The 56437-nt window shown below is 68.6% G+C and carries 56 protein-coding genes (2 of these 56 cut by a window edge); 21 read left to right on the top strand and 35 right to left on the bottom strand.

Going from position 1 to position 56437, the window contains the following annotated elements; translation table 11 throughout:
• The 3 genes from D187_RS39775 to D187_RS39765 all read right to left on the bottom strand — a co-directional run.
• A protein-coding gene (locus D187_RS39775; protein WP_002629041.1) for a M4 family metallopeptidase crosses the window boundary here: on the bottom strand, positions 1-63 show its 5' end (the start). The gene continues 1845 nt to the left of window position 1, outside the view; the window shows 63 of its 1908 coding nt (coding positions 1-63); its start codon is at positions 61-63; the stop codon falls past the left edge of the window.
• A 364-nt stretch (positions 64-427) separates the two neighbouring features.
• Positions 428-2317, bottom strand: coding sequence for a M4 family metallopeptidase (locus D187_RS39770; RefSeq protein ID WP_002629039.1), 1890 nt, complete (start codon positions 2315-2317; stop codon positions 428-430).
• A gap of 377 nt (positions 2318-2694) precedes the next feature.
• The gene (locus D187_RS39765; protein ID WP_002629037.1) at positions 2695-3864 is read right to left on the bottom strand and encodes a hypothetical protein; all 1170 of its coding nucleotides are present in this window, start codon (positions 3862-3864) and stop codon (positions 2695-2697) included.
• Between the two features lie 55 nt (positions 3865-3919).
• Between D187_RS39765 and corA the strand changes: the two genes are divergently transcribed.
• Positions 3920-4864, top strand: a complete 945-nt coding sequence (gene corA / locus D187_RS39760) for a magnesium/cobalt transporter CorA (protein ID WP_002629036.1) — start codon at positions 3920-3922, stop codon at positions 4862-4864.
• 25 nt (positions 4865-4889) lie between these two features.
• Positions 4890-5672 (top strand): alpha/beta fold hydrolase, encoded by a 783-nt coding sequence (locus D187_RS39755; RefSeq protein WP_002629035.1) that lies wholly within the window; start codon positions 4890-4892, stop codon positions 5670-5672.
• A 9-nt stretch (positions 5673-5681) separates the two neighbouring features.
• Here D187_RS39755 and D187_RS39750 read toward each other — a convergent pair whose 3' ends face one another.
• From D187_RS39750 to D187_RS39705, 10 genes are all read right to left on the bottom strand, one after another.
• Positions 5682-6062: a hypothetical protein gene (locus D187_RS39750; RefSeq protein WP_043433752.1), complete on the bottom strand. Its 381-nt coding sequence runs from the start codon at positions 6060-6062 to the stop codon at positions 5682-5684.
• 46 nt (positions 6063-6108) lie between these two features.
• Entirely contained in the window at positions 6109-7113 is a 1005-nt protein-coding gene (locus D187_RS39745) for a dipeptidase (protein ID WP_043433985.1), read from the bottom strand.
• A gap of 123 nt (positions 7114-7236) precedes the next feature.
• Positions 7237-7803 carry a hypothetical protein gene (locus D187_RS39740; protein ID WP_002629032.1) on the bottom strand — a complete coding sequence of 189 codons (567 nt, stop codon included), beginning with the start codon at positions 7801-7803 and terminating at the stop codon, positions 7237-7239.
• A gap of 217 nt (positions 7804-8020) precedes the next feature.
• The gene (locus D187_RS39735; protein ID WP_002629031.1) at positions 8021-8608 is read right to left on the bottom strand and encodes a hypothetical protein; all 588 of its coding nucleotides are present in this window, start codon (positions 8606-8608) and stop codon (positions 8021-8023) included.
• Positions 8609-8835: 227 nt separating this feature from the next.
• The gene (locus tag D187_RS39730; RefSeq protein WP_002629030.1) at positions 8836-9372 is read right to left on the bottom strand and encodes a hypothetical protein; all 537 of its coding nucleotides are present in this window, start codon (positions 9370-9372) and stop codon (positions 8836-8838) included.
• A 7-nt stretch (positions 9373-9379) separates the two neighbouring features.
• The gene (locus D187_RS39725; protein WP_002629029.1) at positions 9380-9898 is read right to left on the bottom strand and encodes a hypothetical protein; all 519 of its coding nucleotides are present in this window, start codon (positions 9896-9898) and stop codon (positions 9380-9382) included.
• A gap of 11 nt (positions 9899-9909) precedes the next feature.
• Complete coding sequence (locus D187_RS39720) at positions 9910-10311, bottom strand: hypothetical protein (protein WP_002629028.1); 402 nt, start codon at positions 10309-10311, stop codon at positions 9910-9912.
• A gap of 75 nt (positions 10312-10386) precedes the next feature.
• Positions 10387-11298 carry a DUF3396 domain-containing protein gene (locus D187_RS39715; protein WP_051256744.1) on the bottom strand — a complete coding sequence of 304 codons (912 nt, stop codon included), beginning with the start codon at positions 11296-11298 and terminating at the stop codon, positions 10387-10389.
• A complete protein-coding gene (locus D187_RS39710) occupies positions 11295-12128 on the bottom strand; it encodes a hypothetical protein (RefSeq protein WP_155893913.1) in 834 nt (277 codons plus the stop codon). Before D187_RS39710 ends, D187_RS39715 begins: the two co-directional genes overlap by 4 nt.
• A gap of 5 nt (positions 12129-12133) precedes the next feature.
• A complete protein-coding gene (locus tag D187_RS39705; RefSeq protein ID WP_020918588.1) occupies positions 12134-12856 on the bottom strand; it encodes a YebC/PmpR family DNA-binding transcriptional regulator in 723 nt (240 codons plus the stop codon).
• 56 nt (positions 12857-12912) lie between these two features.
• On the opposite strand from D187_RS39705, the gene D187_RS39700 reads away from it, so the two are divergent.
• The 3 genes from D187_RS39700 to D187_RS39690 are packed head-to-tail and all read left to right on the top strand — an operon-like array spanning position 12913 to position 16012.
• Positions 12913-13935: a hypothetical protein gene (locus tag D187_RS39700; protein ID WP_002629024.1), complete on the top strand. Its 1023-nt coding sequence runs from the start codon at positions 12913-12915 to the stop codon at positions 13933-13935.
• Positions 13932-14810, top strand: coding sequence for a DUF4129 domain-containing protein (locus tag D187_RS39695; RefSeq protein ID WP_002629023.1), 879 nt, complete (start codon positions 13932-13934; stop codon positions 14808-14810). The genes D187_RS39700 and D187_RS39695 overlap by 4 nt, the downstream gene beginning before the upstream one ends.
• Positions 14807-16012: a DUF4350 domain-containing protein gene (locus tag D187_RS39690; RefSeq protein WP_002629022.1), complete on the top strand. Its 1206-nt coding sequence runs from the start codon at positions 14807-14809 to the stop codon at positions 16010-16012. Before D187_RS39695 ends, D187_RS39690 begins: the two co-directional genes overlap by 4 nt.
• A 278-nt stretch (positions 16013-16290) precedes the next feature.
• On the opposite strand, the gene D187_RS51085 is transcribed toward D187_RS39690, so the two are convergent.
• The 6 genes from D187_RS51085 to D187_RS39670 all read right to left on the bottom strand — a co-directional run bounded on the left by D187_RS51085 (position 16291) and on the right by D187_RS39670 (position 24730).
• On the bottom strand, positions 16291-18063 hold the full coding sequence (locus tag D187_RS51085) for a phospholipase effector Tle1 domain-containing protein (RefSeq protein WP_162159754.1): 1773 nt from the start codon (positions 18061-18063) through the stop codon (positions 16291-16293).
• On the bottom strand, positions 18047-18514 hold the full coding sequence (locus tag D187_RS56565; protein WP_002629020.1) for a DUF3304 domain-containing protein: 468 nt from the start codon (positions 18512-18514) through the stop codon (positions 18047-18049). Before D187_RS56565 ends, D187_RS51085 begins: the two co-directional genes overlap by 17 nt.
• A gap of 310 nt (positions 18515-18824) precedes the next feature.
• Complete coding sequence (locus D187_RS55975) at positions 18825-18998, bottom strand: hypothetical protein (protein WP_002629019.1); 174 nt, start codon at positions 18996-18998, stop codon at positions 18825-18827.
• A gap of 112 nt (positions 18999-19110) precedes the next feature.
• Positions 19111-20409, bottom strand: coding sequence for a TolC family protein (locus tag D187_RS39680; RefSeq protein WP_002629018.1), 1299 nt, complete (start codon positions 20407-20409; stop codon positions 19111-19113).
• Complete coding sequence (locus D187_RS39675; protein WP_002629017.1) at positions 20406-23594, bottom strand: efflux RND transporter permease subunit; 3189 nt, start codon at positions 23592-23594, stop codon at positions 20406-20408. The genes D187_RS39680 and D187_RS39675 overlap by 4 nt, the downstream gene beginning before the upstream one ends.
• 17 nt (positions 23595-23611) lie before the next feature.
• Positions 23612-24730 (bottom strand): efflux RND transporter periplasmic adaptor subunit, encoded by a 1119-nt coding sequence (locus tag D187_RS39670; protein ID WP_002629016.1) that lies wholly within the window; start codon positions 24728-24730, stop codon positions 23612-23614.
• A 242-nt stretch (positions 24731-24972) separates the two neighbouring features.
• Here D187_RS39670 and D187_RS39665 point away from each other — a divergent pair, with 242 nt between their 5' ends.
• Positions 24973-26136, top strand: coding sequence for an ATP-grasp domain-containing protein (locus tag D187_RS39665; protein WP_043433749.1), 1164 nt, complete (start codon positions 24973-24975; stop codon positions 26134-26136).
• Positions 26137-26160: 24 nt separating this feature from the next.
• Here D187_RS39665 and D187_RS39660 read toward each other — a convergent pair whose 3' ends face one another.
• From D187_RS39660 to D187_RS39635, 6 genes are all read right to left on the bottom strand, one after another.
• Positions 26161-26934: an alpha/beta hydrolase gene (locus tag D187_RS39660; protein ID WP_002629014.1), complete on the bottom strand. Its 774-nt coding sequence runs from the start codon at positions 26932-26934 to the stop codon at positions 26161-26163.
• A 152-nt stretch (positions 26935-27086) separates the two neighbouring features.
• Complete coding sequence (locus D187_RS39655; protein ID WP_002629013.1) at positions 27087-28289, bottom strand: glycosyltransferase; 1203 nt, start codon at positions 28287-28289, stop codon at positions 27087-27089.
• On the bottom strand, positions 28276-29334 hold the full coding sequence (locus tag D187_RS59460) for a glycosyltransferase family 4 protein (protein WP_002629012.1): 1059 nt from the start codon (positions 29332-29334) through the stop codon (positions 28276-28278). Before D187_RS59460 ends, D187_RS39655 begins: the two co-directional genes overlap by 14 nt.
• Before the next feature lie 20 nt (positions 29335-29354).
• Positions 29355-29885 (bottom strand): serine O-acetyltransferase, encoded by a 531-nt coding sequence (locus D187_RS39645; protein WP_002629011.1) that lies wholly within the window; start codon positions 29883-29885, stop codon positions 29355-29357.
• Between the two features lie 112 nt (positions 29886-29997).
• Positions 29998-31512: a lipopolysaccharide biosynthesis protein gene (locus D187_RS39640; protein ID WP_043433970.1), complete on the bottom strand. Its 1515-nt coding sequence runs from the start codon at positions 31510-31512 to the stop codon at positions 29998-30000.
• Positions 31509-32624, bottom strand: a complete 1116-nt coding sequence (locus tag D187_RS39635; protein ID WP_063725078.1) for a polysaccharide deacetylase family protein — start codon at positions 32622-32624, stop codon at positions 31509-31511. The genes D187_RS39640 and D187_RS39635 overlap by 4 nt, the downstream gene beginning before the upstream one ends.
• A 549-nt stretch (positions 32625-33173) precedes the next feature.
• On the opposite strand from D187_RS39635, the gene ccmA reads away from it, so the two are divergent.
• From ccmA to D187_RS39600, 8 genes are all read left to right on the top strand, one after another.
• Positions 33174-33836: a heme ABC exporter ATP-binding protein CcmA gene (gene ccmA, locus D187_RS39630; RefSeq protein ID WP_002629007.1), complete on the top strand. Its 663-nt coding sequence runs from the start codon at positions 33174-33176 to the stop codon at positions 33834-33836.
• On the top strand, positions 33833-34528 hold the full coding sequence (locus D187_RS39625; protein WP_002629006.1) for a heme exporter protein CcmB: 696 nt from the start codon (positions 33833-33835) through the stop codon (positions 34526-34528). Before ccmA ends, D187_RS39625 begins: the two co-directional genes overlap by 4 nt.
• A 7-nt stretch (positions 34529-34535) precedes the next feature.
• Entirely contained in the window at positions 34536-35339 is an 804-nt protein-coding gene (locus D187_RS39620) for a cytochrome c biogenesis protein (RefSeq protein WP_002629005.1), read from the top strand.
• An 11-nt stretch (positions 35340-35350) separates the two neighbouring features.
• Positions 35351-35515, top strand: coding sequence for a hypothetical protein (locus tag D187_RS55970; RefSeq protein ID WP_002629004.1), 165 nt, complete (start codon positions 35351-35353; stop codon positions 35513-35515).
• A gap of 4 nt (positions 35516-35519) precedes the next feature.
• Positions 35520-36005, top strand: coding sequence for a cytochrome c maturation protein CcmE (locus tag D187_RS39615; protein WP_002629003.1), 486 nt, complete (start codon positions 35520-35522; stop codon positions 36003-36005).
• On the top strand, positions 36002-38026 hold the full coding sequence (locus D187_RS39610) for a heme lyase CcmF/NrfE family subunit (RefSeq protein ID WP_002629002.1): 2025 nt from the start codon (positions 36002-36004) through the stop codon (positions 38024-38026). The genes D187_RS39615 and D187_RS39610 overlap by 4 nt, the downstream gene beginning before the upstream one ends.
• Complete coding sequence (locus D187_RS39605; RefSeq protein ID WP_002629001.1) at positions 38023-38562, top strand: TlpA family protein disulfide reductase; 540 nt, start codon at positions 38023-38025, stop codon at positions 38560-38562. The genes D187_RS39610 and D187_RS39605 overlap by 4 nt, the downstream gene beginning before the upstream one ends.
• Positions 38563-38624: 62 nt before the next feature.
• Positions 38625-39734, top strand: coding sequence for a hypothetical protein (locus D187_RS39600; RefSeq protein WP_002629000.1), 1110 nt, complete (start codon positions 38625-38627; stop codon positions 39732-39734).
• Between the two features lie 43 nt (positions 39735-39777).
• On the opposite strand, the gene argG is transcribed toward D187_RS39600, so the two are convergent.
• The gene (argG, locus tag D187_RS39595; RefSeq protein ID WP_002628999.1) at positions 39778-41124 is read right to left on the bottom strand and encodes an argininosuccinate synthase; all 1347 of its coding nucleotides are present in this window, start codon (positions 41122-41124) and stop codon (positions 39778-39780) included.
• 242 nt (positions 41125-41366) lie between these two features.
• Between argG and D187_RS39590 the strand changes: the two genes are divergently transcribed.
• The 7 genes from D187_RS39590 to D187_RS39560 all read left to right on the top strand — a co-directional run bounded on the left by D187_RS39590 (position 41367) and on the right by D187_RS39560 (position 47520).
• On the top strand, positions 41367-42233 hold the full coding sequence (locus D187_RS39590) for a hypothetical protein (protein WP_002628998.1): 867 nt from the start codon (positions 41367-41369) through the stop codon (positions 42231-42233).
• Positions 42230-42589: a hypothetical protein gene (locus tag D187_RS39585; RefSeq protein WP_002628997.1), complete on the top strand. Its 360-nt coding sequence runs from the start codon at positions 42230-42232 to the stop codon at positions 42587-42589. Before D187_RS39590 ends, D187_RS39585 begins: the two co-directional genes overlap by 4 nt.
• 64 nt (positions 42590-42653) lie before the next feature.
• Positions 42654-43100 carry a hypothetical protein gene (locus D187_RS39580; RefSeq protein WP_155893912.1) on the top strand — a complete coding sequence of 149 codons (447 nt, stop codon included), beginning with the start codon at positions 42654-42656 and terminating at the stop codon, positions 43098-43100.
• Between the two features lie 99 nt (positions 43101-43199).
• Entirely contained in the window at positions 43200-43586 is a 387-nt protein-coding gene (locus D187_RS39575) for a hypothetical protein (protein ID WP_155893911.1), read from the top strand.
• A gap of 96 nt (positions 43587-43682) precedes the next feature.
• On the top strand, positions 43683-45338 hold the full coding sequence (gene hutU / locus D187_RS39570; protein WP_043433744.1) for a urocanate hydratase: 1656 nt from the start codon (positions 43683-43685) through the stop codon (positions 45336-45338).
• A gap of 4 nt (positions 45339-45342) precedes the next feature.
• The gene (gene hutI / locus D187_RS39565) at positions 45343-46608 is read left to right on the top strand and encodes an imidazolonepropionase (protein WP_002628993.1); all 1266 of its coding nucleotides are present in this window, start codon (positions 45343-45345) and stop codon (positions 46606-46608) included.
• Between the two features lie 72 nt (positions 46609-46680).
• The gene (locus tag D187_RS39560) at positions 46681-47520 is read left to right on the top strand and encodes a class II glutamine amidotransferase (protein ID WP_002628992.1); all 840 of its coding nucleotides are present in this window, start codon (positions 46681-46683) and stop codon (positions 47518-47520) included.
• A gap of 22 nt (positions 47521-47542) precedes the next feature.
• Here D187_RS39560 and D187_RS39555 read toward each other — a convergent pair whose 3' ends face one another.
• The 9 genes from D187_RS39555 to tilS form a co-directional block, all read right to left on the bottom strand.
• The gene (locus D187_RS39555; protein ID WP_002628991.1) at positions 47543-47959 is read right to left on the bottom strand and encodes a hypothetical protein; all 417 of its coding nucleotides are present in this window, start codon (positions 47957-47959) and stop codon (positions 47543-47545) included.
• Positions 47960-48073: 114 nt separating this feature from the next.
• Positions 48074-48559, bottom strand: coding sequence for a tRNA (adenosine(37)-N6)-threonylcarbamoyltransferase complex ATPase subunit type 1 TsaE (gene tsaE, locus D187_RS39550; protein WP_043433962.1), 486 nt, complete (start codon positions 48557-48559; stop codon positions 48074-48076).
• Positions 48556-50088: a bifunctional ADP-dependent NAD(P)H-hydrate dehydratase/NAD(P)H-hydrate epimerase gene (locus D187_RS39545; protein ID WP_002628989.1), complete on the bottom strand. Its 1533-nt coding sequence runs from the start codon at positions 50086-50088 to the stop codon at positions 48556-48558. Before D187_RS39545 ends, tsaE begins: the two co-directional genes overlap by 4 nt.
• Before the next feature lie 5 nt (positions 50089-50093).
• Positions 50094-50471 (bottom strand): holo-ACP synthase, encoded by a 378-nt coding sequence (acpS, locus tag D187_RS39540; protein WP_002628988.1) that lies wholly within the window; start codon positions 50469-50471, stop codon positions 50094-50096.
• A 14-nt stretch (positions 50472-50485) separates the two neighbouring features.
• Positions 50486-51211, bottom strand: coding sequence for a pyridoxine 5'-phosphate synthase (locus D187_RS39535; RefSeq protein WP_002628987.1), 726 nt, complete (start codon positions 51209-51211; stop codon positions 50486-50488).
• Between the two features lie 96 nt (positions 51212-51307).
• Entirely contained in the window at positions 51308-52702 is a 1395-nt protein-coding gene (gene glmM, locus D187_RS39530; RefSeq protein ID WP_002628986.1) for a phosphoglucosamine mutase, read from the bottom strand.
• A 203-nt stretch (positions 52703-52905) separates the two neighbouring features.
• Positions 52906-54135 carry a dihydropteroate synthase gene (gene folP, locus D187_RS39525; protein ID WP_002628984.1) on the bottom strand — a complete coding sequence of 410 codons (1230 nt, stop codon included), beginning with the start codon at positions 54133-54135 and terminating at the stop codon, positions 52906-52908.
• 96 nt (positions 54136-54231) lie between these two features.
• Positions 54232-56151: an ATP-dependent zinc metalloprotease FtsH gene (ftsH, locus tag D187_RS39520; protein WP_002628983.1), complete on the bottom strand. Its 1920-nt coding sequence runs from the start codon at positions 56149-56151 to the stop codon at positions 54232-54234.
• Between the two features lie 182 nt (positions 56152-56333).
• Positions 56334-56437: the end of a tRNA lysidine(34) synthetase TilS gene (gene tilS / locus D187_RS58980; protein WP_281171825.1), read on the bottom strand. The gene runs 1243 nt beyond the window's last position; only the last 104 of its 1347 coding nucleotides appear in the window; the start codon falls outside the window, past its right edge; it ends in the stop codon at positions 56334-56336.

Below are 56437 nucleotides of genomic sequence, written 5' to 3'. Positions count from 1 at the left end.
GACCTCGCAAGCGGCGAGGGGAAGGGCGAGCAACGCAGCGGCAAGGAAGCGAATACGAGTCACTGTGGGGACTCCTTCTGGGCAACAGCGGAGATGCCGTCACACGCCACTCCCCATGAGCAGGAACCGGGCCAGCCGCCAAAGCCTGGGAATGACTGCCTTATGAACTCTCCAGGCGAGTCCCTGTGGAGCGTGAATGTCACGCCTTTTTCGCACCGCGTCGTAAAGCCTCCTTACATCTCTCGAAAAAATCCAAGTTATTCAGGGCGGTTGATACCCGTCCCTTTGAGGTGTCCGAAATCGCTACGGACTGACCTGAATCAGGACACTCCCCTTCCCGGCCCGGCGGGAAGGCCCGCAAAACGAAACCCCCGGGAGGGGGGGGGCCTCCCAGGGGTTCGTCTTCAGCTCAAGTGCGCGTGAGGGACTAGTAGCTGCCCTTCAGCGTCACACCCGAGAAGGAGCTGTAGGCGCGCAGCAGGACGTAGAACGTGGTGGTCGTCGTCTTCGCCGCCAGGTCGCACGTCTCGCTGTTGCCGGCCTTGTACGGACGGCAGTCGTACGTGGTCGTGGTCGGAGCCGCCCCGGCGCGCACGTAGAGGTCCGCGTCACCCGTGCCACCCGAGATCTCGAAGGTGGGCGCCTTGTTGGCCGGCACGGACAGGCTGAAGCTCAGCGAGGCATTGGTGGCCGCGCTCAGGCCCGTCTGGTTGAGGTAGACGGTCTTGGGAGGCGTGGAGACACTGACGCCCACCGCCTGCAGGGAGGCCGTCACCGCGGCCACTTCAGGAGAGCCCGCGCCGTAGAGCGCCGCCGCGGCCTGCTCGAGGTAGGCCTTCGCCTGGGAGTAGTTGGTGGAGGCGGTGAAGAGGTCGGTGTTGGCCTTGTAGTAGATGGCGCCGGCCTTCTGCACGCCGATGGCCGGCACGCTGATGGTCGACTTGCCGCGCGGGTGCGTGCCGCCCTTGGAGAGCAGCGTGAAGGCCAGGTTGGCCACGCCCGAGCTGTAGTGCACGTCGACGTTCTTCGTGCTGGTGGTCCAGTAGTCGTGCGACGCGCCGTCCTTGGCCGGGTCGTACATGTAGCGGAGCGCGTCACCCGCGGTGGCCGGGGTCCACACGTCGTCGCCCACGCTGAACACCGCGTTGGTGGTGGCCCAGGTGCCCGACTCGTAGCTCTCGCAGTAGGCGCCGAAGATGTCGCTCAGCGCCTCGTTGATGCCGCCGGACTCACCCGAGTAGGTGAGGTTGGACTCGTACTCGGTCACCGCGTGGGTGAGCTCGTGCGTGGTCACGTCGCCAGACAGGCCCAGCGGCGCCGACTGCACGCCATCGCTGTCGCCGTACACCATCTGGGTGCCGTCCCAGTAGGCGTTCGTGTACCTGCTGCTGTAGTGCACCGTGCTGATGAGCGTGGCGCCCGCGTTGTCGAACGAGTCACGGCCAAAGTTGTTCTTGTAGCAGTTGTAGGTGCCACCCAGCTTGTCGTAGTTGCCATCGACGTGGGAGTCACCCGTGGCCGCCTGGCCCTCGGAGCGCTTGAGCGTGCCCGGGGTGGAGCTGCCGTTGTTGGCCGAGTACACCTTGCGGTTGAGCGCCGAGTGGATCTTCGCGTGACGCGCCACGATGGAGCCATTCAGGGCGCTCACGTAGACGGCGTCCTTGATGGGCAGGTCGAGGCCCTCGCCGCTCACGATGGCCTCATAGGCCAGCTGGAGCTTGGCGTCGGAGGAGGGGCGCACGTACACCAGGCGCACGCCGTCCACCTGCAGGTGGCGGCCCACCGTGCTGTCCAGGGCGGCCACCTTCGCGGCCTCCGCGGAGATGGTCGCGCGGGCGGGAGCGATCTCACCGTCGTGCGCCGTGCCGTTGGCCGCGATGATGGTGTTGTCCTGGCCGACGTGGACGATCAGCTCCTCGTTCACCACGGGCAGGCCGTTCTTCGTCTGGCCGTAGCGGATGTGCGTCACGCCCTGCGCGTCCGTGCGCGAGCGCTTGGCGACCAGGTCCGCCGCGTTGAGGCGGAACGCCGCGGCGATGCCGGGCAGCGCCTTGCTCACGCGGCCACCGGCGCCAGCGGCCAGACCCTGGACCTCGTCAGCCTTGCCCAGCCGGCCGGTGATCATGAAGGGGATGCCGTTGGCCTCCTGGCCGGCGACCTCGGCCGAGGGCAGCGCCGCGAGCGCGGCCTTGATGTCGCCGAGGTCGGCGGCCTCATCGAACTTCTGCTCACCCTCGGGCAGCTGGGAATTGTCGACCTCGCAGGCGGCGAGGGGAAGGGCGAGCAACGCAGCAGCAAGGAAGCGAATACGAGTCACTGGGGGGACTCCTCCTGGGCGACAGCGGGGATGCCGTCACACGCCACTCCCCATGAGCAGGAAGCGGGCCAGCCGCCAAAGCCTGGGAATGACAGTCTTGTGAACTCTCCAGGCGAGTCCCTGTGGAGCGTGAATGTCACGCCTTTTTCGCACCGCGTCGTAAAGCCCTTTTACACCTCAAAAAAAAGCCCAGGAACCCAGGGGGGTTGGCAACCCTCCATTTGGGGTGTCTGAATCCGCTACAGTCTGTCCTGAGTCAGGACACCCCATCCGGCACACACGTTTCCAGGCCGCTCGTACAGGCGATATACACAGTTGAATTCGTGGTGGAAAGGTTCGTGTCTGAACCGTCTCCGGGTTTCGGGCGGCGCCCAGGCCTAGAGGACGTCCAGGCCGGCCAGGAGCGACTGGAGGGACTCGATCGTGGTGCGCAGTTCGGGGACGGACAGCTGGGCGAGCTGCGTCTTGCGCGCCTTGCGCAGGAAGGCGTCGAGCGAGGGATCTCGCCCGTAGAGGGATTGGGCGCTGGCGGCGGCCTCGGCCACGGTGCGTGCCGCCACGGCGGGCTCCGTGCCCAACAGCCCCACGGCCCGCTCCAGCCGCACGCCGCACCCCGCCCACACCTCGCGGTCATGGGCGATGAGCATCTGGCGCTTGTTCACGCTGGAGAGCGAGCGCACGAAGCCATCCAGCTCCTCCATCAGCGACAGCAGCTCCTGCCTGAGCAGCGACGCCTGGATGGCGAGCCTGCCCACCCGGCCGCGCAGCTCGATGATCTGCCGCTTGTCCTGGGCGCGCAGGTGGCGGTAGGCCACGGTGCGCCCGAACGCATCCAGCTCGGTCTGCAATTGCTGGGCGTTCCACTGCACGTCCTCGGGCTCGGCCTCGCGCACCCGGCCCAGCCGCGCCGCGACGATGCGCGACAGGTCCGCCACGATCGCCCGCACCATCACCGCCGCCTGCACCTCCGCCTCGTGTCCGGGCACCACCTGCTGCCGCGTCACCGGCCCGAAGGCACTGGCCGACTCGAAGACGAGGTTGCCAATCTGCTCGCGGAAGCGCTCGCGCAGCCGCTGGATCTCCGCCAACAGCGTCCACCGGTCCGACACGACCGCGGGGTTGCGCATCGTCTCGCCGAGCTGGGTGATGCCCTGGGCGAGCTGTTGCATCCAGCCCTGGAGCAGCTCGGTGGCGTCCTTGGCGCGCCGGGCCTCCACGCTGGCTTGCAGGGGCACCTCTCCCCCCGAGGCGCTCGCCGCCGAGCGCGACGCGCACTGCTCGCGGATGACGTTGAGCAGCCGGTTGACGTCCATCACCGTGTCCCGGATGACGGGCGCCATCTCCTCCCACAGCGAGAGATCCGGGCTGTCCTCCACGCTGGCCGTCTCGTACTTCAGCAGATCCAGATCGCTCAGGCGGACAATCGCCTGGCCCGCGGCCGTGTACACCTCGCGCATGCGTTGGGCGAAAGCCTGATCCGAGAGGGAGTGCAGGAGCTCTTCGAGTCGGGGGGACAGCGCGGGCGGGGGCGAAGTATCGGCGGACACGGCGCCTCCCACTGTACTCGACTTCGGAGGGGGCGCGATCTATGCATTCGCGCGCATGGTCCAGGTCCTGCTGCTGAACGAAGGTCGCGTCCTCACCGGAGGCGAGGAGTTGCTCGAGCAGCCGGGGCGCAAGTGGATCGACATCCTCCAACCCACCGAGGAGGTGATGGCGCGGCTGGGTGAGCGCTACGGCCTGCACCGGCTGGCCATCGAGGACTGTCTGCACCTGGACCAGCGGCCCAAGCTGGAGGAGTACCCGAACCATCAGTTCATCGTGCTCCAGGGGTTCACCGCGCTCGCGGACGACGTGTGCCACCTGACGCTGCACGAGCACCACTTCTTCCTCGGCCCGGACTGGATCATCACCGTGCACGAGCTGCCCTTTCCGGGCCTGGAGGCGGTGGGCCAGCGCATCCGCGCCGATCCCGAGGCGACGCTGGGCCGCGGCGTGGACGTGCTGCTCTACCTGTTCGCGGACGCGCTGGTGGACGGCAACTTCCCCATCCTCGACCACTTCAACGACGAGCTGGAGGACCTGGAGTCCGCGGTCTTCGAGAACCCCCAGCCGGAGCACCTGCAGCGCGTCTTCGCCATGAAGCGCGCGCTGGTGACGCTGCGCCGGGTGCTCTCGCCCCAGCGCGACGTGGTGGGACTGCTCGTGCGGCGGGGCATCCCCAACGTGAGCGAGCGCACGGTGCTCTACTTCCGCGACGTGTACGATCACCTGGTGCGGCTGTACGAGCAGATCGACTCCGGGAGGGATCTGCTGGGCAACGTGATGGACGGCTACCTGTCCATGGTGGCCAACCGCACCAACGACATCACCAAGCAGCTCACCATCTTCTCCACCATCTTCCTGCCCCTGTCCTTCATCACGGGCTTCTTCGGACAGAACTTCGACTTCCTGTCCCACCGGGGCTTCTTCTGGCTGATGATGCTGTCGGTGGTAGGCCTGCCCACGGGGCTCATGTTCTGGTTCCGGCGCAAGCACTGGCTCTAAACCCCTCTTCCTCCCGGGAGCACCCATGCCCACCCTCACCGTCGATGGCGTCCCCCTGCACTACCGCGACGAGGGCCGCGGACCGGCCGTGCTGCTCTTCCACGCGTTTCCCCTGCACGCGGACGCCTTCGCCCCCCAGGTGAAGGCCCTGTCCCACCGCTACCGCTTCATCCTGCCGGATGCGCGGGGGCTCGGACGGAGCGCGTTGGGCGAGGGGCCCACGGAGATGTCGCGCCTCGCCCAGGATGGCCTGGCGATCCTCGACGCGCTGGGCGTGGAGTCGGCGGTGGTGGGCGGCGTGTCCATGGGCGGCTACGCCAGCATGGCCCTCTTGCGCGAGGACGCGGGCCGCGTCCGGGGGCTCGTGCTCGTGGACACCCAGGCGGGGGCGGACGACGAGGCGGGACGCACGCGCCGGGAAGCCGCGGCCCAGGACGCCCTGCGCGAGGGCCCCGAGGCGAGCGTGCGCGCGATGCTGCCGCGGCTGGTGGCCGCGGGCCCGGACTCGGACGTGGGGCGCGAGGTGGCGGCGCTCATGCGCGCGGCCACGCCCGAGGGCCTCGCCGCGGCCCAGCGGGGCATGGCCCTGCGCCCGGACAACAAGGACATCCTCGCGCGCTACGCCGGCCCCGCCCTCGTGGTGGTGGGCGACAAGGACGCCCTCACCCCGTCGGACAAGGCCCGGCAGATGGCGGACCTCATCTCCGGCGCGCGGCTGGAAATCATCCCGGACGCGGGCCACCTGCCCAACCAGGAGCGGCCCGAGGCCTTCAACGCCGTGCTCGAGCGCTTCCTGGCGGAGCTGTGAAGTCCGGACTCACGGCGTGCAGCTGACGAGCGCGTTGTCCATGGAGCACGTGCCGCACGTCCGGGTGCGCACCAGCGTGCCCATGCGGCACTCGAGCACGCCCTTGCCATCCTCCGTGCACAACCCCCGGCCCTCGGCGGTGAGCGCGCACGCATCGCCCTCGACGCTGCCGCGCATGTCACACACCACCTTGCCCGAGGCCTCGTCACACCCCTCGCTTCCCCGGCACGGCAGCGCGCGCCACTGCGAATTGCGGCACTCCAGCGCCTCCTTCTCGGAGGCACAGCTGAACGCCGTGCTGTCCTTGCACGCATCGCCCGCCTTGGCGCCACACGCGGACAGGAGGAAGGAGCCAAGCAGCAACGATGACAGGACCCAGGTGCGATTCATCACGGCGCGGGACGATCCCAGGCGCCGGGGGTCCGGTCAACCCAGCTCAACCGCCCAGGGTCTCGCGGAAGAACCTCCGGAAGTTTCCGCCGAGCACGCGCTCCACGAGCGCCTCGGGGTGACGGCGCAGCAGCACCTGGGTGAGCTTGGGCAGGTCCGTCACGTCCTGGATGCCCTTGGGCAGGGCCACCATGCCGTCATAGTCCGAGCCGATCCCCACCCCCTCCTCCCCCATCACGTCCAGCGCATGCTCGATGTGGCGCACGACGTCATCGAGGGCATCTCCCCCCAGGTACACGGGCGCGAGGATGATGCCCACCACGCCGCCGCGCCGGGCGATGCCCCGCAGCACCTCGTCCGAGAGGTTGCGCCAACCGCCCCCCGCGCCCCGCACCCCCGTGTGGGAGGAGAAGACGCGGGCCGTGGGGTGGGCGAGGATGTCCGTCAGCGTCCGCTCGGAGGCGTGGGCCATGTCCACCCCCATGCCCACGCGCGCCATCTCCTCCAGCACCGCGTGCCCCAGGGGTGACAGGGGCCGGTTGCCCATCAGCGGAAAGGAGGAGCCTCCCGCCTCGTTGTTGGACAGGTGGGTGAGCCCCATGAAGCGCACGCCGCGCTGGTGCAGCTCCGCCACGCGCTCCACCCGCCCCTCGATGGCATGCGCCCCCTCGATGCCGAGCACGGCCGACAGCCGCCCCCGCGCGAGGTTGTCCTCCAGCGCGCGTCCCGAGGTGGCGATGCCCACCTGCCCCTCGGAGCGGCGGCAGAACTCCTCCAGACGCTCGATCTGCCACAGGGCGCGCGACCATTCACTCGCGCGGGCCGCCCGGGGCCACCCGCGCATCAGGGCGAAGGTCTCGAAGCCGCCGATGAAGGGAAAGCCACGGGTGACGAGCGTGAAGCATTGCAACTTCATCCCCACCTCGCGCAGGCGGGGAAAGTCCACGTGCCCCTCGGAGGAGCGCTCGCAGAGATCGCGATTCCACATCAGCGAGTCCGCGTGCCCGTCCGCGATGCACCAGCGCCGGTGCAACTCCATCACATCTTGCATCGAGGGAAGCATGGCCTGTGAGTCTCGGACCTCGCGCGCTCCAGCTCAAGCATTCCCCGCGGGGCACACGGCCCGCTGCCCTCCAGGGGGCGCGGACGCCGTGTCCCGCGTCGCGAGGGCGCCCTATTTCTTCTTCTTGGCTTGCTCGGCGCGCTCCTTGGTCACCTCGAGGCCGCGCAGCACCTTCTCCCCGTCCTCGTTGAACTGATAGGTGGCCCGTACCTCGTCGCCCACCTGCAGGCTCGACAGGGCCAGGGGCTGATCATCGCGCAGCAACTGCACCTGATCGTCCACGCGCAGGGTCACGATGCGATTCTTCTTGGGAACGGAGATCGTCATCCCCTTGTCCGACACCGAGCGGATGATGCCCTTTTCCTGCATCGTGTCGGTGCTGAGCATGCCGCTGCCACCCGTACCACCGCCGCCCACGCCCGTGCCGCTGCCACCCGTGCCCTGGTTGTCGCTGCCCCAGCCCGGCGTCGGAAGCGTGACGACGGAGGCCCCGGACTCCCCCTCGAATGGCGCCTGCATCCGATCGCGTGGCCCCTGACCCGGGCCCGCGCTTCCCATTTGCCGCTCCCCCTGCATGGTGCCGTTGTTCCCCTGCCCCTGGGCATGAGCCACGCCCTGGGCCCCCATCGTCAGGGTCAGCCCCGTCACCGCCACTGCCGCGATCATCCATTGCCGCATGTGCCATTCCCTTTCAGGTTTTTTCCCCGACACGGTCCCTTTCCATGGACCCTGAAAGAAAACTGGGCTTCCGCCCCCCATCAGGAGAAGTCTTGACGCACGAGCACACGCACGCACGCATCCCCCTCGAACAGGATGACTGGGAGGGATTGCCGTGAATAAAAAAACACGGCCCCGCTCGAGAGCGGAGGCCGTGCTGTCTTCCAGACATCAGGTGCTACTTGGCCATGTCGGGCATGTCCGGCAGGCTCTTGGCGCTCGTCTTGGTGACCTCGACGCTGCGCAGCAGCATCTGGCCATTCGGATCCATCTGGTAGGACGCGCGGACCTCGTCACCCGCCTTGAGGCTGGACAGGGACAGCGCCTTGTCGTCACGCATCACCTTCACCTGCGAGTCCGACTTGAAGCGCATGAGCTGATTGTCCTTGTCGGGGACGATGAGCGTGAGATTGCCGCTCGACGCCGACTGGATGGTGCCCTTCACCTCTTCCAGCCTGGCCTGCTTGTCGCTGACCACGCCGCTGCCGCCCGTGGCCGTGTTCTGGTTGTCGGAGAGTTGCTCGTACTGCTTGTCGGCGAGCTTGTTCTGCTCTTCGGCCAGGTCCTGACGGGCCTCGGCCACGTCCTCCTGCTCGTCCTGGGCGTTGGCGGCGATGTCCTGGCGCGCCTCGCGCTGCTCCTCGAGCACCTCGCGTTGGGCCTCGGCCACGTTCTCCTGCTGCCGCTGGACGTCGCCCTTGCGCTCGCACCCCGTCACCAGACCCAGACCCGACACCACCATCACCGCCGCCATCAGCTTCCGCATGTGCCGCTCCTTGTTGTTGGTTGCGTGAGAACCTTTCGGTTCAGAGCGCGGGAACCTTCCCCCCCCGCGTGGCAGAAAACTGGGACCCTGGACCCGGGATGTACAGACTTGCCAAAGACACACCGGGAACATATGGGGCCAGCCCAGCCGACAACGGCTCGGGTGCCCGCCTGCTCTACCGGTGAAGGACAACACCCCACGCCGCCAGGAGAGGCGGCGGGCGCGCGCTAGGCGCCACCGTCGCGAGCACCGCCATCCGGGGTGCCCCCGTCGGCCGTCCCCTCGTCCCCACACAGGGGCGCGCCTCCGGTGACCCACCGGTCGAGGAGGGCACGTTGCTCCTCGGAGAAATCGGTGCTGCCCGGAGGCGGCATGGTGCGCTCGGTGACGGCGCGCGCCTTGATGCGCGCCGCCATGTCCCGGGCACCCAGCACGCCCCCATCGCCCTCGTACACGTCGAGCCGGAAACCCTTGGGGCCAATGCCCGAGGCACCATGGCACCCGGCCACGCACCCGGCCACCATCACCGGTTGGATGTCATTGCACCAGGTGGGCACCGGCCCGCCTGGCGGCTCGGCGATTCCGGGCCCCCGCAGCAGTTCGCAGGTGCGCCCCTCTCCGGGACGTGCCGCGACGCAGGTCAAGGGCGCGGGACAGTCGGCCGCGGCGGCGCACGACTTGCCCGTGAAATCAGGGGCCTCGATGGTGCAGCCCGTGGCCAGGGCGGCCCCCAGGGCCAGAATGCTCGAGTGGATGTGCTTCATGATGACCCTAGGGAGTGCCCGCGTCGTCGCAGAAGGGACTGCCGGCCGCCACCCAGCGATTGATGAGCTCGCGCTCCCTGGCGAGGGAGGTGGGGGGGGCGCCCGGAGGCATGTTGCGTTGCTCCACCGCCCGGACCTTGATGAGCTCGGCCATCTCGAGCGCGCCCTTGGGCGAGGCGGACGAGTACACGTCGAGCCGGAACTCCGGGTGGCCGCTGCCCGACGTCGTCGCGCCGTGGCACGCGGACACGCAGTTGGCCACCATCACCGGTTGGATGTCATTGCACCAGGTGGGGGTGCGCGCGGGCCCGGCGTCGGGGGGGCTCCCGGCGTCGAAGTCCAGGGGCGCGGGCGGATAGAGCACCTCACATGCCCGCTCGCTCTCGGAGACCGTGACGCAGCGGTGGGTGGAGGGACAATCGGCGTCCTGTGCGCAGACCTGGGGCGGCACGGGGTCCTCGGAGATGAAACACCCAGAGGCCGCCACGGTGCAGACGAGGAGCCCGGGGGTGAACGGAAGGCGCATGGTGTCTGTTCTCAGAAGTGGAAGGTGAGACTCGCCTTCTCGGCGGCGGGCTCGGGCAACAGCTCCAACACGAGCCCGTAGAGGAGCGTGGCGCCCGCCAGCCCGTAGAGCACGTTGGCGGTGGCGGCCTGCGCGCGGGCGCGGCCCAGCGCGGCACTGGACTCGCTCGCCGAGGCGAGGGTCCGGGCGCGAGCCGCCTCGCCCTGGGCGAAGTAGCCGAAGCCGATGCCGCCCAGCAGCAACACCCCCCCACCGACGAAGGCATAGCGATGACCGTGGAGGCCCGAGGGCGCCTGGGTGGGGGCATCCACGGCGGTGGGGGCCGCGGAGGCGGACGGCTCGGCGGCGAGGGCCGGAAGGCCCGGCGCGAGCACCAGGAAGGCGGCCAGGAGCCGGCTGCGGACGGAGTGCATGCCGGGGACTATACCCGAGACGGGACGTGGGAATGGAGCCCGAGTGCGCAGAGCCGGCCGGGAGGCACGCTTGCCCTAATCGAGGAAGCGACGTTCCCAGCGGCGTACGTCCTCGGAAGGGAACTCGAGTCCGTAATTGTGAGTGTCGTAATAGAGCCAGGGCTCCAGCACGCGTGCCAGTTCGCGATAGGCGAGGAGCGTGCGGCCCTGCTCGGTGTCTCCCGCGTCTGGCCATGAGCCCAGGATGACGACGGCGCGCTCCCCTTCCATTTCTTGGACCGTGGTTCCCGGTGAGGACAGGCGGGAACGCAGTTGCGTCGCACCACCCAGCTCACCCAGCACCGGCTGGCCCAGGAAGGTCATCCAGGAGGGGCCGCGTACCTTCGTCCCCAGGCGCCACGAAAGCCAGCCCAGATCAGGAATGTCCATGCCCGGGTAGCGGAAGCACCGCTGGTGGATTAGCCGCATGACGCCCATCAGGTTCGTGGCGCCGTTGAAGGCGAGGCCCGCCTGTCCAAAGCAAAAGGGGAGCGGAGCGGCCAGTTGCAATGCCAGCTCACGCACCCGCTCCGGGCCGTGCTCCTCCAGGTATTCGGTGGGGAGCCAGAAGCTTACCGCGCATGCCGCATTCGGTTCGTCCTTCAAGGACGGAGCGCCAAGCGGTTTACCGGCATATTCAAAACCATACCGGTACTCGCTGCTGGACTCATCTCGGAGATCGAACATGGGCCATTCACCCTCGAGCAATTCATTCCGGATGCGCTTCCACTCGGCATCATTGAGATCCTGAAAGTAGCCCTCTTCATCGGCGTACCTGCCGAGCGCCCGGTGCCCCACTGCCTGAAGGTATATCTCCAGGGAATGAAGTACTCCGCGCGCTATCTCCAAGTGAGGGTGCCGGATGAAAAAAGAAAAGTTCAGGCTATCGCGGAGCAGGCTGAATCCGGCCTGTGCCATGAGGCGAATACGTGGAACGTGCTTGCTCATGGGATGACTCCTATCCATGGAAGGACCTGGGAGGGTCGCGTACCCAGGACTTCCTCGTACACGGCGTTTCGCCTGCGACCCGCGTACGGCCCTCGAGAATACAGACACCAAATAACTTCGGACGTGTTCTTGCAGGGGAATTTGAAGTCATAGACGAATTCCGGCTGGAGCGGATCACCCGAGTGGATGACGACGTCTGGTTTGATCGTGCCTTTCAGCTCGCTGAAACATCCCTCCTCCAGCAGGGCCTGCTCCTCCTCGACGCTGATCAACTCGCGCCGTCTGGTCCGCTGGTCGTAGCGGTAGCGAGGCTCCAGGCTGAAGCCACCCGGGCGCAACACGCTCAGCTTCTCCTGGACGCATTGGAATGCGGCCTGGTGCATTTCCTCGCCGAAGAACTGGGCTCGCGTCCTGACCTTGCCCCCGAACTTCTTCTTCTCGTCACATTCCACCGGTGTGGGGCTCTTGCCGTCCATGTGCTCCAAAAGCACCTTCAAGCGAGCCTCGTTGGCACACTCCGACAGGACCTGCTCGATGCGGACCTTCTGCTCGGGACCCAACGCCGCCTGGATCGTGCCAACCGAAATACCGAACTCGGCCAGCCGTTGCCCGGCGCGAGGGATGACCGTCTCCTCACCCGCCACCTGGACGCAGAGCGCCGGGTTCGTCCTGCAGGAACTCGAGGCAGAGTCGAAGGATTGCGCGTAATGGCTCGGTACGACGTGGCCCCCCACTCCCACGTGGCAGGCCATGAGGAGCGTGCCGGACAGGACTGCTCCCGCCCAGGGCCGGAAGACCTGGGCAGGACCCTCCGCGAAGCCTGAAGGCAACTTCCTCACGCCAGGCCGTGGAACACCCGCTGGACGTCCTCGTCCTGCTCGAGCTTGTCCACCACCTTGAGCACCTCCTGGGCCTGCTCCTCGGGCAGCGTCACCGGGTTCAGGGGGATGTACTCGGACTCCGCGGACAGGGGCGACAGCCCCTTCTCCTCGATCGCGTGCTGCAGGCGGCCGAAGTCGTTGAAGGCGCAGCGGATGATGAGCTGCTTCTCCCCCTTCTCGCCCGTCCCCTCGCCCATCTCCTGCAACCCGTGGTCGATCAGGTCCAACTCCAGCGCGTCCTGATCCACCCCCTCGGGCGACAGGCGGAACACCCCCATGTGCTGGAAGAGGAAGCCCACGCTCCCCGTGTTGCCCATGTTGCCGCCGCCATCCTTGAAGGCATGGCGCACGTTGGCCACCGTGCGCACCACGTTGTCCGTCGCCGTCTCCACGATGATGGGGATGCCGTGCGGGCCGTAGCCCTCGTACAGCGCCACCTCGTAGTTCTTCACGTCCTGGCCGCTCGCGCGCTTGATCGCCGCCTCGACCTTGTCCTTCGGCATGTTGCCGTGGCGGGCGTTCTGCAGCGCCCGGCGCAGGGCGGGGTTGTTGTCCGGGCTCGGGCCTCCGGCCTTCACCGCGATGGCGATGTCCTTGCTGATGCGCGTGAACAGCTTCGCCATCTTGTTCCAGCGGGCGAACATCGTCGTCTTACGGGTCTCGAAAATGCGTCCCATGGCCGCGCAGAATGCCGCGCCCTCCCGCCAAGGGCCAGCGGGTATGCTGTCCCCCCGTGAGCCCTCCCCCCTCGGACCTGCGACCCCTCGCGATCGGTGAGATCATCGACCGCTCGGCCACCTTCTGGCGCAGGCACTTCCGTCCCCTCTTCCTCCTCAGCCTCGGCTTCAACCTGGCGACCTACATCCTCACCAAGGTCCTCCAGTTGACACTCCAGGATACCCTCGTGCTCCAGACGCGCGGCGGAGACCTGGAGGAGCTGGGCGCCTCGCTCTTGCGCACCCTGGTGTCGCTCGGAGGCGTCTTCCTGGTGTCCCTCTGGCTCTACTACCTCAACACCCTGGTGGTGGCGCGCTACGTGGTGCCCACCCAGCTCGGGGACGAGGCGGCTCCAGCGACCAGCCTCGGGCGAGCCTGGAAGCGGCTGGGCGCCCTCACGGGGGCCTACGTGCTCTCGCTGCTCTGGGGAACCGGCGTCCTGCTGCTCATGATGTTGCCGGGCGGGCTGATGCTCGGGGGCGGCGGCGTGCTCGTCGCCCAGGCGGGCCGCGGCGCGCCTCAACTGGCGGGCGCGGCCCTGCTCATCGGCGGAGTCATCGTGGTGTCGCTGGGCTTCGTGGGCGCCCTGCTCTGGTACCTGCTGCGCTTCTCCCTGCTCGCGCCCGTGCTCGCCATGGAGGACCTCTCCGCGGCGCGCTCCTTCCGCCGCTCGGGCGAGCTGCTCTCGGGCCGGGTGGAGCCGGGCTTCATCGGGCGGGTGACGGTGCGCGCGATGCTGCTCGTCACCGTGGTGTCGCTCATCCTCCTCGCCGTGAGCGCCTTGTTCGGTCTGCCCGCGCTCGTCGTCCAGTTCGCCTACCGCGACCCGAGCCAGCCCCTGCTCTCGCCCGCCCCCCAGGCGCTCCTCATCCCCGCGGAGCTGTTGCAGGTGGTGGGGCAGGCGGTGCTCAACCCCCTGGGCCTCGTCGTGTACGCGATGCTCTACCTGGACATGCGCGTGCGCCGCGAGGGCCTGGACATCGAGCGCCGTCTGGACGCCGCCCCGCCCTCCCCCGCCCAGCCCGTGGGGGCCGCATGAGCATCGGGCTCGCCTTGCTGTGGCTCGCGGCCCTGCCCTGCCCGGACGCCGAGCGGGACATCCAGGAGTTCACCGAGCTGGCCCGGAGCGAGCCCGAGGCGGTGGAAGGTGCCCTCGAGGCGCTGGAGGCCCGGTGGCAGGGCCTGCCGCTGCGCGCCCCCGGCGACGACACGCCCTTCAAGCACGTGGAGACGGTCCGCGTGCGTCTCCAGGGAGTCTGCACCCCGCTCGAGGAGGAGAACACCAGGGCCTCCGCGCGGACGACCGATCGGGCGCGGCTGGAGGAGATCCTCTCCCGGCCCGAGTTCGCCCAGGCCCGGCAACGTCAGGGCGATGTGCTCAAGCGCTTGCTGCGCATGGTACGGAGCTGGCTGGAGGAGCTGTTGCAGACGCGGGGCGCGCAGAGCTTCGCGACGAGCACGCGCACGCTGGTGCTGGTGTTGGGCATCGCGGTGGTGCTCTTCACCGCGTTGCGCCTGCGCTCCTGGCGGCGGGCGCCCACGAAGCGAGCGGGCGGCCCGGACGCGGCGCCCGTCCCGATGCGGCTCGATCCGCCCGGGGATCACCTGAAGCGCGCCCGGGCGGCGTTGACGACCCAGCCGCGCTCGGCCATCCGGGAGGGGCTGCTGGCGCTGCTGTCCTCGCTGGAGTCGCGGCGATTGGCGAGACCGGATCGCGTGAGGACGAACCGGGAGCTGGTGGAGGAGCTGCCGCAACGGGGCGCCCCCGCCCACGTCACGGGTGAGGTGGAGCGGCTGGTGCGCTGGTACGACCGGGCCTTCTATTCACTCGAGCCCGTGCCCACCGAGGACGCGGCGCGCTTCGTGGACGAGGTGGAGCGGTTGCACCAGGGCCTCGCGGGAGGCACGGCATGAAGACGGCTCGGTGGGTGGCCTTCTACGGCGTGCTGGTGACGCTGGCGCTCGCGCTGGGGCTCGCGACGAACCAGGCGGCGCCCCCCCCCTCGACCCGGCCCTCGGTGGACAACCCGGGGGCCCTGGGGCTGCGGGCGCTGTACCTGTACCTCGAGGAGTCGGGAGCCCGGGTGTCGGCGCTTCGAGAGGCGTTCGATGGCGCCCCGCTGTCCGACGAGCCGCGCACGCTGGTGGTGGCCACGCCCCTGGGCCGGTCCATGACGCCCGCCGAGGCCCGGGCCCTGCGCCAGTGGGTGTCCCGGGGCGGAACCCTCGTCTACCTCGCCGCGAGGGAGGCCGGGATGCGGCCGTCGGTCCTGGAGGACTGGCTTCCCTTGTCCGAAGCCCCCCTGGTGCCCGCGAGCGCCGAGGGGCTGGCGCCCGGGGAGAAGGATCTCACCGGAACGACGGTGCGCGTCTGGGGGCCCGTGGGCGCGACGAAGGAGCTGGAGAGGTTGCGCGTGTCGCTGGATCAGGGCCTCACGGTGGACCGGCCCGAAGCGGTGCCCATCGCGGGGGCCCGGGGCGTGGCGGTGGTGTGGCGGGTGCCCGAGGGGCGCGGCCAGGTGTACGTGCTGGCGGGGACGGATCTGGCGGAGAACCGGCGGCTGGAGATGTTGGACAACCTGCGCTTCTGGGACGCGCTGGCGGTGCGAGGGCCGCTCGGCTTCGACGAATACCACCAGGGAGTAGAGCCCGCCCGGGAGCCCCCGTCGACCCGGGCCCTGTGGATCTTCGCGGCACAGCTGCTGGCGGTGGGGTTGCTCTACGCGGTGTCCCGGGGGACGCGCTTCGGTGCGCCCCGGCCCCTGGTGGAGGAGCGGCACCGCTCGTCGCTCGAGTACGTGCGCTCCCTGGGCTGGCTCGCGCGGCGCGCCCGGGTGGAGCGGGAGCTGGTGCCGGAGCTGGGGCGTCAGTTGCGGCGGCACATGCACGAGCGCCTGGGCATCTCCCCCGAGCTCCCCGAGGAGGAGGCGGCGCGGCTCGTGGAACAGCGCTGTGGGCTGAGCGCGGCGGACTACCTGGCGGAGCGGGAAGCACTCATCCGCACCCTGGAGCAGCGCGACATCCGCCCCGCGGACTACGCGCGGCTGGTGCGCCGCTACGCCCGGCTGGAGGCGATCCTCACCGGACGGGCGGCACGTCCCGCCGGGCCTTCCTGAAGACAGACGAGGACTCCGCTCACCGCGAGGGCGAGCGGAGTCCCGGGCATAGCCCCGCATGGCCGCAGCGCGTACTCCGTGGCCCGCATGGCCTCGGGCAATTCCATGACGCCACGAAAAGCCTTCTCGCTCTCCGCTTCGGTCGCCGGCTTGCCGGTGTCCATGTTCTGGAAGGGCAGTCCCTTGGCCGCCAGCTTGTCGTTGGCGGAGGTCTTCTCCAGGCGGCTGATCAGGTTGCCCGCCCCACCGTCACTGATGGCCGTCTTCTGATCTCCACTTCAGCCGAGCGCCGAGCGAGCAGGCGACAACCCCGGGAGCCGGTTCATGGCGTAGGGGAGCTTGGCGTTGCCGCCGGTGAAGATGACGCGGGGGTCGGACGGCAGGGTCGCGTCCATGGCGAAGCCCGACAGGGAATCGTGGACGTAGGTGTCGAAGAACTGGATCATGGACAAGTCTCGCAATCCCTGTCCTCGCGCCTCCGCCTCGTGGGCGGAGAGCAACTGCAGGTAGTGGGGACGGAGGTTGGCCCGTCCCTTGGTCCAGCACAGTTGCTGGAGCCTCCAGCAGTCCGAGCGGAGTTGCATGTCGTAGAGTCTCACATTGTCCAGGAACGAGTCGTCCAAGCCGGGCAGCGTGTCCAGGCGGGCCTTGAGCGCGAAGTATTCGTTCGCGGCAGCCTCCAGTGCCTTCGTCTCCTTGAGAATGAGTTCCTGATTGCTCTTCGCATTAGGCGCATTCCTGAGCGTGTTGGTGCGCTCAGCTTGTGCGAAGTATTTGCGACGGAGGGGCTCCATCTGCGTTGACAACGCCTTCTTGTCGGCGGTCCACACCCCCTGGAACTGGCGAAAGAGCGCCTCCTCCGCCGTCGGCCGCTCGGCGGCCCTGTCCTTCATGTCGCGAGCCATCTTGTGGAAGCGCCACTGGTAGTAGCGGTTCATGTGGGCCAGCATCACCTTGCCCAGGGGCTCACCGCCCCAACCCACGATGTCCATGTAGCGGGTGAAGCGCTGATGGAGCAGCTCGAAAGACTCGCTGTTCGCGGAATCCTCGGCGAAGTCCTGGGGATTGACGGACGCGTCCAGGGGTACCCCCGCATGGATGGCCTGGGCCCGCATCACGCGCAGAGGAATCATGCTCAAGAGCGCGCCCGTGCTTCGGCTGCGGCCCCCTTCACCCACGCGGTAGCCACCGCCGACATCCGAGTGGGCGCCCGGGTAGACCATCTCGCGGCAATTGGACGGGTAGCTCTGCCCCTGCAGAACGCTGTCCACCGGGAAGGAGTTGCGGATCTCATGGGCGGCCACCATGTGGAGACAGTCCTCCACCAGTTCGGGGATGCGGAGGTCACCGGCCCATTCCATGTGTCCGTTGAAACCACCGGGGGCGGGATCCGCGCCAGGGGCGCTCCCGAAAGCGATGTTCTCCAGGTCTTTGTAGTTCCGGTGAGCCATCGCCAGACCCGTGCTACCCAAACCACCCACCATAGAGCCCACATTGTTGATGCCCATGGGCAAACCAACCGAGGCCACGGAATCGAACAAGCCCATGAAGTACAAGCGGACCGGGGACGTGCGCTGCCCCAACACGAGCCGCCAGGTGCCATCACCTCGCCGCTGGCAATTCTTGGCGATGCGCAGAGCGAACGCACGGGCCAGCGCGGCACCTCGCGAGAACCCGAACAGGGCCAGATGAATGGTCTGACGTCCGTCACTTTGAGCCAGACATGACTCCAATTGCCTTAGCGCCCACTGAAGACGCGCTTCCCCTCTGTATCCTCCACCATTCCCCCGACTCTCGTTGCCAGGGTCATCCACGTCTTTGAAATACGTACCGAGACCGGGAATGTAGAAACGAAGCTTGTCTTGATGAGCACGAAACAGACGGGCCACATTGCTGTGTTCGTGGGTGGGAAGATCGGCCTTCAGATTGTTCCCTGTTCCATCGAAAAAGAAGGAAACCCGGGGACCCGCCGCCAAAGGAGACTTTTGGGTTTTGAGGTTCTTCGCACCGAGCGCGACTTCGGTTTTCTGGTCATTAACGGAAGGCATCATGGCACCTGGCAATTTTCTCATCCAATACTGAGTTGCCTGACGCCTTGCGCGCGACAGGACTGAAGCGATCCAATTGAAGCTTTGACTCAGGAAAGCCTTCCGTGAGTTCAACCTCGATACGCCCATCCTGGAAGAAATGGACGACGATGTACCGCGGTTGGTCAGGCACGGGTCCAGAGACCATCACTTCCTTTTCACACCAGCGCTTCAAATCCCGAGTCCACTCGACTTTCACTGACACCGGCAGTGGCACACCTGGATACCATCTCAGGCAGCACACGCCACCTCCTCCACCCGAGTCAGGAGAACTGACAAAGATATTGGCTCCCCCTGCCCCATCCACGCTGAAGCTCTCGATGTGGAGGTCGGTATAATTATATCCACTGACCGTGAGAGCAACGGACTCAAGCTCTTTATTCTTGCCTTCCGCCCCGGCATCGGGCGTCTCCACTGAACTCCTCTTGCAAGCGCACAACCCCAGACACAATCCGAGCAACACCCATCCCAATACCGCCGCGCGCATCACAATCCAATCCCCCTGCCACAAGCTGGCACGAACCTTTGGCCCCACAGCATTCCGACGTAGAAGGTGCAAGGTCGAGAACCTCATGGCTCGGCTCCAGTGAGCGCCATGGGGCGACGTTGTACAAGCAGGGAGTCCTTCTTGACTTCCGAAAAGCCGCCAATATGTGGTGTCCGGGTGCCAGCGCGCGGTAGTCATTCCACCAAGGCTGGTGGAAGGGCCTCGGTTCGCGAGCCGGTCAATCCAGGCGCTCCAGGACCTCGAGAACACCCTTGGATCGAGTGCGGGTCAGCACGAAGACCGCCTGGTCGGAAATGATTCCGCCGGTGGCGCCCAGGCTACGGAAGGCGAGTATCTGGAGACAGATGTCCGGTTGACCAGCTCGCAGCGAGGCGAGTCCGAGGTCGGACACCAACCCCTCTTCTCGCCCGTCTCCCGCAAACCATGGTCGATGAGCGCCGGTACGCCCCAAGAAGAGACGAGGACTCCGCTCCCCGGAACAGCGGAGCGGAGTCCCGGGCACATCAGTCCTTCTCGTCCGCGGCGAAGAGGCCGACGGCGCGCTGCAGCCGCAGGGCGGCGAGCGAGGTCTGCAAGCGCTCGGAGATGGCACTCACCTCGGCGTTGGTCAGCGCGGAGTTGGCGTCCGCCACTTCCAGGTACGTCGCCACGCCCGCCTTGAAGCTGATCTCCGTGAGCCGCTGCGTCTCACGCGCCAGGGCCAGGGCCTCCTCGGCCTTGGACAGGTTGGAGCGGGCGTTGTCGTAGTCCAGGCGCGCCGTGGCCACTTCCTGGGTCACCCGGGTCTCCGACTGCGTCTGCAGGGCGGAGGCCTCGGCCACTCGGGCGGACTCCTCGCGCAGGGCCACCTCGCGCAAGCCTCCGTCCCACAGCGTCCACGAGCCGTTGAGCGTCAACGTCCACGTGCCCGCCTGGCCCGTGAAGCCCGCGGCGTTGGTCACCCGGTAGACGCCCGAGAAGCCCACATTGGGCAGGTAGGCGAACCACGCGCCGGTGCGGCGGCCCACCGCGAGGTCCAGGTTGCGCCGCGCCGCGAGCACGTCCGGACGCGCCTCCTGCGCCTTGCGGGCGAGCTCCGGGTCCACCGCCGGCACCTCGGGCACCTCGGGCAGTTGCAGGGAGAAGTTCGGCGACTCGCGCTGCAGGAGCGTGGCGAGCGCCAGCCGCGCGGAGTCATAGGAGTTGCGCGCCCGGACCAGATCCTGCTCGGCACGTGCGCGGTCGAACTGCGCGCGCAGCAGGGCCACGCGCGTGACGGTGCCCGCGTCGAAGCGGATCTGCGTGTCCTTCTCGCGCGCCTGGTTGACCTCCAGGAGGAACTGCGTGGCGCGGATGGCCTCCTGGAGGCTCGCCGCGCTGAAGTAGGCCTGGGCCACGCCGAAGAGGATCTCCCGGCGCGTGTACTCCGTGTTCAGCGTGGACACTTCCTGGGCGATGCCCGCGTTGCGGATGGCGGGCCAGAGCGTCGGCGCGATGATGGCCTGGCGCACCTCGGCCTGGGCGCCGAGCTGATCATACGGCTGGATGGTGATGGGTTCTCCACCACCGGGCAGCGCGAAGACGGCTTCCGCGGAGTTGCGCGTGTAGCTGCCGCCCACCGTGACGGTGGGCAGGTAGCCGGCCCAGGCCCGGCGCGTCTGCAACAGGGCCTGATCCAACCGGGCGCGCGCCACCTTCAGGTCCAGGTTCTTCTCGCGCGCCTCCTCGAGAGCCTGATTGAGCGTGAGCACCGGCTGGGCCGCGGGCTCGGTGGCTTCCGCGGCACCCAGGGCGAGGGACACCACCGTGAGCAGGGAGATCATGCGGCCTCCTTGCCGTGCGCCGGGCGCAGCTCGGCGAGGGTGTCGCCGCCATAGGCGCGCTCCACCTCGGCCTCGCCCGTCTCCTCGGGCGTGCGCTTGGAGCCGAACTTGCGCTTGAACCACGCCGACGCGTCATCCAGCAGCGAGTACGCCACGGGGGTCACCAGCAGCGTGAGGGCCAGCGACAGCGTCTGGCCACCCACCACCACGCCGGCGGTGGCCTGGTTGAAGCTCGCGCCGACGCCGCGGGAGAACAGCAGCGGGAGCATGCCCGCCACGAAGGACAACGTGGTCATCAGGATGGGGCGCAAGCGGTCCTTGCTGCCGTGGACGATGGCCTCCAGCCGGGGCAAGCCCTCGCCGCGCAGCTGGTTGGTGTGGTCGATCTGCAAGATGGAGTTCTTCTTCACGACGCCGAAGAGCACCAGCAGTCCGAGCATCGAGTACATGTCGAGCTGCTGCCTGAAGATGATCAGGGAGATGAGCGCGAAGGGCACGGTGAGGGGCAGCGACAGGAGGATGGTGATGGGGTGGATCCACGAGCCGAACTGCGCCGCGAGGATGAGGTACATGAAGACGAAGGCCATGGCGAAGGCCACGATGAAGTTCTGGAACGTGCGGCCAATCTCACGCGACATGCCCGCGGGAGCCGCCGAGTAGCCCGGCGGCAGCTGCGTGTCGGCGATGAGCTTGTTGAACTGCTCGACGACCTGGCCGGTGCTCACGCCCGGAACCGTGTTGGCGCTGATCATGATCTGCCGCTGACGGTTCATGCGGTTGATCTGCGAGGGGCCTTCCTCGCGCTGGAGCGTCACCACGTCCGTGAGCGGCACGGCGCCCAGACGCGTGGAGGGCACGGTGAGCTGCGAGAGCGCCTCCATGCTGTCACGCGCGGAGCGCTCGGCGCGCAGCCGCACGTCGTACAGGTTGCCGGCCTCCGCGTAGTTGGACACCTCGAGACCGCCCACCACCATCTGCATGGTGGTGGCCACGTCGGACACCTGCACGCCCAGGTCCGCGGCGCGCGAGCGGTTGATGTACGCGCTCACCTCGGGCTTGCCGATGATGAGGTTGCTGTCCACGTCCACCACGCCGTTGATGCTCTTGAGCTTCTCCATGAGGATGGTGGCCTGCTTGCCCAGCTCGTCGAAGTCGGGCCCGCGCACCACGTACTGCACCGCGGCCTGGGTGCCACCGCCGCCGAACAGCGGCGCGTTGGTCACGCTCACCCGGTACTCCTTGGGCAGCTTCGAGGTGATGTCCCGGCGCACCCGGTTCATGATGTCGTCCTGGGTGTCGGTGCGCTGATCCGGGTTGACGATCTTGATGAAGAGCGCCGCCACGTTGGGCGTCTTGTCGGTGTTGTCACCGATGGTGACGAGCGTGGAGGTGGTCTCCGGAATCGTCTCGCGGATCTCCCGCGCCACGCGCTCGGCCTCCAGGAGGGTGGTCTCCATGCTCATGCCCTCCGGCGTGCGGATGGACACCTGGAACTGGGCCTCGTCGCTCTTGGGCAGGAAGCCCGCGGGCACGGACTTCGCCATGGGGATGCACGAGCCCAGCGCGGCCACCGACGCCACCACGGCCACCCAGCGGTGCGCCATCACCCAGCGCAGGGCGCGCTCGTAGGTGCGCTCGATGGGCGTGTAGACCTTGTCCGTGATGCGCTCGAGCAGCGGCTTGCGGCCATGGTCGGGCCCCGCCGAGCCGCCCACCAGCCAGCGCGCGCACAGCATGGGCGTGAGGGTGAAGGACACCACCAGCGACACGGCGATGGAGAAGGCCATCGTCCAGCCGAAGCTGGCCAGGAAGCGCCCGGGGATGCCGCCCATGAAGGCCACCGGGAGGAACACCGCGATGAGCGACAGCGTGGTGGCGAGCACCGCGAGGCCGATCTCCTTGGTGGCCAGGATGGCGGCCGGGAAGGGCTTGAGCTTCTTCTCGTGGATGAAGCGGTGGATGTTCTCGAGCACCACGATGGCGTCGTCGATGACGATGCCCACCGCGAGCGCGAGCGCCAGGAGGCTGATGGTGTTCAGGTTGAGCCCCGCCATCTGCATCATCCCGAAGGTGCCGATGATGGACACGGGAATGGCGAGCGCGGAGATGACGGTGCTGCGCCAGCTGCCCAGGAACAGGAGCACCACGAGCGCGGCGAAGAACGCACCGAGGATGAGGTGCTCCTGCACCGCGTGCACGCTGGTGATGGTGGTCTCCGAGTTGTCGCGCACCACGTCCAGCGTGTAGCCCGGCGGCAGCGTCGAGTTGAGCTCGCCCACGCGCCGGCGCACCTCCTGCACGAGCGACACGGTGTTCTCACCCGACTGCTTGCGGATGGACAGCAGCACCGCCGGATTGCCATCGCGCCGGGCCGCCGTCGTCGCCTCCTCCTGGCCGTCCTCCACCCGGGCCACGTCCTGCACGCGCAGGATGTTGCCCCCGTTCTCGCGCAGCACGAGCTGCCCCATCTCCTCCACGCTGGTGACGCGGCCACGCAGACGCAGGGTGAGGTTCTGAGGACCCGTCTCGATGCTGCCGCCCGGCAACGACATGTTCTGGCCGGCGATGGCGCGCTGCACTTCCGCCGCGCTCACGCCCGCCGCCCGCATCTTCACCGGATCCAACCACACGTTCACCTGGCGCTTGGTGCCACCGATGAGCGACACCTGTCCCACGCCCTGCACCGTCTCCAGCCGGCGGCGCAGCACGCGGTCCGCGTACTCGGTGATCTCCCGCACGGGCCGGTTGGACTGCAACGACAGGATGATGACGGGCACGGCGTCCGGATCGAACTTCTGGACGATCGGCGTCTCCACGTCCTTGGGCAGCTCGTAGGCGATCTGGTTGATGCGGTCGCGCACTTCCTGCACGGCCACGTCCACGTTCTTCTCCAGCACGAACGTGATGATGACCGTGCTGACGCCCTCGGACGTGATGGAGGACAGCTCGTCGATGCCGGCGACGGTGTTGACCGCCTCCTCGACCTTGTCCGTGATGTCCGTCTCCATCTCCTCGGCGGCGGAGCCGGGCAGACGCGTCACCACCACCACGGTGGGGAAGTCCAGCTTGGGGAAACGATCGACGGTGAGCTTCGAGTAGCCGACGCCGCCGAGCACGAGAATCAGCAGGATGAGCACCGACGCGAGGACGGGCTTACGGACACAAATACTGGCGAGCCATTGCATGGAACGAGACCCTCGGACTACTGCAGCTTCACGCCGTCGCGCAGCTCAGGCCGCGCCACCGCCACCACGCGCTCACCCACGCGCACGCCCGCCATCACCCCCACCTCGTCTCCGGAGCCGTCGCTCACCTGCACGAAGCGCTCCTCGAGCCGGCCGTCGCTCACCACGAAGAGCTTGCGCCGGCCGCCCTCGTCCACCAGCGCCGTGCGCGGCACCACCGGCATCGGCTGCTCGCCCAGCTGCACGCGCGCCGTGGCGAACTGGCCCGGCAGCAGCGCGCGCTCCTTGTTGGGCACCAGCGCCTCCACCACCAGGTCCCGGCTGCCCGAGCGCAGGCCCGCGCCCACGTACGTCACCTTGGCCTTGTGCACCACGTTGGGCGCCGCCGTGAGGGTGAACTCCACCGGCTGATCCTTCTGGATGAGCGCCGCCGAGGCCTCCGGCACCGACAGCTGCAGGCGCAGCGGATCCAACGACACCAGCGTCACGATCTTCGAGGCCGGCTGCACGTACTCGCCCACGGACACCGCGCGCTCGGCCACCACGCCGTCGAAGGGCGCGCGGATGGAGGCGTCCGACACGTTGATCTCCAGCAGGGACAGGCGCGCCTGGGTGCCCGCCACCTGGGCCGCCGCGTTGCGGCACTGCGCCTGGGCGCGATCATGATCCGCCGCGGAGATGGTGCCGCTGGCGAAGAGCTTCTCGTTGCGCTCGCAGTCGGCGATGGCCAGCGCCTGCTGGCTCTTGGCCTGCACCACCTGCGCCCGGGCCTCCTCGAGGCTGGCGGAGGAGGCGCGCGCGTCCAGCTTCGCCAGCACCTCGCCCTTCTTCACCACCGTGCCGCGCTCGGCGTGCACGGACACCACCTTGCCCGTCACCCCCGCGGCCACGTCCGAGTCCTCGTTGGCCGACAGCGAGCCGGTGAGCGTGAGGAAGCGCGGCACCTTCTGCTCGCCCACCTGCACCGTGTCTGCCTTCACCGCGCTTTCCGCGGCGGTTTGACGCGCCGCGGCGCCGGGCTTGTTCTCCGCCGCGTCCACTCGCGACCCACAGCCCGCGCCCAACGTCAGCACCAGCCCGCCCACCACCACGCCCTGGAACGTCCTGCCCTGTCGATGAAGATGAAACTTCCGCATACCGTCACTCCCGCAGGCTCCGCCCTCATGGGCAGCTCCTCGGCCGAGATAGTTAGTAACGGGAAACTAACTAACGCTGGCCCCAAGGGAGTGTCAAGTCTCGGTAACTGGCGAGCGGGCAGGCGGTGGGTATCGCCCCGGCGGACATGGCGCCTCGCGTCAACTCTCCCCTGTAAGACTGGAAAAAGTCGGGTATCGTGCGCCCTCCCCCCTCCGAAGGAGTCGCCGTCAAAGGGCCCACCATGAACGTCGTCTTCATCTCGCCCCAGTTCCCGCCCCACTTCTTCCACTTCGTGGCCGCCCTGCGCGAGCGGGGCGTCAACGTCCTGGGGGTGGGGGACTGCCCCTACGATGCCCTGCGTCGGGAGCTGCGCGAGTCGCTGTCGGAGTACTTCTTCACCCCCAACCTCCACGACATCGAGGCGCTGGTGCGCGCCGTGGGCTACTTCACCTGGCGGCACGGCCGCATGCACCGCATCGACTCGCTCAACGAGACGTGGCTGGAGGTGGAGGCGCACCTGCGCGAGGCCTTCCACGTCCCGGGCCTGCTGCCCGCGGACATCGCCCGGCTGCGCTCCAAGCTGGGCATGCATGATCTGTTCAAGCAGGCGGGCCTGCCCCACCCCGACGCCATCGCCGTGCGCGACGCGGCCGGGGTGAAGGACTTCGCCCGCCGCGTGGGCTACCCGCTCGTGCTCAAGCCGGACGTGGGCGTGGGCGCCGCGCGCACCTTCAAGGTGTCCAGCGAGGCGGAGGTGGACGAGGCCTTCCGCGGGCCGCCACTCGCCGGCTACGTGGCCCAGGCCTTCGTCAAGGGCACCATCGTCACCTATGACGGGCTCGTGGACGGCAACGGCCACATCGTCTTCACCACCAGCCACGAGTACAGCGACGGCATCATGGAGTCCGTGCTCGAGCAGCGCGACCTGGCCATCTGGAGCCACCGGCAGCTGCCCTCGGCGCTCGACACCATGGGGCGCAAGATGGTGGAGGCGCTGGGCCTGCGCGAGCGCTGGTTCCACCTGGAGTTCTTCCGCCTGGCGGATGGCAGCTTCGTGGCGCTGGAGGCCAACCTGCGGCCCCCCGGCGCCTTCGTGGTGGACATGATGAACTACGCGGGGGACACGGACGTGTACCGGCTGTGGGCCCGCCTCATCGCCGGCGAGGACCTGCGCGGATTTCGCTACGAGCCCAAGTACCACGTGTGTCACATCGCCCGGCGCACCGGCCGCGCGTACCGCTATGGACACACGGAGGTGGTGGCGCGACTGGGCGAGACGCTCCTGCAGCACGCCACCCTGCCCTCCGTCTTCACCAGCGCCCTGGGGGATGAGATGTACCTCACCCGGCACCGGGACATCGAGGCGATGCGCGAGGCGATGCGGCTCGTCCAGGCCCGGACCTGAACGGAGCGCCGCCCGCGCGGCGCTTCAGCTCAACAGCCAGTTCATCGCGAGGGGAAGCCGGCGCTGCCAGGCTTTCTCGTCGTGGTGGCCCTCCGGCTCGAGCACGAGCGCCAGCTCGTGGTCGCCGTACCCCAGGCCCTTGAGGTGGTGGTAGAAGTCGCGCGTGGCCTCGCCGTAGCGCATGACGTAGCCCACGGGATCCACCGTCTCGTGCAGGCCGGCGTCCAGGTAGATGCGCGACCAACGCCGGGTGTGCGAGGTCCACTCCGAGAAGAAGCGGCTCCACCCCCACATCACCGAGGGCGACAGGCCGCCGATGCGGCCGAACAGCTCCGGGTGCCTCCAGCCCATGTACAGCGAGATGAGGCCCCCGAGCGACGAGCCCATGACGGCCGTCGACTCGGGGCCCTGGCGGGTGCGGTAGACGGAATCCACGTAGGGCATGAGCGTCTGGGTGACGAAGCGCACGTAGGCGTGGCCATGCGCCCGGACGTGGCTGCGCGGCTCGTCCCAGGGCGAGTACTCGGCGAGCCGGTTGTGCGTGGAGTCCACGGCGACGATGATCCACGGCTCCACCCTCCCCTCGGCCACGAGCGCATCCATGGTGGCGTTGGCGCACCACGTCTCGTAGATGGCGGACTCGGGGTGGGCGAAGACGTTCTGCCCGTCGTGCATGTAGAGCACCGGAAAGCGCCGCTCCGGCGCGTGATCATACGCGTCCGGGGTGTAGATGCGCACGGTGCGGGAAATCCCCTCTTGGGGCGATGCGAAGTCTCGGATGATGTGAACGTAGCCCATGGACGATTCCGGCCGTTTGCCGCGAAGCGCCATACTAGGCGGACTCGCCCCCTCCCGCCATCACTCCCGAGCACGGAAAAACCGCGCCACCGCCCCCCTTGTCTCGGGAGGCGGCGCGCGGCGGGGAATCGATGTGCCCTGGGGCCGGGGGCCTACAGCCCGCGTCCGGCCTTCACCATGGCCTCGCCCACATACTGGCGGATCTCCTCCACCTTGGCCTCCCAGCTCTCGTGGCGGATGCGCTCGGCGCGCTCACGGGACGGGCCCGCCCCCTCGGCGAGGCACTCGTCGATCTTCCGCACGAAGTCGGCCTCGTCCGTGGCCAGCTTGCACAACCCCACCTTGCGCACCTCGGGGATGTCCGAGGAGACCACCGGCAGGCCGGCCGCCAGGTACTCGCGCACCTTGAGCGGGTTGGCGTTGAGCGTGAGCTCGTTCACCCGGAAGGGCATGAGCGCCACGTCGAAGGCGCGGCAGTAGCCGGGCAGCTCCGAGTAGGACTTGCGGCCGAGGAAGTGCACGTTGGGCAGGGCCTTGAGCGCCGAGGGATCCACGTCCGGCGCCACCTTGCCGATGATGACCACGGAGCCCTCGGGGTGCGCCTTGGCCGCCGCGGCGATCGCCTCGGTGTCCACCCAGTCGGCCACCAGCCCGAAGAAGCCCAGGATGGGCTTGGGCAGGTTCGCGATGTCCGCCGGAATGGGCGTGGACGCGTCACAGGCCTTGACGAAGTGGTTGAAGTCCACGCCGTGGCGCACCAGCACCGTGCTCGGGTTGACGCGCGCCTTGTTCTCGCGCAGGCGCTCGGCCGAGGTGATGACCAGGTCGGCGCGCTTGAGCAGTTGCTGCTCCATCTCCGCGATGTGGCGCCCGTTGGTGTCGCTGAAGGCGGAGAACTCGTCCACGCAGTGGTAGACGACGAACTCCTCGCCCAGCCGTCCGGACACCGGCGCCGAGGCCGGCAGGAAGGACCAGGAGATGGGCCGCTTGAAGTGCAGCTGGCGCATGGCGCGCTGCACCTGGGCGCGCAGGAGCGAGCGGTTCAACGCGCGCACCGCCTCCGAGCCGTAGAAGGGCACCGCCAGCGGCGCGAGCACGAAGAGGTTGGGCTCCACCTCGCGCACGCCCTCGGTGAACTTGGCCAGCTTGTTCCAGATGCGCTTGACGTCGTGCGCGTTGGCCTTGGGCGCCCGGTTGCCAATGCTGTTCACCCAGAGCACGCGGTTGTCGCGTGAGAGGATGCGCATGATGTGGACCTTCGACAGCGGGTCCCCATCCCAGTCGTTCGAGAACACCACCAGATCCCTGCCACGAAGGGCCCGGCGGGCCAGATCCATTTCCTCACTGCGCCGCATGTAGCTCGCCTCCGACACTCGTCGATTGAGTCAAATCACCGTAAAGCTTCATCAAGATGGGTCCGGCATCGGGCGACACCACCCGAGCGGGTCCGGCTTCCAGGGCATGCAGCACCCGCCGGGTCAGGTCCTCCGCGCTGCCCGCGCGGAAGGTATGGGCCCCCTCGGGCCGGGCGCACACGTCGCTCGCCACACACGGCACCCCCAGCGCGAGCGCCTCGCGCACGGAGATGGCATCCCCGTCATGCGTGGTGGGCCGGATGAAGGCGTCGCAGCGCTTCATCAACGCGAGCGCCTCCGGGTGCGCAAGCTCCCCCAGGTTCTCCAGCAGCGACTCCACCCCGTGCTCCCGGGCATCCCGCTGGAACTCCTCGGAATGGGTTCCCGGTCCGAACACCGCGAGCCCCACGCCGGGCCGCGCGTCCGCGAGCTGGCGCAGCGCGCGGAACATCAACCCGCGTCCATAGACGGGCGAGGGGTGGTGCGCCATGGCCAGCAGCACCTGACGGCGCTCGCGTGCCGCCTGGATCGCCGGCGTCAGCTCACCCGGACGCACCTGCGAGCCGCAGAAGGCCGGGTACACGAGGATCTTCTCCGCGGGGACCCCGCAGCGCACGAGCGCCGCGCGCACCGCCTCGGACACGGCCACCACGTGGGAGTAGCCCATGAGCACCAGGCGCGCGAACGCCCGCCGTGACGGGGAAGCGGCCAGGTAGTCCGGCAACAGCCCCGAGTGCAGGGTGATGACGCGCGTGGAGCCAGGGGCGCGCAGGGCCCCGGTGGCCGCGAGCACCCACGACTTCGGATTGTTCCCACTGGTGTGGACGTGCACCGTCCACCCCTCGCGGATGAACCCCGCGAGCCGCCGGGCGTACTGGGCCGGGGTTCGCACCGAGATGACACCCGGGGCCGGACGGCCGCCCTTGCCAATGTCCAACACCACCGACTCCACTCCGCGCTCGCGCAGGGAGTCGTGCAGCTGCTGCACGTGGACCGCCACGCCACCATGCGGTGGCGGATAGTCGCCAACGAGGAGCACTCGCATGTGGACTCTCTCCTCGGGCGCTAGCGCGCGGCGGACGAGGCGGGAGGAATGGACTGCACCACCTCGTTGCGCTGGGCCATCGGAGGCCGCAGGCCCATCTCCCGCTCGTAGGTGGCGAGCGGATCCGGATCCTTGCGGATCTCCCGGGCCGGGATGCCACCCACCACCGAGCCGGGCGCCACGTCCTTCACCACCACGGCGTTCGCGCCGATGATGGCGAAGTCACCGATGCGCACGTTGCCGAGAATCTTGGCGCCCGCGCCAATGCGCACGTAGTCGCCGATCACCGGCAGATCCTTGAGCCCCGAGCGGCCGCCCACCGTCACCTGGTGCGAGATGAGGCAGTGGCGCCCGATCTTCGCGTCCTTGTGGATGACGATGCCCATGCCACCGTAGCCGAGCTGCGTCCCCTCGCCGATCTCCGCCTCGGGCGGGAGATACGAGCCATGCAGGAAGTGGATGGCCTTGCGCAGCACCGCGGGAAGAACAGGCACGCCCCGCCGGTGCAGCTTGTGTCCGAGCCGGTACAGCGACATCGCGTCGATCCCCATCACGCCTCTCCCCTGTTGAACCTGTTGAATAGAGCCCCAAGCTAGATACGCCCCCCGAGGGCCGGGAGTCCCCCTGAACCTCCCGGTGTCGGGTAGTCGAAGCTCGGCGCGATCACCCGCCGCGGCGGGCACGCGCGAGCAGCCCGAGGGGCCGCACGCCCGTGGCGTACAGGACACCCACGTAGCCCAGCACGAACAGCAGCCCGGCCACGGCCAGCGGCAGCGTCCTCCAGACGAAGCCCTCGGGCAGTCCCCCCCAGGCATGCTCGGTCCCCAGGCGCAGCACGAAGACGGCCGCGGCGGCGGCGAACGCGGCGAGCGACGCCTTGCCCAGCTCGCGCCAGGGGATGATGTCCCGGATGCGCAGGCGCAGCGACGGCGTGGACAGGGCCGCCGGCACCCGGACGAGCAGCGAGCACTTGCCCACCAGCTCCGCCAGGGCCCACGACACCACGCCCCCCATCATTCCGAACTGGCGCACCCCCACCCAGACGAGCGGCACCGTCACCACCGCCTTGATGAGGTAGGACAGGAAGATGGCCCGCGTGTGTCCCCGGGCTCGCAGCACCCCGTCCATGGGCAGGATGGCGAGCACCACGCCCACCACGCTCACGCGGAAGATGGGCACGGCGGGCAGGAACTTGGCGCCGAACAATGCCCCGATGAACTCGGGCGCGGCGGCGAAGAGGAACGCGGCGAAGGGCAGGAAGAGGAAGGCCAGCTTGCCCGCGGCCTCGCGGAACGCCCCCACGCCCTCCTCCAGACGGCCCTGCTTCTCCAGCTCGCCCAGGCGCACCATGAGCACCTCGCTCGTGGGCGTGTACAGCAAGTCCACCACGGGCAACTGGAAGCAGCCCACACGGTAGAGCGCGTACAGGGCCGGGCTCACCACACCCGCCACCATATAGAGGTGGGCGTTCTGCTGCGGAATCGCCAGCGCCATGGCCGCCCCGAAGGGAGCCGCGTAGACGAGCTGCTGACGCCACAGCTCCGCGCGCGCCAGCGGTCCGGTGGTGCCCCTCGGCGCCACCACCCACGTGGCCACGTAGCGCAGGAAGGTGAAGCCCACCACCGCCAGCATCATCCCATGCAGGCCGGCGCCCAACAGGCACGGCACCACCATGGCGGCCGCGCGCACGGCGTCCGACACCAGATAGACGATCGCCGACTGCTTCGTCCTGCCCTGGCTGGTGAGGGAAATCTCCAGCGGGAAGGAGCCGAGCAGGAAGGCGGTATAGAGCGCCAGGGTCCCCCGGTGCTCGAGCAGCGCCGGGTTGCCGAAGTGGTTGGCGACGAGGCCGAGCAATCCCCACACCAGCGCCGCGGCCACCGCCCCCGCACCGGACATGAAGAGCAGCGTCTGCCCGAGCCACGGCCGCTTCTCCTCCGCGCGCGGCAGGAAGTAGTAGAGGCTCTGTACCACCCCGAAGGGCAGCACGTAGTAGAGCGTCGTGGCGATGAGGAACAGCTGGTAGTAGGTGCCATACTCCTCGAGGCTCAGCACCCGCGCCAGCACGAGGGGAATGGACAGCGTCAGCCCGGCGGTGAACAACCGGGCCAACACCAAGGGGCCCGCCTTTCCCATGAAGGAAGCGGCGGGCGCGGCGGACCCCGACTTCTCACTCACCACGCGGCTCCTTCCGTCATGATGATGGGATTGGGCGTGTTGGCCCCGGAGGCAAGGACCTCCTGCCCCTCCTTCTTGAGGCGCTGCGGGCGCCGGCCCAGCACCGGCTCGCGCATGCCGAGCGTGCCGAAGCAGTCATCCAACTGGCACACCGTGAGGCTCGACGAGTAGCCGCCCGTCACACCCACGCTGAAGTTCTCCCACAGCACCTTGCGCTTGAGGGTGAAGGGGTTGCCGCCGATGCGGTTGTTCATGTCCTCGGTGGTGACGGCCGAGCGGAAGCCGTTGCGCATCAGCACGTCGATGACGTCGTCCGAGTACCAGCCGTTGCAGTAGGCGAAGTCGCGCACGGGCTTGCCGAGCTCCCGCTCGATGACGGCCTTGGACTCGCGCACCTCGCGCTCCACCACGTCGAGCGGCTCGTGCGTGAGCACCACGTGGCCGAGCGTGTGCGCGCCGAACTCGAAGCCGTCGCGCGACATGGTGCGCACCTCGTCCCAGTCCATCAGATCACCCTGCTCGGGCATCAGCGGCGCGTCTGGACCGAGCCGCTCCTCCAGCGCGCGGATGGTGTCCATGAGCGTGGCCGTGGAGTGCACGCCGATGAAGTCATCGAGCGCCGCGGACAGGCGCTTGCGCCCGGACATCACCTCCACCATCAGCCCCGCGGCCGGCTCGGGCAGCACGTCGAACAGCGGCTGGTAGCCCCTGGCCTGGACGCTGTGCACCAGGTGGAAGAGCCGATCATGGTTGAAGCGGTGATTGGTGCCGATGAGATCCGCCGGCAGGTAGGTGATGGCCGGCACGCCCATCTCCTTCAGCACGGGATAGGCGTAGCGGTACACGTCCCGGTAGCCATCGTCGAAGGTGACGACGCACAGATCCTCGTGCGCGGTGCGGGCCCCGGACATCACGTCCAGCGCCTCGCCCATGGTCGCGAACTTGTAGCCCGCCGCCGACAGGCCCTCCAGGTGGCGCCGGAACGTCTCCTGGGAGATGAGCAACCCCGGAATGGAGCGCTGCAGCTCACCAAAGAAGTCCTCCACCACCCGGTGGTAGCTGACGATGAGGATCCGTCGCCCACCCGACTGGTGCCGCCGGTACGCCGCCAGCGCCTTGCGCAGTCCACTGTGGTGCAGCACCCCGGCCGCCGCGGACTTCACCGCCCTCCGAACAACCCCTCGCATGTCCATCGCTGATTCCTCTCCAGATGACGCCGCATGCTTCTCGCCCCGAGTGGTTTGCACACGGTGTGCCATCCCCGGGAGCCACCCGTCCCGGGAAAGGGAGTCCCACCAAAGGGTAAGTCCGTTCCCACGCCATGACGTTCACGCGGAGAGATCTGCGCAACCAAGGTGTCTTCGGCCGGAAAGAGCATGCGTTCCGCCGAAGACAAGGGGCTGCGTGCAGGGCTGCCTGCCTGCTTCCAGGACCACTCGGGATGAAGGATCCTGTCGCGGAAACTGAAAAAACTTCCACTTCGTAGGCGGATGTAGGGAGAGGGCAAGGAGGAGCACGGGAGGGGGAAAGTGCCCTCCCAGGGCGATCTCCTGTCCCTGGAGGGCGCCGTCCCGTGGCCGTGCATCCCGTCTCCTATCCAGGCAGCCGGAGGTGCTTTCGCTGGAGTGCGAAGAAGTTTCCAGTTACGAACGCTCCCGCCGATGGACGCCTCCCCCGCCGCGCCCCCCGCGCTCGCCCTCCACGATGTCAGCAAGCGGTATGGCCGCCATTGGGCGCTCGCGCGCCTGAGCTATGCCCTGCCCCAGGGCCGCTCGTTGCTGCTCACCGGGCACAACGGTTCCGGAAAGACGACGCTCCTGCGGCTGGTGGCCACGGCGCTCTCCCCCACCCATGGCCGGGTGGAGGTGCGGGGCCTGGACTGCGTGGCCCAGCGCGACAGCGTGCGCCGCGAAGTCGCCCTGCTGTCCCACGCGAGCTTCCTCTATGAGGACCTCACCGGCCGGCAGAACCTGGTGGTGCTCGCGCGGCTGCTCGGGATGGAGTCCCCCACGGACGTGGCGGACACGCTGCTCGTGAAGGTGGGCCTGACCAGGCGCACGCAGAGCCCCGTGCGCCAGTTCTCCGCCGGCATGCGCAAGCGCCTGGCCATCGCCCGGTTGCTGCTCAAATCGCCCGCGGTGGCGCTCCTGGACGAGCCCTTCGGAGAGCTGGATCCCGCGGGCATCCAGGCCATGGAGAAGATCATCGGCGAGCTGAAGGACTCCGGAGTCACCGTGGTGCTGGCCACGCACCTCATCGAGCAGGGGCTGAGCCTGTGCGAGGAACGGCTCCACCTGTCGGATGGACGGGCGGTGGCGGCATGAGGCCCGGGCGCTCCATCTCCCTGCCGAGGTCGGTGGGAGTCCTGCTGGCCAAGGATCTGCTCATCGAGTGGCGCACGCGCGCGCGCCTCAACGCGCTCGTCTTCTTCGCGCTCGCCACGCTGCTGCTCTTCTCGTTCGCGGTGGGGCCAGACACGAAGCTCCTGGCGCGCAACGCCGGGGGCTACCTGTGGCTCGCGCTGCTCTTCGCCAGCGTGCTCGCCCTGGGCGAGTCCTTCCGGGTGGAGCAGGAGAACCTCACCCTGGACGGGCTGCGGCTGGCCCCGGCGGACGCGCGCGCCATCTTCCTGTCCAAGGCGGTGGGCAACACGCTGCTGCTCGTGGGGCTGGGCGCGCTGCTCATCCCCGTCATGGTGGCGCTCTATGGCGTGCAGGTGACCATGGGCCCCCTCCCCTTCGCGCTCACCCTGCTACTCGGCTGCATGGCCATCAGCGCGCCGGGCACGGTGTATTCGGCCATCGCCAGCAACGCGCGGGCAAGAGATGTGCTGCTTCCGCTGTTGCTGTTCCCGCTCATCATTCCGGCACTGCTCGCCGCCGCCAAGGCGACGTCGCTGGTGCTCCAGGGTGATCCCATGGAACAGCTCGGCTCATGGTTCGGGCTGCTTTCCGGGTTCAACCTGATTTATTGGGGGCTAGGCTTCGCGCTCTTCCCCCGGGTCATCGAGGATTGAAATCGCCATGAACACGGTGCTGCAGCTCGTATCGACGACGGCGGCGTTGGGGTCCGTCGCGCTGGGAATCTACCTGGGCGTGAAGTGGGCGCCGGTGGGCTCGCGCTTCAACGCCCGGCCGGCGCTCTATGCCATGACGGGGGCGGCGGTGGTGCTGCTGGCACTGGGGTCGTGGATGGGGCTCGTCTGGACGCCGCCCGAGCGGGAGATGGGCCACGTCTACCGCATCATCTACGTGCATGTGCCGGCCATGTGGATGTCCATGCTGGCGCTGGTCATCAACTTCGGCTGCTGCATCGCCTACCTGTTCAAGGCGAGCTGGAAGACGGACGCGCTGGCGGAGTCGGCGGCCGAGATCGGGCTGCTCTTCGGCACCTACGGCCTGGTGCTCGGCTCCATCTGGGGCAAGCCCACCTGGGGCGTGTACTGGGACTGGGATCCGCGGCTGACGGCCATGGCCATCATGCTGGTGACGTACGTGGGCTACACGGCGCTGCGCCGCTTCGTGGAGGATCCGGAGAAGCGCGCGGTGTGGAGCTCGGTGGTGGGCATCATCTCCGGCATCAACATGCCCATCGTCTGGAAGAGCGTGCAGTGGTGGCGCAGCCTGCACCAGGTGCAGTCCACGCCCAAGACGGTGGATCCGGACATGGTGCTGGCGCTGCGCGTCAACGCGTGGGCCTCGCTCATTCTGCTGGTGCTCTTCCTGTTGCACCGCTACCGCATCGCCCTCGCCACGCGCGAGGCGGAGGTGGCCCTGCCCTCGGCGCTGCCCACGGACACGCGCGCCAATCCCTCGGAGGTGGTTTGATGATGTCGGCAATGCACACGGGTCTCGTGCTCGCCGAGGTGGGCGTGGGTCGCATCCAGGGAGGCTGGGGCTACATCTGGAGCTCCTACGCCATCGCCTGGGGCTCGCTCGCGCTCTATGCCCTGTCCCTGTGGCTGCGCCGTCCCGGCAAGGCCGTGAACGAGTCGAAGGAGTAGCGCCATGACGCAGCAGACGCGCAACCGTCTCATCGCCGTGGTGGCCTTGCTGGTGGCCGGCGGCGGCCTGGCCCTGGTGGCCTTTGGCAACATCGGCGAGAACCTCGTCTACTACTGGCGGCCCTCGGAGATGCTGGCCCAGGGGAGCAAGGCCTACGGTCCCATCATCCGCCTGGGTGGCCAGGTGCAGCCGGGCAGCATCCAGTGGGACGAGCAGCACACCACCCTGCACTTCCGCGTCATGGACGACGAGAAGCCGGGCGCGCCCCAGGTGCTCGTGCGCACCAACGAGGTGCCGCCGCAGATGTTCCGCGAGCGCATCGGCGTCGTGGTGGAGGGCACCTTCGACGCGTCCCAGACGTTCCAGGGCAGCCGGCTCATGGTGAACCACTCCAACGAGTACCGGGCGCCCAAGACGGATGACGACGTGAAGAAGATGTTCGAGGAGATGCAGAAGCAGGAAGCCACCACGGCGGCGAGGACTCCGTGACGGCGACGATCGGCTACGCGCTGGTGCTCGGGGGGCTCGCGTTCGCGAGCTTCGGGGCGCTGGTGGGACTGGTGAGCGGGATGCGCCGCAACGACGCGGCCTTCCCCTGGGTGCTGCGCTGCGTGTACGGCTTCGCCGCCTGCATGGTGGGCGCCAACCTCGTCATGGAGTGGGCGCTGCTCACCGATGACTTCAGCGTCCAGTACGTGGCGCAGGTGGGCAGCCGCGCCACGCCGACGATCTACAAGATCGTCTCGCTGTGGAGCGCGCTGGAAGGCTCCATCCTCTTCTGGGGCCTCATCATGGGCGGCTACGTGCTGGCGTTCGCCCTCACGCACCGGCGCGAGCACGCGCGCTACATGTCGCTCGCGCTGGGCACCATGCTCGCGGTGGGCGTCTTCTTCAGCTTCCTCATCGCGGGGCCGGCCAACCCCTTCCACGCGATGTCGCCGGTGCCCCCGGACGGGCCGGGCCCCAACGCGCTGCTGCAGAACCACTACCTGATGATCATCCACCCGCCCATGCTGTACCTGGGCTACGTGGGCATGACGGTGCCCTTCGGCATCGCCGTGGCGGCGCTGCTGCGCGGAGAGATGGGGGATGCGTGGATGGCGCCCCTGCGGCGCTGGACGCTCTTCGCCTGGTTGTTCCTGTCCATCGGCATCATCCTCGGGGCGTGGTGGGCGTACGCGGTGCTCGGCTGGGGCGGCTACTGGGCGTGGGATCCGGTGGAGAACGCGTCCTTCCTGCCGTGGCTGACGGCCACCGCCTTCATGCACTCCACGCTCGTGCACGAGCGCAAGAAGATGCTCAAGCTGTGGACGCTGAGCCTGGTGCTCTCCAGCTTCGTACTCACGGTGCTGGGCACGTTCATGACGCGCTCGGGCATCTTCAACTCGGTGCACAGCTTCACGCAGTCGGACATCGGGCCCACGTTCCTGGTGTTCATCGCGATCCTGCTCTTCGTGTCCATCACGCTGCTGGCCGTGCGCGGGCCGCTGCTGGTGGCCGAGAGCCAGATCAAGTCGCTCCTGTCGCGTGAGACGACCATCCTGGTGAACAACCTGGTGTTCGTGGCCATCACCTTCACGGTGCTGCTCGGCACGCTCTATCCGCTCATCTCCGAGGCGGTGCGCGGCATCAAGGTGAGCGTGGGCGAGCCGTACTTCAACAAGATGGCGGTGCCCGGCGGCATCATGGTGCTCTTCCTCATGGGCGTGGGGCCGATGCTGCCCTGGGGCAGCGCGGATCCGAAGACGGTGAGAGAGCGCTTCTGGATTCCGGCGGCGGTGGGCGTGGCGATCGTCGCCGCGTGCCTCGCCGGGGGCCTGCGGGGCTTCTACCCGCTGCTCACCTTCGGGCTGGCGGGCTTCGTCACCGTCATCACCCTGCGCGAGCTCTTCCTGCCGGTGAAGGTGCGCATGAGCGAGCACCGCGAGGGCTTCGTCAAGGCGCTGATGGGCAGTGCCACCAAGGCGCGCCGACGCTTTGGCGGCTACATCGTCCACCTGGGCATCGTCGTCATCCTCGTGGCGGTGGGGGCCTCGTCGGCCTACGTGACGCGCACCTCGGGCACGGTGCGCGTGGGCCAGACGCTGAAGATCGGCGACTACGGGGTGAAGTACCTGGGGCTCGCGAGTGGCAAGGAGCCGCACCGCACCTTCGTGGCCACGCGCGTGGAGGTGACGGCGCCCAACGGCGAGGTCACCGAGATGGCCCCCCGGATGAACTACTACGAGACGATGACGGACCCGGTGGGCACGCCCGCGGTGCGCTCGACGCCCAAGGAGGATCTCTACCTGTCGTTGATGGCCTTCTCCGAGGACCGGGGCACGGCGAGCTTCAACGCGTGGATCTTCCCGCTGGTGGGGTGGATCTGGTGGAGCATCCCCCTGCTGGTGATCGGCACGCTCATCGCGCTGTGGCCGGCGCGCCGGGCCCGGGCGGTGGTGGAGTCGCGCGCCCCCGTGGCGAGCGCGCCTCCCGGCTCGGAGGGTGAAATGAACAGGGGGACGGCATGAAGTGGCGCATCACACTGAGCTTCGTCGTGTTGTGTCTGGCGCTGGTGGGAGTGCTCTACAAGGGCTTCGGGCGCAACCCGCACGAGGTGCCCTTCATGCTCAAGGGCCAGCCGGCACCCTCCTTCACCCTGGCGGCGCTGGACAGCGGCGAGCGGGTGAGCCTGGCGGAGCTCAAGGGTCGGCCGGTGGTGCTCAACTTCTGGGCGTCCTGGTGTGGCCCCTGCAAGATGGAGCACCCGGTGCTCGATTGGGGCGCGCGGGAATTCGGCCACCAGGCCCGATTCCTGGGCGTCGTCTTCGAGGACACCGAGGACAACGCGCGGCAGTTCCTGTTGCAGATGGGCGCGAGCTTCCCTCAGTTGGTGGATCCGCGCTCGCGCATGGCGGTGGACTACGGGGTGGCGGGCGTGCCGGAGACGTACTTCATCGACCGCCAGGGCATCATCCGCGGCAAGCACGTGGGCCCGATCGATCCGCAGACGATGGCGACGTGGATGAGGGAGTTGACGGCGGACGGGCCCACCGCGAAGCAGTGAGTCAGCAGGCGCCGCTCCGGCTCGGGGCGGAGTGAAGGGCCCGGGGAGCGGAGGCCATACCCATGCAGTGCCAGGAGTGCGGAGAGATCGCGCGGGACGTCACCCTGCGCTACTGCGAGAACTGTGGGGCGAAGATGCCCGCGCCCCCGCCCGGAGTGCGCCGCACCGGCGCCCGGCCCGCCCTCCCGGCCGAGAAGCGCGCCGCACCAGCGCGCGCCGCCCTTCCTGGAGATGAGACCGACGAGCAGCCCGAGCCCGCTCCGGTCAGACGCGTCGCGCGGGAGCCGGAGCGCGCGGAGCCGGAGGCGCCTCGGGGTCCGCCCTACGATGGACCCCTCTGGCTGGCGCACGTGCCGGCCCACTCGCCGAGCGTGCTGGGCGTGGGTCTGCTGGCGGTGGCGGTGGTGCTCTCCATCCTCCCCTTCTTCGCGGACGTCGGACCGCTCTGGTCGCTGGTGACGTTGGCGGGAGGATGGCTGGTGGTGGCGCGGGAGCTGCGCGCGGTGGGCGAGCGGCACACGTTGGTGGATTGGGTGCCCGACTCCGTGCTGCACCCGGCGGTGCCCGCGCTGTACGCGGTGGTGGTGGCGGTGCTGGCGATCCGGATGCTCGGCGTGGGCGTCACCCCGGTGTTGTGGGCGGGCGGCGCGGCGCTGATCGGCTTCGATCAGTACCGCAAGGTGTACGTGGGAGAGGACGGCTGGAGCCGCTTCTTCGATCCGCGCCAGTTGCGGGTCGGAATGGCGCCCGTGGCGCTCGCCGGCGTGACGTTGTGCCTGCTGTCGCTGTTCCTCTCCTGGGAGCCCGGGAACAGCTCCGCGGCCATCCGGGGCCCCGGCGCGGGGCCGCCGCAATTGCGCGTGATGGACCAGACGCCCGCCTCGTCCGACGTCGTCTACAACCTGCTCGACATGCCGCACGACGCGGGCTGGGATCAGCCCCTGTCCGTCTTCATGGCGCTGCTGCTGGTCGGGGTGTTGGGCTTGATGGCGCTGCGCCCGGAGGTGCCACGTCCCGAGGCGCTGCGCTTCGCTCCCCTGGGGGTGCTGGTGGTGTGCCTCTCGTGGATGATCTTCAACGGCGTCCTGTCGTGGGGGCCCGTGTTGTTCCTGGTGGGCCTGGTGGCGACGGGATTCGTCTCGGTGTACGGCTCCTTCTCGCGCGAGGCTTGAGCGGGCGCGCGGGGCCCCCCTCTCGGGAGGCCCCTGGAACGGCTCAGCTCTCCTCGCCTTCCTCCAGCAACTGCGCGATGCCGGTGCCGGTGGCGCCGGGCAGGCGGCGGACGCTCGCGAGGTGGTGCAGCAGCAGGCTGCGGTTGTCGCTCACGGAGAGGTTCTGCATCTCCAGGGCGCCGATGCGATCCTCGGGGTTGAAGGCGGCCTCGACCTTCTCCATGGAGAGCTTGCTCGGATCGTAGGACATGTGCTCGGCCTGGGTATCCAGCAGGGTGTAGTCGTCGCCGCGGCGCAGCTCCAGGGTGACGCTGCCGGTGATGCTGGGGGCCACCCACCGGGTGAGCGAGTCCTTGAGCAGCAGGGCCTCGGGATCGAACCACTTGCCCTCGTAGAGCAGCCGGCCGAGGCGGCGGCCCAGGGTGAAGTAGAGGTCCGAGGTGTTCTCGTTGTGGATGGAGGACAGCAGGCGCTCGTAGACGATGTGGAGCAGCGCCATGCCGGGGGCCTCGTAGATGCCGCGGCTCTTGGCGTCGATGACGCGGTTCTCGATCTGATCGCTCGAGCCCAGGCCGTGCCGTCCGCCGATGCGGTTGCACTCGAGGAACAGCTCGAAGAGGGAGTCGAAGCGCTTGCCGTTGAGGGACACGGGCAGGCCCTGGGCGAACTCCACGGTGATGCGCTCGGCGCGGATGTCCACCTCGGGGCGCCAGTGCGCCACGCTCATGATGGGCTCCACGATGTTCATGCCCTTGTTCAGGTGCTCCAGATCCTTGGCCTCGTGCGTGGCGCCCAGCACGTTGGCGTCGGTGGAGTAGGCCTTCTCGGTGCCCATGCGGTAGGGCAGCTGGAGCGAGTGGAGGTACTCGCTCATCTCCTTGCGGCCACCGAAGGCGCTGACGAACTCGGGATCCAGCCAGGGCTTGTAGATGTGGAGCGCCGGGTCCACGAGGATGCCGTAGCGGTAGAAGCGCTGGATGTCGTTGCCCTTGTGGGTGCTGCCGTCGCCGAAGACGTGCACGCTGTCCTCGCGCATGGCGCGCACGATGGCGGTGGTGGTGACGGCGCGGCCGAGCGGCGTGGTGTTGAAGTACTTCTTGCCGCCCACGGACAGGTGGAAGGCGCCGCACTGGATGGCGACGAGGCCCTCGCGCACCATGGCCTCGCGGCAGTCCACGAGCTTCGCCTGCTTGGCGCCATGGCCCAGGGCGATGGGGGGGATATCGGCGGGGTTCTTCTCGTCGGGTTGGGCGAGGTCGGCCGTGTAGGCGTACACCTCGAGTCCCTTGCGGGACATCCAGGCCACGGCGGCGCGGGTGTCGAGACCGCCCGAGAAGGCGAGACCGATGCGGGTACCAGCGGGAGGAAGCGAACGGTAGATGCGGCTCATGGCGCGGCGCCTAGCACGGAATGCTCCGGACGTCCCGTGTCTCCTGAGCCGATGACGCCGTGGTGCATCCCCGTCGGGCCGCGATCACGGAAAACCCGGGGAAGTCCATGAACATCTGTGATATCTAATGACTCCGTAATATTCCAGGTATCCATGGATGACTACTTTCCTGTCTGTTTCTCGAATTATCAGGAAATGCTCTCACCGAGTGGTTCATGGGTCCGAAACAACTGGAGTCTCTTGTGACGATCTCCTCGACCAAGAACCATTCAGCCCCCCCGCTGCCACCCCGGAACAATCCGGCGCAAACGCATACCAGCCAGGCACCAGGCAAGCTCGAGCAGACCGACGGCAAGCAGCAGGGGACGACCCAAGCGGCTGGCACCTCCAGCCACGTCCACACGCCATCGGCCTCCGCGCCACAGGACACCTTCACGGTGTCCAATCCGAACGCCCATGCTGGGGTGACGGGTCCGGTCGGCCAGACCAGGCCCCAGACCGCGGGAAACGTACAGGCGTCCGCCCAGACGCAGCAGACGGGCAACGGCCCCCTGGCCCCCGACAGAGCCGCTGCCGTGATGTCCTTCGTGAATCAGCAGCAGGGGGAATTGCTGGGCCGGATCGCCGGAGGCTTGAAGGCGGGAAAGATTTCCCAGGAGGAACTGGGCCCCTTGATGGAGAGCGCGCAGAAGCTGGCCCAGGCCTCCGGTGAGGCCTCGGCGAAAGAGCAGTTCATGCCGAACGACACGAAGAACCTGAGCGAGATGCTCATGCAGCACCAGGCCACGGTCATCAACACCCTGGACAGCAAGCAGAGCATCTTCTCCTTCTTCAAGAAGCCGTCCGCGGCCCAGCAGGCCCTGGCCCAGCAGGTGGGCCAGCTCAGCCAGGATGTTCTGCAAGGCCGCATCCGCGACGGCGATTTGAGCAAGCTCATTTCCCAGCAGTTTGGTTCGCCCGCGGGCGCGGGTCATGCCGTATCTCAGCCCTCCGTGGCGGGCACTGAAGGAGCTGGCGCGACGAGCGCCCCCCCGCCTCCGCTCCCGCGCCGACGCTCCAGCAGTTGGGCGGCCTGCTGCAGCAGTTCAGTGCGCTGGTGGGCAGCTTGAGCGCCCCGGCCCCCCAGACGCCAACCTCGACCCATGCCTCGGAGCCGGCCCAGGCCCAGCAGGTGGGCAGCCACCTCGCCTTCCCTCCCGACCCCTCAACGATGTCCAATCTGACGCAGCAGCACGGCTCGCTGCAGGCCAAGCTGACCAAGCTCGAGCAGCGCATGAAGCAAGCCAGGATGGGCCTCGAGACTCTCGGCGCCTTGACGCAGGGCCTGCAAGAGCTGGGTGATGCCATCAAGACGACCTCGGCGAAGGAGAAGGTCACGCCGGCGGAGCTGCTGGGCTTGAGCACGCTGGTCCTGAAAAACGCCACGAACATTGACCACGCCTTCCAGGTCTTCAAACAGTCATAGCCTCGGGCGGCGTCCGCTTCGGCACGAATGACCTGTGCGGCGCATTCGTGCTAACCACTCCCCCATGAGGGTCCCGACTCCCTCCCTGCGTGGAGTGCGCCCCGCCCTGCTCCTGCTGCTCTGCCTGCTGCCCTGGGGGTGCTCGGCCATCCCTCCCGCACCGGGGGACGACTCGATCCGGGCCCGGCTCAAGGCGTGCCTGCTGGCGGGGGACATGGCGTGTGTCGTCGACCAGTACCTGGTGCTCCAGGACATCGGGCGGATGCCGGGCTGGCTGGTGGCATTCCAGAACGCCTTCGCCATCACCAACCGCAAGGCGGGCGAGTGCGAGAAGGTCGCACGACTCGTCCACCAGGGACTCGTCAAACTCGGTGAGCGACCGGAATTCATCCGCTTCTCGGTCAGTGGCCCATCACCAGTGCGAGTGCTGGGCTTCGATGAGACCGCACAAGGCATGGTGGTCAAAACCCATCAGGTCTCGACAACGGGTGTGCATGTCGCCATTCATTGACGCCTACACAGGTCTGGCCGGGTTGCCCTTTCAGGACTACGTGGTCCGGCTCCGCACGGGACCGGGCAACAGGATCGTCGACGAGGTGCTCAAAGAGCCATGACCGAGAAGCGAGTCATCAAAGAAGAGCCGATTCCGGAGGAGTGGCGTGGTCGAAGGGTAGGCCTCATGGATGCACTGCTCTATGCCCGACAACAGATTCTCGAGAAGCGTGGACTCTGGTTCGTCACTGGCTTTGACACCGTCGAGTCGCTCGTCGCGTTCACGATGGGCTGGGCTTCCAACACCCAATTCAACGGAGAGAGCGACCGGGAGTGGTGCGACTTCCTGGATTGGTTCGACGAGGTGGAGCCCGCGGCGCGCTACGAGGGCTGGCAGGTGACGTTCCTGCGCGAGTGCGGCGGGGACCACGAGCGCGCGGTCATGAAGTTCCTCGATCGCGCCCACGAGTTCGTCTCCCTGCGTCGCGCGTCACCCAAACCCTGAGAATTCCAGGCGATTTCGTACAATCCGCCGTCGCGGAACGCGCATCCGGCCACCTCCTGGGTTAGGGTCCGGGCACCAAGGACCTCTGAGGAACACATGTCCCGCACCATTCGTGCCCCCCGTGGCACTACCCTGTCCTGCAAGGGCTGGGTCCAGGAAGCCGCCCTCCGCATGCTGATGAACAACCTGGATCCCGACGTGGCCGAGCGCCCCGAGGATCTCGTCGTCTACGGCGGCATCGGCAAGGCCGCGCGCGACTGGCCCTCGTTCGACCGCATCGTCGCGAGCCTCCAGCGCCTCACCGACGAGGAGACCCTGCTCGTCCAGTCCGGCAAGCCCGTGGGCATCCTGCGCACCCACCCCGACGCCCCCCGCGTCCTCATCGCCAACTCCAACCTCGTGGGCAACTGGGCCAACTGGGACCACTTCTTCGAGCTCGAGAAGAAGGGGCTGATGATGTACGGCCAGATGACGGCCGGCTCGTGGATCTACATCGGCACCCAGGGCATCCTCCAGGGCACCTACGAGACCTTCGCCCAGGCCGGCCGCGTCCACTTCGGCTCGGATGACCTGTCCGGCCGGCTCGTGCTCTCCGGCGGCCTCGGCGGCATGGGCGGCGCCCAGCCCCTGGCCGCCACCATGAACAACGCCGTCTTCCTCGGCGTGGAGATCGATCCCACGCGCGCCCGGCGCCGCGTGGAGACGCGCTACCTCGACGTCGTCGCCAAGGATCTCGACGAGGCGCTCGCGCTGGTGAAGGAGGCCCAGGGCAAGCGCCAGGGCCGCTCCATCGCCGTCATCGGCAACGCCGCCCAGGTGTTCCGCGAGCTGTACCGGCGGGGGCTCAAGCCGGACCTGGTGACGGACCAGACGAGCGCGCATGATCCGCTCAACGGCTACATCCCCGCGGACCTGTCGCTCGAGGCCGCCGCCGAGCTGCGCCAGCGCGACCCCCAGGGCTATGTCGAGCGCGCGCGCCAGTCCATGGCCGTGCAGGTGCAGGCGATGCTGGACTTCGCGCGCGCGGGCAGCCACGTGTTCGACTACGGCAACAACATCCGCGCCCAGGCGCAGCTGGCGGGGCTCGACAACGCCTTCGACTTCCCCGGCTTCGTGCCCGCCTACATCCGCCCGCTCTTCTGCGAGGGCATGGGGCCCTTCCGCTGGGTGGCGCTCTCGGGAGACCCCGAGGACATCCGCCGCACGGACGAGGCGGTGCTGGAGCTCTTCCCGGAGAAGGCGTCGCTGCGCCGCTGGCTCACGCTGGCGCGCGAGCGCGTGGCGTTTCAGGGCCTGCCCGCGCGCATCTGCTGGCTGGGCTATGGCGAGCGCGCCCGGGCGGGCCTGCGCTTCAACGAGATGGTGCGCAAGGGCGAGCTCAAGGCCCCCATCGTCATCGGGAGGGATCACCTGGACTGCGGCTCGGTCGCCTCGCCCAACCGCGAGACGGAGGCCATGAAGGACGGCACGGACGCGGTGGCCGACTGGCCCATCCTCAACGCCCTGGTGAACGCGGTGAACGGGGCCTCGTGGGTGTCCTTCCACCACGGCGGGGGCGTGGGCATGGGCTACTCGCTGCACGCCGGCCAGGTCATCGTCGCCGACGGCACCCCCGAGGCCGCGCGCCGCATCGAGCGCGTGCTGACGTCCGACCCCGCCATGGGCGTGCTGCGCCACGCCGACGCGGGCTATTCCGAGGCCCACGAGACGGCGCGCACCCGCGGCGTGCGCATCCCCGGCCTCACCGAGTGACACGATGGAAACCCTGGAGCTGCTCATCCGCAACACCTCCGAGGTGCTCACCGTGGAGGGCTCCCCCCAGGAGCCCGCCGAGCGCGCCCTCACCCCGCATCCCCACGCCTGCGTCGGCGTGCGCCGCGGGAAGATCTGGTACGTGGGCTCCGAGGGCGCCCTGCCCCCGGGCGCGGTAGGCCCCTCCACCCGGGTGCTGGACGCCCATGGCCAGTTCGTGGGCCCGGGCTTCGTGGACCCCCACACCCATGCCGTCTTCGCCGGCGAGCGCGCGGCGGAGTTCGATCTGCGCTGCCAGGGCGCCTCCTACCTGCAGATCGCCCAGGCCGGCGGCGGCATCGCCAACACCGTGCGCGCCACCCGCTTCGCCAGCGAGGAGGATCTCATCCGGCTCGCCCTGCCCCGGCTCCAGTTGATGCTCGAGTACGGCATCACCACCGCCGAGGTGAAGAGCGGCTATGGCCTGTCGCTCCAGGACGAGCTGAAGATGCTCCGGGTGGTGCAGCGGCTGTCCACGCTCCAGCCCGTGGAGCTCATCCCCACCCTCATGTGCGCACACGCGGTGCCGGAGGAGTACCGCGAGTGGCGCGAGTCCTACCTCGACTTGTGCATCCAGGAGATCATCCCCGCGGTGGCCGAGCAGGGCCTGGCGCGCTTCTGCGACGTGTTCGTCGAGCAGGGAGCCTTCACGCACGCCGAGGCGCGCCGCCTGCTGCTGGCGGCCCGGAAGCGAGGGTTGCAGCTACGGCTGCACGTGGATCAGCTCAGCGCCTCGGGAGGCGCGGAGCTGGCGGCCGAGCTGGGCGCGGCCACCGCGGACCACCTGGAGCAGGTGAGCGACGCGGGCATCCAGGCCCTCGCGGCCGCGGGGGTGTCGGCCGTGCTCGTGCCCACCGCCACCCTCTTCCTGCGGGTGCGCCCCTATGCCCCCGGGCGCAAGCTGCGCGACGCGGGCGTCAACGTGGCGCTCGGCACCAACCTCAACCCCGGCTCGGCCATGAGCGAGAACCTTCCCCTCGCCCTGGGGCTCGCCTGCCTGGAGAACGGGCTGACGGCCGCCGAGGCCTATTGGGCCGCCACCCGGGGGGCCGCGCTCGCGCTTGGTTTGAGTTCCGAAGGACGGATCGCCGTGGGCGACCCCGCCAATCTTGTCATATTTTCGTGTTCAAACTATCGCCACCTTCCCTATCACCTGGGAATCAATCACGCACGGATAGTGATCAAGGGAGGCCATGTCGTGGTAGAACAGGAAAGAGCCCTTTGTGCATGATTCTGGTTGCACAAGTGGCCTTCGAGGGAACTTCCACCCTGGGCCGGCCGTTAGTATCAAACAAGCAAGCCTATGTGCCGCCTCTTCGGTTTTCGATCCGCCATTCCCGCCGCCGTTCATCCTTCCCTGGTCACGGAGAAGAATTCCCTCCTGCGTCAGTCGCGGGAGCACAAGGATGGATGGGGTATCGCCGCCTATGAAGCGGGAGACAATCCATCCGTCGCGCACGGACTCGGTCCGGCGCACTGCGACCCGGACTTCGAGCGGGTCAGCAGCCGGGTGTCTTCGCGTACGGTGGTCGCGCACATCCGCCTGGCGTCCGTGGGCCAGGTGGAGAGGCGCAACGCCCACCCCTTCACCCATGGCCGGTGGTGCTTCGTGCACAACGGCACGGTGAGGAACTTCGCCCGGCACCAGGCGGCCGTGGAGGCGCTCATCCGCGAGGATCTGCTCGCCCTCATCCAGGGCGCCACGGACACCGAGCGCTGCTTCTACCTCTTCCTCACCCGCCTGGCCGAGCAGGGGCAGGACTTCGAGTCCCCGGCGTGCGTGGAGAAGGTGGCCCGGGCGCTGGCGGAGACGATGAGCCTGGTGTCGGGCATCACGGATGAGCCCGGGCAGGACGGCTCGTCCATGAACTTCCTGCTGACCAACGGGGACGTGATGTTGGCCACGCGGCGCAACCGCTCGCTCTTCCTGTCGGACACCGCCCCCGAGACGGGCCGCTGCCCCCACCGCGAGTACGTGGGGGCGCCCAAGCCGGGGGATCGGCTGGAGCAGTTCGTGCTCGCCAGTGAGCGGTTGTCGGGCGAGGACCACTGGCACGAGGTGGCGGAGGACAGCGTCATCGGCGTGGACAGCGGCCTCGTGTTCCACCAGTGGAAGGTGCGGGACCTGGACCCGCGGCACTGAACCCCGGGCGCCGAGGCGCTCCCTAGGGTGACGGGGGGCCCTGGAGCGGTTCCCCCCAGTGGGCCACCTGGGCGCTCACCGTCATGTCCCCGGCCACGTGGAAGGAACGAGGTGGCATGGGACTGCCTTCCGAGGACAATTCCGGCGTCCAGACGTCCTCCCGCCAGAGCGTGTAGGAGACCTCCGCGTCCACCGGGAGGCGCACCATCCCCGTGTAGTGCCCGTTGGCCTGGCGGCGCAGGTAGAAGCCCGGGGCCACGTTCCCGCCGAGCGAGGCATGCGAGCCCAGGACGGTGATGACGGCGTCGGCCGGTGTCCCCTCGGGGACCGTCACGTCGAAGATGACGGTGGCGTGGGGGTACTCCAGAGGCGGAGGCTCGATGGCGCCACACCCCACCAGCACCACACTGGCGAGTGGGATGAGCAGGAACCACTTCATGGGGTGGGAGGGGCTCATGGGCGCAGGATATGCCAACCCCCCCGCTCCGGAGCGCATGGCCCACTCATCTGTTGTTCGCTGCACGCACCGCTGGACGCCGCCCGTGTGGCCCGCTCAGCGCTCGGCCAGCAACCAGTCCTTCAGCAGTCCGGCGGGCCGCGCGCCCCAGGCCTCGGCCACCAGCTCCCGGGACTCCTCGCCCACCTCGCGCAGGGTGAGCCGCAGGTACTCGCGCGGCGCGGCCTCGGGGATGCGATCCAACCACTCCACCAGCAGCGCGCCGTCGCCGCCCACCATGTCCAGGAAGCCCGTGGCGTACAGCTCGTCGTAGTCGGCCAGCCGGTAGAGGTCCGCGTGGTAGAGCGTCAGGCGCCCCTGGTAGGGGTAGACGATGGCGAAGGTGGGGCTGGCCACCTGCGAGCGCTCCACCCCGGCGCCCTCGGCCACGCCGCGCACCAGGTGCGTCTTGCCCGCGCCCAGCTCGCCCACCAGCCCCACGAAGTCTCCCGGCTGGAGCAACCGCCCGAGCCGCACGCCCAGGCCGTGGGTTTCCTCGGGCGAGCCCGAGCGTACCGTGTGGCTCAGCGTGGGCGTGCTCATCGCTCCCACCGCGTCCACACCGAGCACAGTCCCTTCACCACGTCCGAGGCGATGAGGCCCAGCCGGCCCCGCCGCCCGGCGGCGAGATCTCCCGCCAGCCCGTGCGCGTACACGGCCGTCCAGGCGGCCTCGGGGAGCTTCAGGCCCTGCGCGAGCAGCGCGCCCAGCACCCCGCTGAGCACGTCCCCCGTGCCGCCGGTGGCCATGCCCGGGTTGCCCGTGGGGTTGACGTACACGGTGCCATCCGCGTGGGCGATGAGCGTGCGCGCCCCCTTGAGCACGAGCGTCACCCCATGCGTGCGCGCGAAGTCCCGCGCCACCTTCACCCGCTCCTTCTGCAGCTGCTTCGTGGGCAGGCCGGACAGCCGCGACATCTCGCCCGGGTGGGGCGTGAGCACCACGGGCCCCTTCGCCCGGCGCAGCACGCCCAGGTCCGTGGAGACGGCGTTGAGCGCGTCCGCGTCCAGCACCACGGGCACCTCCACGCGCTCGAGCAGCTCGCCGAGCAGCGCCGTCGTCTCCTCTCCCCGGGGGATGCCAGGGCCCACCACGAGCGCGTCCTTCTGATCCGCCGCGGCGAGCAGGGACTCCAGGTCCGCCCGCCCCAGGGGACCACGATCCTCCAGGGGCCAGCCCATCACCTCGGGGGCATGGCCGAGCACCGACTCCACCACCTGGGCGCGCGTGGCCACGGTGACGAGTCCCGCTCCGGCGCGCAGGGCGCTCAACGCGCTCAGGGCCGCCGCTCCGGACTTGCCCAGGCTGCCGGCCACCACCAGCACGTGCCCGTAGGTGCCCTTGTGGGTGTCCGAGCGGCGCGGGGCGATCGCCCCCCGGGCATCCGCCTCCTCGACGAGGAAGACCTCCGCGCCCGCGTGGGCCACGACGGCCTCGGCGGGGATGCCGATGTCCACGCACCGCACCTCGCCGCACAGCGTGGCGCCGGGCTCCAGCACCTGCCCCTGCTTGAGGAAGCCGAAGGTGACGGTGGCGTCCGCCTCCACGCACGGATCGAAGGGCACCCCGGTGTCCGAGTGCAGCCCCGAGGGCACGTCCGCGGCCACCACCTTCGCCCCCGCCGCGCGCCAGCGGCGCACGTACTCGATCGCCTTGGCGAACTCCCCGCTGGGAGGCCGGGTGAGCCCGGTGCCGAAGATGGCGTCCACCACCACGTCCCCCACCCGCGGCTCCTCCACCTCCCCGAGCGACTGGGGCTCGAGGCCCGAGGGCCCCAGGGCGAGCAGGTTGCGCTGGGAGTCCGGCGTGAGCTTGTCCCGGGGCCCCACGAGCACCAGCGTCACCCGCCGGCCCCAGGCATGGAGCAGGCGCGCCACCACGAGCCCATCGCCCCCATTGTTGCCGGGTCCGCACACGACGAGGAAGCGCCCGCCCGGAGCGCCCAGCGCCCGGGCCACCTCCGCCAGCTCCCGTCCGGCGTTCTCCATCAACAACGGGGACGGCATGCCGAAGTGGTCTCCGGCGGCGCGGTCGGCCGCGCGCATCCGATCAGCGGTGAGGACACGGCGCATGACGTTCAGCTCCTCTCTTGCAGGACCACGGTGGCGGCGGCGACGCCCGCGTCATGGGTGAGCGCGAGGAAGGCCTCCGCGCGCCGCTTCTCCATCTCCACGCGCGCCACGCCCGACAGGCGGAAGCCCGGCGGGCCTCCCGCGCGCACCACTTCCATGTCGTGCCAGGTGAGGCCCTTGGGCGCGCCCAGGGCCTTGATGAGCGCTTCCTTGGCGGCGAAGCGCGCCGCGTAGGCGCTCGCCTTGTCCGAGCGCGCGTTGCACAGCTCGCGCTCGGCCGGCGTGTACACGCGCTCGAGGAAGCGCTCGGCGCGGGCCCCATCCAGGATGCGCTGGATGCGCTCCACCGAGCAGATGTCCAACCCCAGGCCGATGATCGCCATGGCGCGCGCTCGCCCTAGCCCGGGTTGCGCATCAGCTCGAGCATCTCGCGCACCGCGCGCTCGAAGCCCACGAGCACGGCGCGCGCGACGATGGCATGGCCGATGTTCAGCTCGTCGATCTCCTGGATGCGCGCGATGGGGCGCACGTTGTCGTAGTTGAGCCCATGGCCCGCGGCCACGCCCATGCCCAGCCGCGCGCCCGCCTTGGCCGCGTCCACGATGCGGCTGAACTCGCGCTCGCGCTCGCGCTCGTTGCGCGCCTCGCAGTAGCGCCCGGTGTGCAGCTCAATCCGGTCCGCGTTCACCTTGTGGGAGGCGCGCACCTGATCCAGGTCCGGATCGATGAACAGCGAGACGGTGATCTCCCCGTCCTTGAGGTTCTTGATGGTTTTGGCGAGCGCGTCCTTCTGGCCGTTGACCTCCAGACCGCCCTCGGTGGTGAGCTCCTCGCGCCGCTCGGGCACGAGCGTCACCACGTCCGGCTTGTGCTCGTAGGCGATCTTCACCATGTCCTGGGTGGCCGCCATCTCCAGGTTGAGCAGCGTCTGCACCGTCTCGCGCAGGATGCGCAGGTCGCGCTCCTGGATGTGGCGGCGGTCCTCACGCAGGTGGATGGTGATCTGCCCGGCGCCGGCCAGCTCGGCCAGGGCGGCGGCCGTCACCGGATCCGGATACGACACGCGACGCGCCTGCCGCAGCGTCGCCACGTGGTCCACATTCACACCCAGTCGCTGTCCCATTTCGGCCGCTCTCCCTCACGAGGGCACACCGGGCGGAAGTCCTACACCGCTTCCGCCCGGGCGCGCGCCCTTCTATTCGCGGCCTGGGACTGGATGTCAACCGTTGAGCGCCGCGGACAGCTCCTGGGCGATCTGCTGCGCGTACTGCTCGTTGCGGGCGGCGTCCGTGCCCTCGATGAGGACGCGGGCCTTGGGCTCGGTGCCGGAGAAGCGCACCAGCACGCGACCGTCCTTGCCCAGCTTCTTCTCCACGTCCTGGATGGCGCGCATCACCGTGGGCAGCTCGCCCAGCTCGCGCTTGTTCTTGACGACCACGTTGAGCAGCGTCTGGGGCACGGGCTGGAAGATGGAGGCCAGCTCGCTCACGGGCTTCTGCTGCCGGCACATCACCGCGAGCAACTGGAGCGCCGCGAGGGTGCCGTCGCCCGTGGTGGTGTGGTCGGAGAAGATGAGGTGGCCGCTCTGCTCGCCACCCAGGTTGTAGCCGTTCTTGCGCATCTCCTCGACGACGTAGCGGTCACCCACCTTGGTGCGCACCACCTTGACGCCGTAGTTGGCCACCGCGCGCTCCAGGCCGATGTTGCTCATCACCGTGGCCACGAGCGTCTTCTTCTTGAGCTCCTTGCGCGTGACGAGCTCGCCGGTGCAGATGGCCATGATGGCGTCGCCATCCACGACCTGGCCCTTCTCGTCCACGACGATGAGGCGGTCGGCGTCGCCGTCCAGCGCGATGCCCAGGTTCGCCCCGTTCTTCACCACGCACTTGGCGAGGTTCTCCGGGTGGAGCGCGCCGCACTTGTGGTTGATGTTCTTGCCGTCCGGCTGCACACCCAGGGTGATGACCTTGGCGCCCAGCTCCTCGAGCACCGCGGGGGCCGTCTTGTAGGCGGCGCCGTTGGCGCAATCGACGACCACGGTGAGCCCCTCGAGCGTCAACTCGCGCGGGAAGGTCGTCTTGAGGAAGACGATGTAGCGGCCGCGCGCGTCCTCCAGGCGGAAGGCCCGGCCAATCTTGGTCGCCGTGGGGCGGATGGAGTCGATGGCGCCGCTGGCCACCAGCTCCTCGATCTTCGCCTCGGTCTCGTCCGGCAGCTTGAAGCCGTCGCGCCAGAAGAACTTGATGCCGTTGTCCTGGTACGGGTTGTGGGAGGCGGAGATGACGGCGCCCGCGTCGGCCCGCATGGACGTGGTGAGGTTGGCGATGCCCGGCGTGGGCAGCGGACCCACCAGGTCCACGTCCACGCCCATGGAGATGAGCCCCGCGGCGAGCGCCTGCTCCAGCATGTAGCCCGACAGGCGCGTGTCCTTGCCGATGATGACGCGGTGGCGGTGAGGTCCATTGCGGATGAGGTGGGCCAGCGCGCGGCCCAGCTGCATCGCGACCTCCGCCGTCATCGGGTAGACGTTGGCCACACCCCGCACTCCATCCGTGCCGAACAGCCGCTGCGACGCCCTCTCTTCGTTCGGGGGCATGTTCATCCTGTACGCCATAAAATTACCGCTCCACCTTTCCCTGGCCGGCCACGCGGGCCGGACCGCCCACGCCAGAGGGCTTATAGCGTGCCCTCCACAGAGCCCGAAGCTAGGGAGTGGAAGTTCCCTGGACAAGCGTGCGACTTCACAACATGGACTGGCACTCCAGGGCGGTCGGTACGGGTCGCACCTTCGCGTTCATGGTGGGCCTGCATCGCCCTCTAGTAGAGCGAGCCGCCGTCCAGCGCTCCACGCAGGGCGTCCACCACGGCGAGGGCATCCCGCGCCTCGGTGACGTCGTGAACCCGGACGAAGTCCGCGTCTCCCGCCGCGGCCACGGCGGCCACCGAGCCCAGGGTCGCCGCCAGCCGCTGATCCACCGGACGGCCTCCCGCCAGCTTTCCCAGGAAGCTCTTGCGGCTGGTGCCCACCAGCACGGGCAGGCCCAGCACGCGCAGCTCTCCCAGGCGCCTGAGCAGGAAGAGGTTGTGCCCCAACGTCTTGCCAAAGCCGATGCCGGGGTCCACCAGCACGCGCTCGCGCGGAATGCCCGCCGCCACGGCCCGCGCCACGCCCTCCTCCAGGAAGTCGAGCACCTCGTCCACCACGTCCTCGTAGTGGGGAGCGAGCTGCATGGTCTCGGGGACGCCCTGGATGTGCATGAGGCAGCAGGCCGCGCCCGCCTCGGCCGTCACCCGGGGCAGCTCCGGATCGAAGCGGAAGCCACTGATGTCGTTGACGAGCACCACGCCCGCGCGCAGCGCCTCGCGCGCCACCGCCGCCAGGGTGGTGTCCACGGACAGCGGCACGTCCGTGCGGGCGCGCAGCCCCTCGATGACCGGCATCAGCCGGGCGAGCTGCTCCTCGGCGGGCACGGGGGCGGAGCCGGGCCGCGTGGTCTCCGCCCCCACGTCCAGCACGTCCGCGCCCGCCTCGGCCAGCCGCAGCCCGTGGGCCACGGCATCCTCGGCGCGCAGGTAGCGCCCTCCGTCGGAGAAGCTGTCCGGGGTGACGTTCACCACGCCCATGACGTGGGTGCGCGCGCCGAAGGTGAAGGTGCGCCCCCCGAGCGTCAACGGCGCCGGGGGCCGCGTGGCCTCCAGCAGGCGCGCCACGGCGTCGGCGAGTCCAGCCAGCTCCGGCCGCGCGCGGGCGCGGGCCACCACGCGCTCGAACTGCTCCCTGCGTCCGGAGAGCAGCCCCGTGCCGGGCCGGGCGCGGGGATCTCCCGCGACCCACGCCGGGTAGTCCTCGCGCCCCGGGTGGGTGGCGTCGGCGAGGAGCTCCATGAGCACGCGGCCCTGCTCGCGTTCGAGCCCCGTGAGCAGCACGTGCAGCGCGGGCACCTTCTCGCGCAGCTCCTCGCGGGCGGAGGGGGACAGCCCGAGTCGCAGCAGGGCGGGCTCGAGGTCGGCGGGGCGATCGAGGCGGACGGGACGGGCTCGAATCATGGGCGGAGCGGCTCCGGCGGGACGTGCGGAAAAGACGAAGGCCCTCCCCACGTGAGTGGAGAGGGCCCGGGTTCTACCTGAGCGGAGGGCCGCGGCTTACGCCTTGTTCGGCTCCATGTTGGGCAGACCCTCGAGCGCGTCGAGGATCTTCCGCTTGTCCTTCTTCTCGGTGGACTTGGTGGGCGGGGCCATGACGCGGGGCGGCGGGCGCTCGCGGGTGAGCTGACCGCCCTGCAGGAGGATGTTCACGTCCTCGGCGTCCAGCGTCTCGTACTCCACCAGGGCGTCGGTGACGCGCTTGAGGCCCTCGAGGTTCTCGGTGAGCACCGCCTTGCCCTTGTCGTAGCAGCCCATCACGATGCTGCGCACCTCGGCGTCGATGAGCCGCGCGGTCTCCTCGGAGTAGTCCTTGGAGGAGTTGAAGTCGCGGCCGAGGAACACCTCACCGTCGCTCTTGCCGAAGGCCAGGGGCCCCAGCTTCTCGCTCATGCCCCAGCGGCACACCATGGCGCGCGCCGTCTCCGTGGCGCGCTCGATGTCGTTGGAGGCGCCCGAGCTCATCTCGTTGAACATGAGCTCCTCGGCGATGCGGCCGCCCATGGCCATGGAGATCTGATCGAGGATCTGCTTCTTGTAGCCGTTGACCTTGTCCTCGGTGGGCAGGCTCCAGGTGAGACCCAGGGCCTGACCGCGCGGGATGATGGTGACCTTGTGGAGCGGATCGCAGCCGGGCAAGAGCTTGGCGATGATCGCGTGACCCGCCTCGTGCACGGCGGTGTTCCGCTTCTCCTTCTCGGTCATGATCATGGACTTGCGCTCGGGGCCCATGAAGACCTTGTCCTTGGCGGCCTCGAAGTCGCTCAGGTCCACGCGCTCCTTGTTCTGCCGCGCGGCCATCAGCGCCGACTCGTTGACGAGGTTCTCCAGGTCCGCGCCCGTCATGCCGGGAGTACCGCGGGCGATGACCTCCAGCTCCACCTCGGGAGCGAGCGGCACGCGGCGGGTGTGCACCTTGAGCACGCCCAGGCGGCCCTTGAGGTCGGGGCGCGGCACCACGATGCGCCGGTCGAAGCGGCCGGGACGCTGCAGCGCCGGATCCAACACGTCCGGACGGTTGGTGGCGGCGATGAGGATGACGCCCTCGTTGGACTCGAAGCCGTCCATCTCCACCAGGAGCTGATTGAGCGTCTGCTCGCGCTCGTCGTGTCCGCCGCCCAGGCCCGCGCCACGGTGACGGCCCACGGCGTCGATTTCGTCGATGAAGATGATGCACGGGGCGTTCTTCTTGCCCTGCTCGAACAGGTCGCGCACGCGGCTGGCGCCCACGCCGACGAACATCTCCACGAAGTCCGAGCCGGAGATGGAGAAGAAGGGCACGCCCGCCTCGCCGGCCACCGCGCGGGCGAGCAGCGTCTTGCCCGTTCCCGGCGGGCCCATCATCAGCACGCCCTTGGGAATGCGGCCGCCCAGCTTGGTGAACTTCTTGGGATCCTTGAGGAAGGCGACGATCTCCTCGAGTTCCTCCTTGCACTCGTCCGCGCCGGCCACGTCCGCGAAGGTGATCTTGTTGTGGCTCTCGTTGAGCAGCCGCGCCTTGGACTTGCCGAACGTCATCGCCTTGCCGCTACCGCCCTGCAGCTGGCGCATGAAGAAGATGAAGAAGAGGAACAGGAAGACGACGGGCATCCACTGGCCGAGCACGGTCAGCCAGAGGCTGTTCTGCTCCTCGCGCTCGTACTTCACGTCCACGTCGTTCTTGCGCAGCTGATCGAGGATGGCCGCGTCCGGCGCGGGACCGGTGGTGCGGAAGTCCGTCTGCGAGTCGGAGAACTTCCCCGTGTAGGTATTTCCCTTGACCGACACCTCGCGGACCTTCTTGTCCTCCACCTTGGCGAGGAACTGGGTGAAGGTCGGTTCCTCCACCTGCACGCCGTTGGTGTTGAAGAAGTTGTAGAAGGCGACGAAGAGGACGATCAGGATGACCCAGAGGCCGATGGTTTTGTAAGTCGAACGCACGTGGCAGCAGCCCTTTCGGTGCTCGGCAGCAGTGGTGGGCACGGACGGAAAAGCCCAACACTTCCGACCGGTTGTCACGACACCGGGCGTATTGCCCGTGTATCTGACGGTAACAGCAACAACAAAAACGCCTCAACTATTTTGGGGGTTCCTCTTCTGGCACGCCCCCGAATTGTCCGACTCTATAACGCACAGCCCCCGGGCTTGCCCGTGCCAGGAGGCAGCGCCCAGAGATACAGCCGTACAGCGCCCGCGTCCGGGGAATTCCACACCCCTGGTACCCAGA

It is taken from the genome of Cystobacter fuscus DSM 2262 (genome assembly GCF_000335475.2).
Classification (GTDB): Bacteria; Myxococcota; Myxococcia; order Myxococcales; family Myxococcaceae; genus Cystobacter; species Cystobacter fuscus.
Note: the sequence above shows the minus strand (reverse complement) of the source record. Positions and strands in the feature narration are given on the sequence as shown.

Excerpts from the sequence above, each read along its gene's own strand:
- D187_RS39545 (WP_002628989.1), bottom strand. The coding sequence starts at position 50,088 with ATGCGCCGTGTCCTCACCGCTGATCGGATGCGCGCGGCCGACCGCGCC.
- corA (WP_002629036.1), top strand. The coding sequence starts at position 3,920 with ATGGTCCAGGTCCTGCTGCTGAACGAAGGTCGCGTCCTCACCGGAGGC.
- D187_RS39705 (WP_020918588.1), bottom strand. The coding sequence starts at position 12,856 with ATGGGACGCATTTTCGAGACCCGTAAGACGACGATGTTCGCCCGCTGG.
- tsaE (WP_043433962.1), bottom strand. The coding sequence starts at position 48,559 with ATGAGCACGCCCACGCTGAGCCACACGGTACGCTCGGGCTCGCCCGAG.
- D187_RS39655 (WP_002629013.1), bottom strand. The coding sequence starts at position 28,289 with ATGCGGCGCAGTGAGGAAATGGATCTGGCCCGCCGGGCCCTTCGTGGC.
- D187_RS39645 (WP_002629011.1), bottom strand. The coding sequence starts at position 29,885 with ATGGGGATCGACGCGATGTCGCTGTACCGGCTCGGACACAAGCTGCAC.
- hutU (WP_043433744.1), top strand. The coding sequence starts at position 43,683 with ATGTCCCGCACCATTCGTGCCCCCCGTGGCACTACCCTGTCCTGCAAG.
- D187_RS39735 (WP_002629031.1), bottom strand. The coding sequence starts at position 8,608 with ATGCGGAAGCTGATGGCGGCGGTGATGGTGGTGTCGGGTCTGGGTCTG.
- D187_RS39750 (WP_043433752.1), bottom strand. The coding sequence starts at position 6,062 with ATGAATCGCACCTGGGTCCTGTCATCGTTGCTGCTTGGCTCCTTCCTC.
- D187_RS39625 (WP_002629006.1), top strand. The coding sequence starts at position 33,833 with ATGAGGCCCGGGCGCTCCATCTCCCTGCCGAGGTCGGTGGGAGTCCTG.
- folP (WP_002628984.1), bottom strand. The coding sequence starts at position 54,135 with ATGATTCGAGCCCGTCCCGTCCGCCTCGATCGCCCCGCCGACCTCGAG.
- D187_RS59460 (WP_002629012.1), bottom strand. The coding sequence starts at position 29,334 with ATGCGAGTGCTCCTCGTTGGCGACTATCCGCCACCGCATGGTGGCGTG.
- argG (WP_002628999.1), bottom strand. The coding sequence starts at position 41,124 with ATGAGCCGCATCTACCGTTCGCTTCCTCCCGCTGGTACCCGCATCGGT.
- ccmA (WP_002629007.1), top strand. The coding sequence starts at position 33,174 with ATGGACGCCTCCCCCGCCGCGCCCCCCGCGCTCGCCCTCCACGATGTC.
- D187_RS39690 (WP_002629022.1), top strand. The coding sequence starts at position 14,807 with ATGAAGACGGCTCGGTGGGTGGCCTTCTACGGCGTGCTGGTGACGCTG.
- D187_RS39660 (WP_002629014.1), bottom strand. The coding sequence starts at position 26,934 with ATGGGCTACGTTCACATCATCCGAGACTTCGCATCGCCCCAAGAGGGG.
- D187_RS39730 (WP_002629030.1), bottom strand. The coding sequence starts at position 9,372 with ATGAAGCACATCCACTCGAGCATTCTGGCCCTGGGGGCCGCCCTGGCC.
- D187_RS39600 (WP_002629000.1), top strand. The coding sequence starts at position 38,625 with ATGCAGTGCCAGGAGTGCGGAGAGATCGCGCGGGACGTCACCCTGCGC.
- D187_RS51085 (WP_162159754.1), bottom strand. The coding sequence starts at position 18,063 with ATGATGCCTTCCGTTAATGACCAGAAAACCGAAGTCGCGCTCGGTGCG.
- D187_RS39740 (WP_002629032.1), bottom strand. The coding sequence starts at position 7,803 with ATGCGGCAATGGATGATCGCGGCAGTGGCGGTGACGGGGCTGACCCTG.
- D187_RS39665 (WP_043433749.1), top strand. The coding sequence starts at position 24,973 with ATGAACGTCGTCTTCATCTCGCCCCAGTTCCCGCCCCACTTCTTCCAC.
- D187_RS39605 (WP_002629001.1), top strand. The coding sequence starts at position 38,023 with ATGAAGTGGCGCATCACACTGAGCTTCGTCGTGTTGTGTCTGGCGCTG.
- D187_RS39620 (WP_002629005.1), top strand. The coding sequence starts at position 34,536 with ATGAACACGGTGCTGCAGCTCGTATCGACGACGGCGGCGTTGGGGTCC.
- D187_RS39615 (WP_002629003.1), top strand. The coding sequence starts at position 35,520 with ATGACGCAGCAGACGCGCAACCGTCTCATCGCCGTGGTGGCCTTGCTG.
- D187_RS39575 (WP_155893911.1), top strand. The coding sequence starts at position 43,200 with ATGACCGAGAAGCGAGTCATCAAAGAAGAGCCGATTCCGGAGGAGTGG.
- D187_RS39555 (WP_002628991.1), bottom strand. The coding sequence starts at position 47,959 with ATGAAGTGGTTCCTGCTCATCCCACTCGCCAGTGTGGTGCTGGTGGGG.
- D187_RS39560 (WP_002628992.1), top strand. The coding sequence starts at position 46,681 with ATGTGCCGCCTCTTCGGTTTTCGATCCGCCATTCCCGCCGCCGTTCAT.
- D187_RS39695 (WP_002629023.1), top strand. The coding sequence starts at position 13,932 with ATGAGCATCGGGCTCGCCTTGCTGTGGCTCGCGGCCCTGCCCTGCCCG.
- D187_RS39720 (WP_002629028.1), bottom strand. The coding sequence starts at position 10,311 with ATGCACTCCGTCCGCAGCCGGCTCCTGGCCGCCTTCCTGGTGCTCGCG.
- D187_RS39715 (WP_051256744.1), bottom strand. The coding sequence starts at position 11,298 with ATGAGCAAGCACGTTCCACGTATTCGCCTCATGGCACAGGCCGGATTC.
- D187_RS39725 (WP_002629029.1), bottom strand. The coding sequence starts at position 9,898 with ATGCGCCTTCCGTTCACCCCCGGGCTCCTCGTCTGCACCGTGGCGGCC.
- glmM (WP_002628986.1), bottom strand. The coding sequence starts at position 52,702 with ATGGCGTACAGGATGAACATGCCCCCGAACGAAGAGAGGGCGTCGCAG.
- hutI (WP_002628993.1), top strand. The coding sequence starts at position 45,343 with ATGGAAACCCTGGAGCTGCTCATCCGCAACACCTCCGAGGTGCTCACC.
- D187_RS39745 (WP_043433985.1), bottom strand. The coding sequence starts at position 7,113 with ATGCAAGATGTGATGGAGTTGCACCGGCGCTGGTGCATCGCGGACGGG.
- D187_RS39670 (WP_002629016.1), bottom strand. The coding sequence starts at position 24,730 with ATGCGGAAGTTTCATCTTCATCGACAGGGCAGGACGTTCCAGGGCGTG.
- D187_RS39680 (WP_002629018.1), bottom strand. The coding sequence starts at position 20,409 with ATGATCTCCCTGCTCACGGTGGTGTCCCTCGCCCTGGGTGCCGCGGAA.
- D187_RS39755 (WP_002629035.1), top strand. The coding sequence starts at position 4,890 with ATGCCCACCCTCACCGTCGATGGCGTCCCCCTGCACTACCGCGACGAG.
- acpS (WP_002628988.1), bottom strand. The coding sequence starts at position 50,471 with ATGGCGATCATCGGCCTGGGGTTGGACATCTGCTCGGTGGAGCGCATC.
- D187_RS39675 (WP_002629017.1), bottom strand. The coding sequence starts at position 23,594 with ATGCAATGGCTCGCCAGTATTTGTGTCCGTAAGCCCGTCCTCGCGTCG.
- D187_RS39580 (WP_155893912.1), top strand. The coding sequence starts at position 42,654 with ATGAGGGTCCCGACTCCCTCCCTGCGTGGAGTGCGCCCCGCCCTGCTC.
- D187_RS55970 (WP_002629004.1), top strand. The coding sequence starts at position 35,351 with ATGCACACGGGTCTCGTGCTCGCCGAGGTGGGCGTGGGTCGCATCCAG.
- D187_RS39535 (WP_002628987.1), bottom strand. The coding sequence starts at position 51,211 with ATGGGACAGCGACTGGGTGTGAATGTGGACCACGTGGCGACGCTGCGG.